The 57,671-nt window shown below is 34.8% G+C and carries 48 protein-coding genes and 3 pseudogenes; 19 read left to right on the top strand and 32 right to left on the bottom strand.

Annotation, left to right across the window (positions count from 1 at the left end; all coding sequences use genetic code 11):
- Positions 1–205: 205 nt before the first annotated feature.
- The 8 genes from hsdR to GM3708_RS17490 form a co-directional block, all read right to left on the bottom strand.
- Positions 206–2,581 carry an EcoAI/FtnUII family type I restriction enzme subunit R gene (gene hsdR / locus GM3708_RS17525; RefSeq protein ID WP_066349668.1) on the bottom strand — a complete coding sequence of 792 codons (2,376 nt, stop codon included), beginning with the start codon at positions 2,579–2,581 and terminating at the stop codon, positions 206–208.
- A 22-nt stretch (positions 2,582–2,603) separates the two neighbouring features.
- Positions 2,604–3,041 (bottom strand): hypothetical protein, encoded by a 438-nt coding sequence (locus GM3708_RS17520; protein ID WP_066349666.1) that lies wholly within the window; start codon positions 3,039–3,041, stop codon positions 2,604–2,606.
- Positions 2,995–3,177 carry a toxin secretion, membrane fusion protein gene (locus GM3708_RS17515; protein ID WP_066349676.1) on the bottom strand — a complete coding sequence of 61 codons (183 nt, stop codon included), beginning with the start codon at positions 3,175–3,177 and terminating at the stop codon, positions 2,995–2,997. Before GM3708_RS17515 ends, GM3708_RS17520 begins: the two co-directional genes overlap by 47 nt.
- 31 nt (positions 3,178–3,208) lie before the next feature.
- A complete protein-coding gene (locus GM3708_RS17510; RefSeq protein ID WP_066349665.1) occupies positions 3,209–3,505 on the bottom strand; it encodes a helix-turn-helix domain-containing protein in 297 nt (98 codons plus the stop codon).
- A gap of 78 nt (positions 3,506–3,583) precedes the next feature.
- The gene (locus GM3708_RS17505; protein WP_066349663.1) at positions 3,584–3,991 is read right to left on the bottom strand and encodes a type II toxin-antitoxin system VapC family toxin; all 408 of its coding nucleotides are present in this window, start codon (positions 3,989–3,991) and stop codon (positions 3,584–3,586) included.
- On the bottom strand, positions 3,973–4,182 hold the full coding sequence (locus GM3708_RS17500) for a hypothetical protein (RefSeq protein ID WP_066349662.1): 210 nt from the start codon (positions 4,180–4,182) through the stop codon (positions 3,973–3,975). The genes GM3708_RS17505 and GM3708_RS17500 overlap by 19 nt, the downstream gene beginning before the upstream one ends.
- An 87-nt stretch (positions 4,183–4,269) precedes the next feature.
- Positions 4,270–5,496, bottom strand: coding sequence for a restriction endonuclease subunit S (locus tag GM3708_RS17495; RefSeq protein WP_066349661.1), 1,227 nt, complete (start codon positions 5,494–5,496; stop codon positions 4,270–4,272).
- Positions 5,493–6,926, bottom strand: coding sequence for a type I restriction-modification system subunit M (locus tag GM3708_RS17490; RefSeq protein ID WP_066349660.1), 1,434 nt, complete (start codon positions 6,924–6,926; stop codon positions 5,493–5,495). Before GM3708_RS17490 ends, GM3708_RS17495 begins: the two co-directional genes overlap by 4 nt.
- A gap of 177 nt (positions 6,927–7,103) precedes the next feature.
- Between GM3708_RS17490 and GM3708_RS18190 the strand changes: the two genes are divergently transcribed.
- Together GM3708_RS18190 and GM3708_RS17485 are read left to right on the top strand one after the other, a co-directional pair.
- Positions 7,104–7,346 carry a DUF6737 family protein gene (locus GM3708_RS18190; RefSeq protein WP_071827687.1) on the top strand — a complete coding sequence of 81 codons (243 nt, stop codon included), beginning with the start codon at positions 7,104–7,106 and terminating at the stop codon, positions 7,344–7,346.
- 150 nt (positions 7,347–7,496) lie between these two features.
- Positions 7,497–8,588: a linear amide C-N hydrolase gene (locus tag GM3708_RS17485; protein WP_066349654.1), complete on the top strand. Its 1,092-nt coding sequence runs from the start codon at positions 7,497–7,499 to the stop codon at positions 8,586–8,588.
- A gap of 72 nt (positions 8,589–8,660) precedes the next feature.
- On the opposite strand, the gene GM3708_RS18780 is transcribed toward GM3708_RS17485, so the two are convergent.
- The 8 genes from GM3708_RS18780 to GM3708_RS18420 form a co-directional block, all read right to left on the bottom strand.
- The gene (locus tag GM3708_RS18780; RefSeq protein WP_158505895.1) at positions 8,661–8,834 is read right to left on the bottom strand and encodes a hypothetical protein; all 174 of its coding nucleotides are present in this window, start codon (positions 8,832–8,834) and stop codon (positions 8,661–8,663) included.
- Between the two features lie 156 nt (positions 8,835–8,990).
- Positions 8,991–9,128, bottom strand: coding sequence for a hypothetical protein (locus GM3708_RS18775; protein ID WP_158505894.1), 138 nt, complete (start codon positions 9,126–9,128; stop codon positions 8,991–8,993).
- A gap of 147 nt (positions 9,129–9,275) precedes the next feature.
- Positions 9,276–9,551 (bottom strand): DUF86 domain-containing protein, encoded by a 276-nt coding sequence (locus GM3708_RS17480; RefSeq protein ID WP_071827686.1) that lies wholly within the window; start codon positions 9,549–9,551, stop codon positions 9,276–9,278.
- Positions 9,535–9,837 carry a nucleotidyltransferase family protein gene (locus GM3708_RS17475; protein ID WP_066349652.1) on the bottom strand — a complete coding sequence of 101 codons (303 nt, stop codon included), beginning with the start codon at positions 9,835–9,837 and terminating at the stop codon, positions 9,535–9,537. Before GM3708_RS17475 ends, GM3708_RS17480 begins: the two co-directional genes overlap by 17 nt.
- Positions 9,838–9,848: 11 nt before the next feature.
- Positions 9,849–10,148 carry a hypothetical protein gene (locus GM3708_RS17470; protein ID WP_066349651.1) on the bottom strand — a complete coding sequence of 100 codons (300 nt, stop codon included), beginning with the start codon at positions 10,146–10,148 and terminating at the stop codon, positions 9,849–9,851.
- Between the two features lie 24 nt (positions 10,149–10,172).
- The gene (locus GM3708_RS17465) at positions 10,173–10,454 is read right to left on the bottom strand and encodes a hypothetical protein (RefSeq protein ID WP_066349650.1); all 282 of its coding nucleotides are present in this window, start codon (positions 10,452–10,454) and stop codon (positions 10,173–10,175) included.
- Between the two features lie 123 nt (positions 10,455–10,577).
- A complete protein-coding gene (locus GM3708_RS17460; RefSeq protein WP_066349649.1) occupies positions 10,578–10,889 on the bottom strand; it encodes an N-6 DNA methylase in 312 nt (103 codons plus the stop codon).
- Positions 10,890–11,075: 186 nt separating this feature from the next.
- Positions 11,076–11,699 (bottom strand): hypothetical protein, encoded by a 624-nt coding sequence (locus GM3708_RS18420; RefSeq protein WP_066349647.1) that lies wholly within the window; start codon positions 11,697–11,699, stop codon positions 11,076–11,078.
- A gap of 600 nt (positions 11,700–12,299) precedes the next feature.
- Between GM3708_RS18420 and GM3708_RS17450 the strand changes: the two genes are divergently transcribed.
- The 3 genes and pseudogenes from GM3708_RS17450 to GM3708_RS17440 all read left to right on the top strand — a co-directional run.
- Entirely contained in the window at positions 12,300–12,917 is a 618-nt protein-coding gene (locus tag GM3708_RS17450) for a tyrosine-type recombinase/integrase (protein ID WP_144439377.1), read from the top strand.
- Positions 12,918–13,046: 129 nt separating this feature from the next.
- Complete coding sequence (locus GM3708_RS17445) at positions 13,047–16,028, top strand: Tn3 family transposase (protein ID WP_071827685.1); 2,982 nt, start codon at positions 13,047–13,049, stop codon at positions 16,026–16,028.
- Positions 16,029–16,120: 92 nt separating this feature from the next.
- Positions 16,121–16,411, top strand: a pseudogene (locus GM3708_RS17440) (tyrosine-type recombinase/integrase); the annotation flags it as partial.
- A gap of 241 nt (positions 16,412–16,652) precedes the next feature.
- Here the strand turns inward: GM3708_RS17440 and GM3708_RS17435 are convergent.
- The 4 genes from GM3708_RS17435 to GM3708_RS17420 form a co-directional block, all read right to left on the bottom strand.
- Positions 16,653–19,670, bottom strand: coding sequence for an ATP-binding protein (locus GM3708_RS17435; protein WP_315862631.1), 3,018 nt, complete (start codon positions 19,668–19,670; stop codon positions 16,653–16,655).
- A 111-nt stretch (positions 19,671–19,781) separates the two neighbouring features.
- Positions 19,782–20,216 carry a type II toxin-antitoxin system VapC family toxin gene (locus tag GM3708_RS17430; RefSeq protein WP_066349644.1) on the bottom strand — a complete coding sequence of 145 codons (435 nt, stop codon included), beginning with the start codon at positions 20,214–20,216 and terminating at the stop codon, positions 19,782–19,784.
- Positions 20,213–20,458, bottom strand: a complete 246-nt coding sequence (locus tag GM3708_RS17425; RefSeq protein WP_066349642.1) for a hypothetical protein — start codon at positions 20,456–20,458, stop codon at positions 20,213–20,215. Before GM3708_RS17425 ends, GM3708_RS17430 begins: the two co-directional genes overlap by 4 nt.
- A 44-nt stretch (positions 20,459–20,502) precedes the next feature.
- Entirely contained in the window at positions 20,503–23,724 is a 3,222-nt protein-coding gene (locus GM3708_RS17420; RefSeq protein WP_066349640.1) for a DUF1156 domain-containing protein, read from the bottom strand.
- A 151-nt stretch (positions 23,725–23,875) separates the two neighbouring features.
- Between GM3708_RS17420 and GM3708_RS17415 the strand changes: the two genes are divergently transcribed.
- Positions 23,876–24,187 (top strand): hypothetical protein, encoded by a 312-nt coding sequence (locus GM3708_RS17415; protein ID WP_066349639.1) that lies wholly within the window; start codon positions 23,876–23,878, stop codon positions 24,185–24,187.
- 56 nt (positions 24,188–24,243) lie between these two features.
- Here the strand turns inward: GM3708_RS17415 and GM3708_RS17410 are convergent, their stop codons facing one another.
- The 3 genes from GM3708_RS17410 to GM3708_RS17400 all read right to left on the bottom strand — a co-directional run bounded on the left by GM3708_RS17410 (position 24,244) and on the right by GM3708_RS17400 (position 29,817).
- Positions 24,244–27,699, bottom strand: a complete 3,456-nt coding sequence (locus GM3708_RS17410; protein ID WP_066349638.1) for a protein NO VEIN domain-containing protein — start codon at positions 27,697–27,699, stop codon at positions 24,244–24,246.
- A 223-nt stretch (positions 27,700–27,922) separates the two neighbouring features.
- Positions 27,923–28,336 (bottom strand): hypothetical protein, encoded by a 414-nt coding sequence (locus GM3708_RS17405; RefSeq protein WP_066349636.1) that lies wholly within the window; start codon positions 28,334–28,336, stop codon positions 27,923–27,925.
- Positions 28,337–28,386: 50 nt separating this feature from the next.
- Positions 28,387–29,817 (bottom strand): hypothetical protein, encoded by a 1,431-nt coding sequence (locus tag GM3708_RS17400; RefSeq protein WP_066349634.1) that lies wholly within the window; start codon positions 29,815–29,817, stop codon positions 28,387–28,389.
- Between the two features lie 419 nt (positions 29,818–30,236).
- On the opposite strand from GM3708_RS17400, the gene GM3708_RS17395 reads away from it, so the two are divergent.
- The 7 genes from GM3708_RS17395 to GM3708_RS18770 all read left to right on the top strand — a co-directional run bounded on the left by GM3708_RS17395 (position 30,237) and on the right by GM3708_RS18770 (position 36,035).
- Entirely contained in the window at positions 30,237–31,895 is a 1,659-nt protein-coding gene (locus GM3708_RS17395) for a type I restriction-modification system subunit M/S (protein ID WP_066349633.1), read from the top strand.
- Between the two features lie 2 nt (positions 31,896–31,897).
- Positions 31,898–32,095: a hypothetical protein gene (locus GM3708_RS18615; protein ID WP_144439376.1), complete on the top strand. Its 198-nt coding sequence runs from the start codon at positions 31,898–31,900 to the stop codon at positions 32,093–32,095.
- Positions 32,096–32,356: 261 nt separating this feature from the next.
- Positions 32,357–33,661 carry a tyrosine-type recombinase/integrase gene (locus GM3708_RS17390; protein WP_066349632.1) on the top strand — a complete coding sequence of 435 codons (1,305 nt, stop codon included), beginning with the start codon at positions 32,357–32,359 and terminating at the stop codon, positions 33,659–33,661.
- 213 nt (positions 33,662–33,874) lie between these two features.
- A complete protein-coding gene (locus tag GM3708_RS17385) occupies positions 33,875–35,023 on the top strand; it encodes an MmcB family DNA repair protein (protein ID WP_082714231.1) in 1,149 nt (382 codons plus the stop codon).
- A gap of 41 nt (positions 35,024–35,064) precedes the next feature.
- On the top strand, positions 35,065–35,328 hold the full coding sequence (locus GM3708_RS17380) for an HNH endonuclease (protein ID WP_066349669.1): 264 nt from the start codon (positions 35,065–35,067) through the stop codon (positions 35,326–35,328).
- 140 nt (positions 35,329–35,468) lie between these two features.
- Positions 35,469–35,879: a hypothetical protein gene (locus GM3708_RS17375; protein WP_066349631.1), complete on the top strand. Its 411-nt coding sequence runs from the start codon at positions 35,469–35,471 to the stop codon at positions 35,877–35,879.
- Between the two features lie 18 nt (positions 35,880–35,897).
- Positions 35,898–36,035, top strand: a complete 138-nt coding sequence (locus GM3708_RS18770; RefSeq protein WP_158505893.1) for a hypothetical protein — start codon at positions 35,898–35,900, stop codon at positions 36,033–36,035.
- Here the strand turns inward: GM3708_RS18770 and GM3708_RS18415 are convergent.
- The 8 genes and pseudogenes from GM3708_RS18415 to GM3708_RS17335 all read right to left on the bottom strand — a co-directional run bounded on the left by GM3708_RS18415 (position 36,005) and on the right by GM3708_RS17335 (position 47,663).
- Entirely contained in the window at positions 36,005–36,619 is a 615-nt protein-coding gene (locus GM3708_RS18415) for a hypothetical protein (RefSeq protein ID WP_066349630.1), read from the bottom strand. The genes GM3708_RS18770 and GM3708_RS18415 overlap by 31 nt on opposite strands.
- Positions 36,620–36,710: 91 nt before the next feature.
- Positions 36,711–37,742 (bottom strand): WD40 repeat domain-containing protein, encoded by a 1,032-nt coding sequence (locus GM3708_RS17365; RefSeq protein WP_066349628.1) that lies wholly within the window; start codon positions 37,740–37,742, stop codon positions 36,711–36,713.
- A 117-nt stretch (positions 37,743–37,859) separates the two neighbouring features.
- Positions 37,860–41,675, bottom strand: coding sequence for a plasmid replication protein, CyRepA1 family (locus tag GM3708_RS17360; protein WP_066349627.1), 3,816 nt, complete (start codon positions 41,673–41,675; stop codon positions 37,860–37,862).
- 414 nt (positions 41,676–42,089) lie between these two features.
- On the bottom strand, positions 42,090–42,359 hold the full coding sequence (locus GM3708_RS17355; protein WP_144439375.1) for a helix-turn-helix domain-containing protein: 270 nt from the start codon (positions 42,357–42,359) through the stop codon (positions 42,090–42,092).
- Positions 42,360–42,421: 62 nt separating this feature from the next.
- Positions 42,422–45,404 (bottom strand): annotated as a pseudogene (locus tag GM3708_RS17350) (Tn3 family transposase).
- 56 nt (positions 45,405–45,460) lie between these two features.
- Positions 45,461–46,078, bottom strand: a complete 618-nt coding sequence (locus tag GM3708_RS17345) for a tyrosine-type recombinase/integrase (protein ID WP_066345002.1) — start codon at positions 46,076–46,078, stop codon at positions 45,461–45,463.
- A gap of 197 nt (positions 46,079–46,275) precedes the next feature.
- A complete protein-coding gene (locus tag GM3708_RS17340; protein ID WP_144439374.1) occupies positions 46,276–47,136 on the bottom strand; it encodes a hypothetical protein in 861 nt (286 codons plus the stop codon).
- Positions 47,137–47,354: 218 nt separating this feature from the next.
- Complete coding sequence (locus GM3708_RS17335; protein WP_066349623.1) at positions 47,355–47,663, bottom strand: hypothetical protein; 309 nt, start codon at positions 47,661–47,663, stop codon at positions 47,355–47,357.
- 257 nt (positions 47,664–47,920) lie between these two features.
- Between GM3708_RS17335 and GM3708_RS17325 the strand changes: the two genes are divergently transcribed.
- The 6 genes and pseudogenes from GM3708_RS17325 to GM3708_RS17305 all read left to right on the top strand — a co-directional run bounded on the left by GM3708_RS17325 (position 47,921) and on the right by GM3708_RS17305 (position 56,717).
- Positions 47,921–48,478 carry a hypothetical protein gene (locus tag GM3708_RS17325; RefSeq protein ID WP_231933253.1) on the top strand — a complete coding sequence of 186 codons (558 nt, stop codon included), beginning with the start codon at positions 47,921–47,923 and terminating at the stop codon, positions 48,476–48,478.
- Positions 48,479–48,634: 156 nt separating this feature from the next.
- Complete coding sequence (locus GM3708_RS17320) at positions 48,635–49,264, top strand: hypothetical protein (RefSeq protein ID WP_066349618.1); 630 nt, start codon at positions 48,635–48,637, stop codon at positions 49,262–49,264.
- 294 nt (positions 49,265–49,558) lie between these two features.
- Positions 49,559–50,176: a tyrosine-type recombinase/integrase gene (locus GM3708_RS17315; protein WP_066345002.1), complete on the top strand. Its 618-nt coding sequence runs from the start codon at positions 49,559–49,561 to the stop codon at positions 50,174–50,176.
- A gap of 56 nt (positions 50,177–50,232) precedes the next feature.
- Positions 50,233–53,215: pseudogene (locus GM3708_RS17310) on the top strand (Tn3 family transposase).
- A gap of 543 nt (positions 53,216–53,758) precedes the next feature.
- A complete protein-coding gene (locus tag GM3708_RS19840) occupies positions 53,759–54,133 on the top strand; it encodes a DUF4158 domain-containing protein (RefSeq protein ID WP_396229677.1) in 375 nt (124 codons plus the stop codon).
- Positions 54,099–56,717: a Tn3 family transposase gene (locus GM3708_RS17305; protein ID WP_396229676.1), complete on the top strand. Its 2,619-nt coding sequence runs from the start codon at positions 54,099–54,101 to the stop codon at positions 56,715–56,717. The genes GM3708_RS19840 and GM3708_RS17305 overlap by 35 nt, the downstream gene beginning before the upstream one ends.
- A gap of 156 nt (positions 56,718–56,873) precedes the next feature.
- Here the strand turns inward: GM3708_RS17305 and GM3708_RS17300 are convergent, their stop codons facing one another.
- Positions 56,874–57,458 (bottom strand): tyrosine-type recombinase/integrase, encoded by a 585-nt coding sequence (locus tag GM3708_RS17300; protein ID WP_066349611.1) that lies wholly within the window; start codon positions 57,456–57,458, stop codon positions 56,874–56,876.
- Between the last annotated feature and the right edge of the window lie 213 nt (positions 57,459–57,671).

Raw genomic sequence — 57,671 nt, 5'->3', positions numbered from 1 at the left:
CTCTCATCTTACTTTATTTCAATTTCATTTTTTTACTTACTTATCCCCTCTTAAACTTGTAATTTGACAAAGTGGGTAAACATATCTATTAATACCTTTTCAGCCATTTATATTTTCTTCTTTAATAATCTATATTTTTTTAGTTTAATTTCTTTTAAATTACTCTTATTTACTTACTTCTTTTATACTTTTTAAAATACTTTTCTTAAGCTACTTCTTCATTATTATAAAGGTACTTTTGAAAGCTTATAAATACTTCTTTTATATCTTTAACATCCCCAAGATTGGCGATCGCATCATTTAAACTATGATACTTTAGTTCTAACAGTTTAGGAAGTTTGCCTTGCTCCAATTCTCCCACTCCCTCAGCAATATAATGGTTTAGCACAAAGTCTAAGAACTCCTGTTGTTTACCTTTATAACGGGAGAAGATAAGGTGTTGATGTCGAATAACTCTCTCTTGACGGGTAATGGGTTTATGGGCATAGGCAATATAACCGAGAACATCATAAATGTCGCTTTTATCGGCATCAATAATACGGCTAACTTCCTTTAATTGTTCGTCTCCATAACCTCTTTGGGCTAAACCATCGAGTAATGATTTACGGGTATCTGGACGACTCCATAGCTTTCTTAATTCGGCTTCGTTAGTGAATAGTTCAGGAATATCACCATATAAGCGTTCAATAAATTCAGTGGCAGTGATAGGGAAACCATCAGGACTCCAAAAGGTAGTCTTTTGAATATACTCTATTTCTCTTTCTCTGCCGTCTCCTAAGTGAATAATTATTTTACTGGGGATTGCTAAAGATGAGTCATTATTAGATGTTTGACTATCCTGATTGTTGGGCAGTGAGTCATTATTCTTTCTGGGGGTAATAGGGGTAGGGGCTTCAGGTTCACCATCCCATTGAGGGTCAGAGAAAAGTTGATAAGCTCTTACAAAGTCATATATAGTAAAATAATCCCTATTGTCAAATAACCTAGTACCTCGACCAATTATTTGCTTAAACTCAATCATGGAGTTAATGGGACGCAGTAAGACAATATTGCGTATATTACGAGCGTCAACCCCTGTGGAGAGTTTACGGGAGGTAGTTAGGATGGTGGGGATAGTTTTCTCGTTATCTTGAAAGGCTCTGAGCATTTGTTCTCCTAACTCTCCATCATTGGCGGTAACTCTGACGCAGTAATTGGGGTCATTACTAGAGGACATCTGGTTAACTAAATCCCTAATCATCAAAGCATGACTTTGAGTAGCACAGAAAATAAGGGTTTTTTCATCAGGGGCAATATTTTCTAGTAGTAGCTTGATTCTAAAGGCTTCACGGGGACGCATTTCAATAATACGGTTAAAGTCAGTCTCAGTATAGGTTTTATCTTGGTCGATCGTACCCGCTAAAATTATGTCTTCTTCGTTATAGGCGTATTGATCAAGGGTAGTTTCGATTTGTTTTACTTTGAAAGGAGTAAGGTAGCCATCGTTAATACCTTCACGAAGGGCATAGGTGTAAACAGGCTCACCAAAATAGGCGTAAGTATCGGCGTTATTCTCTCGTTTGGGGGTAGCGGTTAATCCTAGTTGTACAGCAGGGGAGAAATATTCTAAAATACCTCGCCATCGACTCTCATCTTTAGCACCTCCTCGATGACATTCATCAACTATAATAAGGTCAAAGAAGTCAGGAGCGTAGTCATAAAATCTGAATGGGGATTCATCAGGACTGGAGTTTATTTCATTAGAGGTTTCAGAATTATCCTCCTCATCTTCATTGACTGGTTTAGTCATGAAGGTTTGAAAGATGGTAAAGAATATACTACCGTTTTTCGGTACTCGTCCTAGTTTCTTAATTTGGGTGGGTTCGATTCTGACTAGGGCATCATTAGGAAAGGCACTAAAGGCGTTAAAGGCTTGAGTTGCTAAGATATTACGATCTGCTAAAAATAAGATACGAGGACGGCGTGTCTGTTTGCCTGTTGAATTCCAACGGCTATGAAACAGCTTCCATGTTATTTGGAAAGCGATCGCTGTCTTACCAGTTCCCGTAGCTAATGTTAATAGGATACGTTGTTCTCCTTGAACTATCTTCTCCAATACGGCATTGATGGCATTATGCTGATAATAACGGGGTTGCCAAGTACCACTTTTATCCTCAAAGGGTATGTCTGCAAATCTATCTAGCCATTGATTATCTATTGCATGGATGCAATGCCACAACTCTTCGGGGGAAGGGAAACGATCGACATAACCTTCTTGGGCGGTTCTCATGTCCACTTGATAAATACCGACACCATTGGTAGAATAAGTGAAAGGAGTTTGTAACCGTTGGGCATATTCTTTGGCTTGTTGGAGTCCTTCGGTATCAGGTAAATCTCTTCTTTTAGCTTCGATGACGGCTAATTTCTGGTTACGGTAAACCAAGACATAATCAGCAATTAAAGGTTTAGCTCTCTTTCCCCCTCCTAACAGTCGCCCAGGGGCAATAACTTCCCTTTTAATGACACTATGGGCAACAACTCCCCAACCTGCTTCTTTTAATTTGGGGTCAATTAATTCGGCTCTGGTTTCGGCTTCATTCATTGGCTGTGAACATCTTTATCTTTTATTGTAGGTTTTCTAAGTCTGCTAAATCTTGTAATCTGCCAGAGGCTTTCTTATTTTTCTTAAGATTATCTAGGTCAATAAAATTTACTACTATATTATCTATGATAATTTCTATTTTTGAAGGATAACAGGAGGCAAAATCAACGCCATCAATGGTGGTTAGAATATCGATACGATGAGGAGGATAACCCAGTTGAATTATCTGATCTGGTGTCACAAAATCTTCCCTTTTTAAGCCTAGAGAACCAAAACCAAAATCATTTAAGGCTTTGATGATATTAGTAGCATTGTCGTTACTCATTTCAATCCAAATATCAATATCTTTGGTATAACGAGGATGCCCATGAATTGCTACTGCATAACCACCAACAATTAAATAACGCACTTGATTAGCGTTGAGAAACTGTATAAATTCTTTGAAGTCTTGATTCAACATTTTGATATTTCCATAAATGGTATTCTTGACGGATTTCTTCTAAGGCTTGTAATCTTTGTTGATAGGTTTGAGTTTGCCAATAGTTAAAGTCGCTTGATTGTTGTTTTAGAGATATTTTTTGATAGGTTTTTTCCATTGTTTATCCTGATTATTCTTTGGTTTTAATTTTACCTGTAAAGCTCAACTTTAATCTTCATACCCGTTTTGGCTAACATATTAATGAGTTTATCGATACTAAAACGAGTAATGTCACCATTGAGAAGGTTACTAATTCGGGGCTGAGTTTCCTCAAAAAAGGCGGCGGCTTGTTGTTGTGTCCATCCCTGTGCTTCGATGTAAGAGCGTAACTGTAACATTAAGTCCGCTCTAATCTTGAGATTCATGGCTTCTTCGGCTTCAAAGCCCAAGTCTTTAAAGACATTATCACTACCTTTAGTAATTTGTACTGATTGAGAATTAGCCATTTGTTATTAATTAACTTATTTTGCTTTTATACCTAATTTAGTATAATTTGTCTTGTCTGTTTTGATTTGTCGCTTTCTTTAATTGGGATTTGGAAAGGGAATAATCGTTATTAGTCCTGTTTGAAAGGCTTTATCATGGGTAATAATTGGTATTTGTTCTAATTCTGCTTGTGCCATTAACATTCTATCAAAAGGGTCTCGGTGGTCAATGGGTAATAATCCTGCTCTGAGGGCATGGGCGTTACTAATAGGTAATTCTAAAAATTGGGCTTGTTGTAAAACTGATTCATAGTTATTAACCAATTCTTCGGCTTCGGGAAGTTTACCGATATGATATTTAGTCGCTATCTCCCACCCAGTGGCACTACTAACTAATATTTGATGATTAGGATTTTTAATAATTTCTCGACTGAGATTATCTAGTTTTGGATCATTAAATAGCCACCATAATAATATATGAGTATCTATTAAATATCGGTTTCCCATTGTTGTAATTCTTCTTCTGGTAAGGGTTCAAAAAATGCCTCTCCTAGTTTACCTTTTAGTAGCCCTGGTGTTCTAGGTGTTTGCTTTTCGGCATTTATTCCTAATCGAAAATAATGGACTATTTCATAAATTTGATTGAGTTTATTTTCTGGTATTCCTTCTAATTCTTTAATGATTTTGTCTATTAACATGGATAATATACTCCTTTACGTTTTTTTTAGTTTAGCAATAATAATCTTGAGTCTGTTTTTGTTTATATTTAATAATCATTTTTCCTCCTACTTATTAGCTGTTAATTCTCCTCTAAATGCTCTCTCTAATATGGACTGTTTTAACTCCTCTAATAGTTCTATTTTTTTCTGATATATCTCCTCTAATCTTGCTACTTCTGCTGATAGTTTATTTAGTTTATTTATAATGTTTAATTGAATGCTATTTTTAAGAGGTATTGGAATATTTAAAGTCTTTAATTTAGAAGCGTTAAAGCCACCTTGCGCACTTCCTGAGATTCCTAAATTAATTAAATTCCAATATTCATTAGTTTGAAAAAATAGTATTAAAAATTCTGGTATTATATCTATTTTTTTTATAGATAAACGAATTAAATAAGATGCTGATACAGCTTCTGGAGGATTTTTCACAAGAAAACTTTTACCAGTTGTTGCACCTGTTCGGGCAAATACTATATCACCTGTTCTTAATTTATGTTTGACATAATCTTCGTCTGATATATCACAATAAGGTACTGTAGTCCAATCTACTTTATTATTTTGTATATCTGTTATTCTTAGAAACTTTTTACCTTTTGGTTCTTGTGATGCTTTTGCTGTATAACCATAATAAATGTTGGCTATATCCCCTAACTTCTTCTCTACCCAATCATCACCCTTGTTAGTAAAGATGTTATTAAGGTAGGAGTTAAATAGTTCACGGGCATTGAGGAGGTTTTGTTTGGTGAGTGCGATCGCCCTGTCTATGCCCTCAAACGCCTCGTCTAATATCTCTACTATCCTTTTCTGTACCTCAATAGGAGGAATGGGTATTTGAAAACTTTTAATCTGAGTTAATGATAAGTTTTGTTGAGCAACACCACCCCTATTTTTTTCTATTTGTTCTAATAAGAAACCAGATGATAAAGCTATTAAAATAAAATTTTTATCTATTTTATCAGATGATTTAAGTCTAATAATTGCTAAGGCTTGATTAGTATTAGCAGGTAAAATTTTAGATGTTACTATAGCTGTTCTACCTAATGCTCCTGCAATTGAAAATAATATATCGCCTTTATGTAATTGAGAACGTTTTAGTGCTTCATGACAATCTGAATTAATATAAGCAAGTTTTGAGTTTATAAATTGACCATTTGAACTTATTGTTTCAACCTTTATAAAATTTATCCCTTCATTAGTAAATTGAAAGCCAATAGATGTTGGTGTTGTTCCTTTTGTTATCTTTTCTGATAATTCTTCTAGGGTTTTTATCTGCCATCCTTCTGGTAAAGTCATATCAACCCTCCTATAGACTCAAGAATCTCAGCCGACTCAGCATCAAGAGAAGCAATCTGATTAAGTATCTCAGCAGGACTTCTAAGGGTGTCTTCTTCGGGGGCGTGAGGATTCTTAACCGATAAATCATAGGACTCCTTATCAACCTTGTCTATATCCACTAACCAAGATTTCTCCGACACCTTAAACGACTGCTGAAACTCCACAAACTCAGCCAAATCATCATCGTTAAGAGGATTAGTCTTACCCAAGTTCCTACCCGGATCTAATTGATAATACCAAATCTTCTCGGTTGCTTTACCCTTTTCAAAGAATAACACTACCGTTTTAACTCCAGCCCCCTGAAAAGTACCGCTAGGACAATCCAAGATAGTATGAAGGTAGCAACTGGTTAATAACTCCTTTCTTAACTCCCTAGAAGCGTTGTCAGCATTAGAGAGAAAAGTATTCTTGATGACGATCGCCCCTCTACCGCCTTTCTTTAACATCTTAATAAAATGCTGAAGGAATAAGAAAGCAGTCTCCCCAGTCCTAATAGTAAAATTGTTCTTAATCTCATCCCTTTCCCTGGCACCAAAAGGGGGATTAGCTAAAATGACATCAACTCTATCCTTTTCCTGTATATCATTGATATTCTCAGCGAGGGTGTTGGTATGAACGATATTAGGGGCAGAGATACCATGAAGAATCATATTCATAATGGCAATGACATAAGCCAAGCTCTTCTTCTCCTTACCATAAAAGGTAGAAGTCTGTAACTGCTCAAGCTGACTGGTGGTTAACTTACCTTTGCGTAAATGCTCATAAGCCTCACATAAGAAACCTGCTGAACCACAAGCCCCATCATAAATCTTCTCACCAACTTGGGGTTTAATAACCGCAATCATGGCTCTAATCAAAGGACGAGGGGTATAATACTCACCGCCATTACGTCCAGCGTTACCCATATTCTTAATGCGTGTCTCATACAAGTCTGACAATTCGTGTTTCTGTTCTTGAGACTTAAAGCTCAACTCATCAATGAGGTCGATCGCCTCCCTGAGATTATAACCACTTTGAAACTTATTCTTAATCTCACTAAATATCTCACCTATCTTATATTCAATGGTATCAGCAGAAGTAGCCCTTTGCTTAAACCCTTTAAGGTAGGTAAATAAATGGTCATTAATATAATCAATTAAATCATCACCCGTTAATAACTTATCCTTATCTTGAGGAACAGCCCAACTTGACCAACGATGCTCTTCATCTAAGATAAACTGATATTTCTCTTCGTCAAACTCAGCCTTTAACGCCCTTTCTTGTTCAAGATCATCTAAATATTTCAAAAATAATAGCCATGAGGTTTGTTCTGTGTAGTCAAGCTCACTGGCACATCCCGCCTCTTTGCGGAGGACATCATCAATATTCTTAAAGGTCTGTTCAAACATTCACACTACTAGCTATTGTTTAATGATTTTACCATTACCTCTTAACCATGTCTAGTCATAGTCTGCGATCGCACTTATCCACAGCTACACTATACCCCTCATGTGGGATAAACTAATTACTGTTATTGAAACTTTAACCGTTGTAATTTCACTAACTCACTCTTATTAAGGTAACTTATGTCATCGTCATCAATCTGGAAGTACAAGCCTTGGTGGTGTCAACCTTGGACAATTATACTCACTGGAATCGTTATTATCGCTGGTAGTTGGTTGTTATTTCACCTAATTTGGCTAACTGCTTTGTTTTTTATAATTATCTGTCTTTGGTGGTTTCTTTTCCTTATTCTTATCCCCTATTTATTCACTAAACAACAAACTCTTAACATCCCCAAAACTGAATTATCAATATCCTTAGCTTAATCCCATTGAATACTTAACTGTGCAACAAAAATGACCTTAGATCATCACCTATTCATAAAATGTTTTAATTTAACTTAACACCTTTTCCAGGAAACAATTTATTTGACTAAACAATAATACAATTACAATTCTTTATTCCTAATTAAATCCATGACTTTAGATATTCTTAAACATTTTGCTTTTGCTATACCGACAATTTTAACTTTTTCTGGACTTTTTAACCTCAGTGTTTTAGCCTGTACCCGTGTTTTATACTCAGGAAGTGAAAATATAGTTGTAACGGGTCGATCAATGGATTGGAAAGAGGATATTCGTTCTAATTTGTGGGTTTTGCCGAGGGGAATTGATCGAAATGGACTGGCAGGAAAAAACTCTATTGAATGGAAATCTAAATACGGTAGTGTGGTAATAACAGGTTATGATATTGGCACTGCCGATGGGATGAATGAAGAAGGTTTAGTAGCCAATCTTCTCTATTTAGCAGAATCCGACTACGGTACAACCGAAGGAAAAGCGACTCTTTCCATGAGTCTTTGGGCACAATATTTTTTAGATAACTATGCCACCGTTGCCGAAGGAGTGGAAGATATGAAAAAAGAGCCTTTCCGAGTGGTTACATCGACTTTACCTAATGGTGCACCCGCTCAATTACATCTTTCTATATCTGATAGTAGCGGTGATTCCGCTATCTTTGAATATATTGACGGCAAGTTAGTCATTCATCACAGCAAAGAATATAAAGTTGTAACCAACTCCCCTACTTTTGAGCAACAACTGGCTTTAAATGAATACTGGCAAAATATAGGCGGTTTAAACTTTCTACCTGGTACAAATCGAGCTGCCGATCGATTTGCTCGTGCCCATTTTCTGCTCAATTCTATTCCCACAAAAACAGTTTCTAACTATATCAGTGCAGTTCCTGAACAAAAGTACGACAATCAAGCTCTTGCAAGTGTTTTAAGCGTGGTTCGTAGTGTATCTGTTCCTTTGGGAATAACCACTCCAGATCAACCGAATATAGCTTCTACTATATGGCGAGTGGTGGCAAATCAGAAAAACAAGATATACTATTTTGATTCAGCTACTAGCCCGAATGTTTTTTGGATTGACATGAAACAGCTAGATTTTAACCCCACTGCTTCTGTGAAAAAACTGTCCTTAACCGATGGAACTTTTTATGCAGGGGATGCCACTAAAAATCTTTTTTCAGCACCATCTTTTCAATTTTTATCCGTTGAATAATAGACTTTTCCAGAAAAGATTTTTAATTGTTTCATACTAAGGTACTTTCTAAAAAACAATATACCAATTCTTTCAATAATTTCTCCTTTTTTTAGGGGTACTATTTTCTCTACACCATTGAGCAAAATCTTGTCTAGTGCGTTTTTTTGTCTTAGCTTTATCCAGTAAATTAAGACTTTTATCACCTATTAAAGATTGAGCTTTTAGCAAATCCCTTTCATTTTCAATTTCAATAATTAAGCACATATTCACCTTAGTAAAAGTTAATTAAAATACTTGTTTTTATATTTATTACATAAAGTTTAATTGTTCATCTCTTTCATTGCGTAACTGAAAAAGAAGCTCATCAGGACTAATATTTAAAGGCTTACCTTGACGGCGATTACAAATATTTGCCTTTAGTTATAATAACTCTTGATAAGATTTTTCAGGAGAAGAATTAATATTGTTATCAGTTAATTTTTCTTTTAATAAAGATTTTTCTTCCCTAGTAAGATGATTAATTACCCCTACTAAATAATTGACTAATTGAGTATTCATATATTTTTAACTCCATTAATGTTTTAAATAAATTTATTCTTCCGTAGTAGGAGAAGTTAAATCCTCATAATATTTAACCTTACCTCCTCCTTGTAGCAGTAACTCTAAGACAACGATTAACTCAGGTAAATCTTTTTGGAGGGTTTGTCATAGTATTTTTTTATTAATATCAAAATAGGCATGAACTAAACGATTACGCATACTAATCATCGCAGACCAATGTATTTCTGGATGATTAGCTTGATATTCCTTCGACACTTTTCCCGCCGCCTCTCCCACAATTTCAACAGCTTTAACCAAAGCAAAAACCAATAAATCATCATCATCTAAATCAGACTCATTTTTTCCCTCAATGAAAGCCATAGCTTTAAGACTGGCATCTAACATATGCCGTAGTCTAATTACATCACTTTTTTGTATCATATTGCACCTCTGCCAAATCTAATACCTGTTGCCGAAAATAGCGACTCAAATCTTCGGGAGTGCGTAAATCCACCGTACGCTTAAATATTGACGATAATTCTAACTCCATTTTGGCAAGGGTAATTAACCCCGGTATATGCTCAGGAGAGAACTCAACTAATACATCTATATCACTTTGTTCATTAAAATCTGACCTTAACACCGAACCAAATAAGGAAAATCTTTGAATATAGTGTTTTTGGCAGAAACTAACGATCGACTCTTTAGGGACAGTTATATTGATCATTACCTCCTACCTTATTTATAAGTTGAATCGTGGTCTAAATGTAAACTAAGCACTCTCAAATAATTACCATCCCTTAAAGCAGTCGCCCTATACTTTTTATTAATACGAAAACTATAAATATTTTCGCCGTTATTTCCCTTCTTAGAATAAATTAACTCCCATTTTAACCCTTGACTTTTATAGAGACTATCCCAGTCTATTTTAGTGATTTTCTTTAAAGTATTTAAGACACTATAGGCATCTTCCTTACTCAAAGAAAATAAATTTTTTTGGAAAATAGGAGAGTTTAAATCAAGCAAAATATTAGGCATTTTAATTAATATTTAAAAGACTCCCTAAGCATTATCATTATTACTATTGAAATGAGAAGATAAAGAATTTTCTAACTCCGTTAAATCAGTGGAAGCAGGTTGATTCTTACTAGCCCAATCCAAAGCCTCATCCAGTTTAGTGGCGTTATCTTTTTCTAATAACCATTGTTCATTATGGGGGATAAATGTACCGATTTTAATAGTCCAAACACCATATTCAGAGTTATCAATTAAAACATTTTGACCTGCAAACTCTTTACCTAAGGAAATTTGTCCATTATTGCCGATCGTTTTTATTTGTGCCATAGGAAAATAATTAAATTGTGCCTTATGATTTTCATAATTTCATAATAACAGTTTTTACTCCTTACGGTTATCGATCGTGATTCGACTACGCTCATCAACAAGTCTAAATGCCTTACTCATTACTCAAATCAAGCCTAATTCTTGCAAATAAGCGTCCATTTTGCCCCTAACTTCCACTAACTCCCCTTCAATAGCTTTAATTTCCTCCTGCACCGCTTTTATATCAATATCTTCCTCCTCCTCAAAGGTATCGACATAGAGAAGGATATTGAGATTAAAGTCATTTTCCTTTAACTTATTAAAAGTCGCAAGATAGACGTACTTATGGACATTTTCCCGCTTGCGCCAAGTGCTGACTATTTTCTCTATATCCTCTTGACGGAGACGATTTTGATTTTTACCGTCCTCATAATCATTACTAGCATCAATAATCATTTTGCTAATATCGATATAACTAAAATGATGAAATGAGCATAGTCAAAATGATGAAATCGAGATTTGCGTTGTTTCAGCCACTTTAAATACAATCGTTACCTTTTTCGCGCGTATCTCGGCTCTACCCCTGTCCGTTACGATCGATCTCACCAAAATAATATTTTTCCCATAGAGATAACTAACGGCTTAAATACGAGTAACCTGCCACCCAGCCTGATTGCCGATTTTACCAAAACGGATAAATTTAAAAGCACCTCTAGTCCATTCTTTACCGTTAGGTTTAGTTCCTAACAACTCTGTCACCTCTTTGGTACTAAGAATGTAACCACGTTCCACTGCTTGATCTAATTTTTCCCAATGATTAATAGGATTTGAGGGTTGAATTTGTTTTATAATTTTCAGGACTATTTTTTCCAGTGTAAACTCAGATAAGTCTAATTGGAGATATTTAACGTCACTGTCTAGTGGAGAACTGATACTGTCTATTTCTGAATTAACAGTTAAATTGTCTGAATTAGAATTGACACTGTCTATTTCTGAATTAACAGTTAAATTGTCTGAATTAGAATTGACACTGTCTATTTGTGTATAGACAGCTGCTTTAATAGTGGGAGTAAAGGTTTTAATACTTCCTCCTAACTTTAAGTGTTCCTGTAATTGATCAAGTATAGTAATTACATCTTCAGTGACGTAGCTTCTATTACCTTCTTTCAAAACTTCAGCTTTGACAGCGTTTAGGCGGTCGTACACGGACTGTCGAGTTTTAAGTTCGTATCTATCCTGTAATTCTTTAATTGAATACTTTTGCATTTGTCTGTTTTAAAATAGACATTATATTCATATCAGTTTATCTTAATTCAGAAGCAGGGAAAAAGAAGAAGCTCCCCCTCAATTACACCATCCGTGAACTATAAAAATAGGTGACGACTGACAGGGAGACAGGCAGACAGGGAGATTGTATTTTTTTGTTAGTGAATAAAATTACTTTAAAGTGCATCGACTCTACCAATTTTTCTACCTGTCCACTTGTCTAGTTTTCATCATTTTCTTTATGCTTCACTGAGGTTGAATATTAGAGAAACGATCATTTAAAGATTGACAGCCGTTAGTAAGAAAGAATTGATACTCTTGCTTTTACTAGCCTGACTCTGATGATTGTAAATAGTATTAAACATATTGACACTATGGCGCATACGGTGAGCTGCCGATGCTTTCACATTTTCTCCCGCTTCTTCACATTCATTGATGTAGGTAGCGAAGATGGGGTAGAGCCGAGATACGCGCGAAATCGGACATTCATGTTAAAAAAAATTAACAATATTAATGTAGAAGTGTGAATACATTGCCTAAAAAGTTTTATTTTAGGCAATGTATAATGGAATTAGATATGATTTTTCGAGGGTTATAGCTATGTTAAATTTAACCACTCAACTTCTATTTTCGGCAATGTCTAAATTAAATCAACCTCCAGTCAAACAAAAATCGAATAGAGAAAGAGAATATTTACGGCTTGATGAAATCAAGACAATGATTCAGATAGCACGGAAAATAGGAAGGCATGGACTCAGGGATTCCACTATCATTTTATTAATGTTTCGTCACGGACTACGAACAGCCGAATTAATCGCTTTAAAATGGAGCTATGTTGATTTAAAAGAAGGTTATATCGAAATACATCGAGTAAAACATGGACATAATACGACACATCCTTTACGAGAAATAGAATTAAGAGCATTACATCAACTAAAACGCAACTATCCTGAAAGCAGTTATATTTTTGTTTCTGAGCGTAAAACACCTATTGCCACTCGTACAATTCGCCATATTATAGCAAGAGCGGGAAAATTAGCCGAAATACCATTTCCAGTACACCCACATCAACTGCGTCATGGTTGCGGTTATTATCTAGCATCCCGTGGGCATGATACCAGAGCCATTCAAGACTATCTAGGACACAAAAATATTCATCACACAGTACGTTATACGCAAATTTCCCCCACAAGATTTGAATCTTTTTGGCAGGATTAGCCCATTAAAAGAGATAATATAGGCGTTGTCTCAAGATAAAAAATAATAAGCTAATTTGTGAAATATAAAAAGGGAGATAACTTAATCTTTTTTTTGGTCTAACATTACCACAATTATATTATCAAACCATTGACATCTATAGAAAGAACCGCTTATCCTCGATTCAAACGTTATTATACCACCGATGAGTTAAACAAGATTTATACTCCCATTTCAGAAGAAAAATTATTTGCCAATAACCATAGTAATAACCAAACTAATTATCTTAATTTATTAGTCAATTTAAAAACTTTCCAAAGATTAGGATACTTTCCCAAAATTGACTTAATACCTCTGATAATAATAAAACATTTAAAAGAAGTATTATCATTACCAGAAGAAATAAAAATAGGTTATCAAAATCCTCGTACTTATCATCGACATCGAGATTTAATTAGACAAAAAATAAATGTAAAACAATTTGAAGAAATAGGGAAAGAATATTTAGCTGAAAAAATCAGAGATAAAGCCTATTTAATGGGAAATCCTGCCGATTTAATTAATGTTGGTATTGAAGAATTAGTCAAAGAAAGATACGAATTACCCTCTTTTTCCTTCTTAGAACGAGAAATAAATCGAATTAGAACACAAGTTCACAATTTAATATATCAACAAGTTTATACTCAATTATCTCTGGAATATATTAAAATTTTAAATGATTTATTATTAATTCATCCCCTTGAACAAAGAAGTCCATATAATCAACTTAAACAAGTAACTAAAAAAGCAACTAGAAATCATCTAAATGATTTATTAGTACATCAAAAATGGTTGGAAACATTTGGCAATATAGAACAATTTTTATCAGGAATAAATAACTCATTAATTAATTATTTCGTTAGTCAAGCTAATTGTTTAGATGCCAGTGAATTAAAAGATATTAATGAAAAAAAAAGATTAACACTCTTACTATGCTTAATTTATCAAAAACAAATAAAAACTTGGGATGACTTGGGCGAAATGTTCTTAAAAAGAATGAAAAAAATACATAATTTAGCTGAATTAGAATTACAAAAGCAAAAAGAAAAACAACAAGAAATAATCGAAAAATTAATTGCGGCTTTTGGTGAAATACTGAGTATATTTGGCTATGAAAATGAGCTAAAAACTAATAATTATGAACAAGTATTTAATCAAATATATTCTCTGATAAAAACTTATGGTGGTTATGAACAATTATTAGAAGAATATAAAACTATAAATGCCTATAAAGGAAATAATTATTTACCCTTTATTTGGCGTTTTTATAAAAGTCATCGAAGTGCCTTTTTTCGATTACTGAATAGTTTACAACTGGAATCTACCACTATTAATAATAGATTAATGGATGCTGTTAATTTCTTATTAATAAATCAGTCGAAAAAAGGTGAATACTTATCAGCCGAAGTTGATATTTCTTTTGCTTCTCAACAATGGCAAAAGTTGGTATTTTATGAGCATCAATCTGGCACTAAATTTGTTCGTCGTTATTTTGAAGTTTGTGTTTTTTCTTACTTGGCGTGGGAATTAAAATCAGGGGATATTTGTATTAAAGGGAGCTCTGAATATGCTGATTGGCGAAAACAATTATTAAGTTGGAATGAATGTCAAATTATACTAGATAAATATTGTCAAGATTTAGAGTTACCTAATACTGCTGAAAGTCTAGTAAATACTCTGAAAAATTCTTTATCTAAAACTGGCGAAAAAGTTGATTTTAAATATCCTCAAAATGCGACTCTAATTATTAATGAACAAGGAGAACCTCTTTTAAAGAAAGTTACTAAAAATGAAGTTAGTCGAGAGCTAAAAAATCTCGAAGCTATCATAACAGAAAGAATGCCTAATTATAATTTAATTGATATACTGAAAAATGTCGATTATTGGACTAATTTTACTAGACATTTTACGCCAATTAGTGGCAGTGATCCGAAAATAGAGAATCCAACGCAACGTTATCTATTAACTACTTTTACTTATGGCTGTAATTTAGAACCGAACCAAGCATCTAAGCATATGAAAGATGTAATTTCGGCTAGATTAATCTCTTTTATTCATCATCATCATATCAGTACCAATAGTTTAAATAAAGCAATTAATGATGTTATTAATCGTTATAATATACTCGATTTACCGAAACTTTGGGGTAAAGGAAATGTGGCGGCAGCTGATGGTACTAAATTTGATGTGAGAGAACAAAATTTATTGTCTGAATATCATATTAGATATGGTGGTTATGGTGGCATTGCTTATCATCATGTAGCCGATAAATATATTGCTTTATTTAGTCATTTTATTCCTTGTGGAACATGGGAAGCGGTTTATATTATTGAGGGTTTATTAAAAAATAAATCTGATTTACAACCAGAGTTTATTCATGCTGATACTCAGGGGCAAAGTACACCAGTTTTTGCGTTATCTTATTTGTTAGGAATTAAGTTAATGCCTCGTATCCGAAATTGGCAGGATTTAGTTTTTTATCGTCCTGATAAAAGTGTGATTTATAGCCATATAGATTCTCTTTTTAAAGATACTATTAATTGGCAATTAATAGAAACTCATTTTCAAGATTTAATGCAGGTAGTTTTATCTATTTATACTGGAAAAATATCCAGTGTTACTTTACTAAGAAAGTTAGGTAATTATAGTCTTAAAAATCGATTATATAAGGCATTTCGTGAGTTGGGTAGAGTAATTAGAACTATTTTTTTATTGGAATATATTTCTGATTTAAAATTAAGACAACAAATTACGGCTACGACAAATAAAGTTGAAGCTTATAATGGTTTTTCTAAGTGGTTATTTTTTGGTGGAGAACAAATTATTACTACTAATGATATTGAAGAAATGGAAAAAAGAATTAAGTACAATGATTTAGTAGCAAATGCGGTAATTTTTCATAATGTAGTGGAATTAACTAATATTTTACAGCAGTTACAAAAAGAAGGTTATTTTATGGATCAAAAAGATGTAGTTTTTCTTAGTCCTTATTTAACCAGTCATATCAAAAGATTTGGTGATTACTTTCTCGACTTAAATGAAGTACCGCAATCATTAGATGAGTTTGCCGTTTTATCTTTTAATGAGAAATAAGTGTCAGAGGCGATTTTCCACAATTTAATCAGTCTATGTTGACATTTCTTTACACAAATGTCCGATTTTGCGCGTATCTCGGCTCTACCCCTAAAAGGGCTAATTATTTATTCGAGTCTAATCGACATCAAAAATATAGCGATCGTGGAATTAGAAAGATTTTGACAAAGTATGCAGATATGGCGGAATTAGATCATTCCATTTCACCCCATCAACTACGACATTTTTTGCTGACATGGCTGAAAAAACAAGGGATTGATGATGCTTTAATTCAACCCTATTCTGGTCATTCTTCCCGACAGTCATTAGAAGTTTATTCTCGCTTAAGTTTAAATGAAGCACAGTCTGCTTATGATACAGTTATGCCTAAGTTCCCTCTGTGATAGCTTTTTAGCTACTTTGCCGATTTTGCAGCTTCCCTAGCTTTACGCCTTGTTCATAAATAATGTATATCCTCCCACTTCCTTCGTCCAGTTCCTCTTTACATTTATTTACTTACCCTGAGTTAAAGTATGAAATCCTCTCCTATCCCCTCTGATTCTGTTTTCTCTGGTAGGTTTGGCTTTTAATATATTTACTCCGAAATCAGGTGAATTCAGGTATTTTCGGGGAGGGCGATCGATACTATAAATCTCTCGCTGGTGGCAAACCTAATTCCTGAAGGGCTACGTTTAAATTATTTACTTTCCCTTCTGGTATATCTCCTGTAATTTCAAACTGTACTTCTAGTTTTAGGCTTAATTGTTTGTCTGTGGCAAATCCACTAAGTACCTTTGTGTAAAACTGCATCCATTTCTGGGGTGTTATTTCTCCTTGCCATGTAACGCCTTCGGGCAGATTTTCTTTTTCTATTGATTCCTCATCTTCACCATAGTTGTTAGTTGTTTTCTCTTTAACACTATTTGTATTTTCTGTGGCACTAGAGCTTGGTTTTACTACACTGAAATTAGCTTCTCCTGTAACTTCATTCACACTAGCTGTAATAATAAAAGTACCTATATCGTTTTTAGTTTGTAACACTCCCTGTTCATTTATCTCTCCTCCCGTACTTGTCCAAGTAACATTATTGACGGGGAATGACTCTTCGTATTGGTCAAATCCTTCAACTTTAAAGCTATAGGCGGTTTCTGGTTCTAATTTGATTTGTGCTGGGGAAATTACCAATTTCTTTAGTTTAGGGGGTTCTGTAATTCGGATTAAGTAGTTTTCCGCTTCTTCCGCTTTGATTATATATACATCATCTGCTATCTCTACATCTTTACCCTGAAAGTTGCTATTTTTATATTCAAAGGGTTGATATTTATCATCCTTTGTCTTTGCTACATAAGCAAAATAACCCTCTCTTATGCCACGGGCGATCGACTCTTTTACAGCATGGGGATTAAGTAAACGGGGGAAACGGGGGGAGGCATAAAAGGCATCACGGATATTTTTGGTACTCCATTCTTTGAAGGCTGGGCTCCAATTGCGTACCAGAAAACGAGGGGCGATTTCATTCTCGATTTCACCGTTAGCTTTTAAACGATTAACGAATAATTGAACTAGGGAGGAGGCTTGGGAGGAGTTAACTTGTCCTAAATCGATAAATTGTAATTGGTTATCTCTGCCTAGTAAAGCTAAATAGTTGTAGGTACGCCAGACGGCTTCTTTTAAGTCTCTTTCCGCTAAGAGAAGATTTTCCTTCAAGGATTTGGTTTGTTCGTCATTTAAGTCCGTTTCCTGTTCCCTTATATCCTGCCATGCCAAGACTTTACGGGCTTCTAAAGATAAGGGGCTATTGTCATCGGCTACGGCAAACAACAGACAACTTTTATAGGTGCGAGAACTATTACCCGATTCTTGAATTAAGGTATTAATCAAGTTGGTGGTTTCGGGTAGGGAATAGTAGTAATCTGGGCTGAGAATAACTAGATTTAATAGGGGTTGATTGGGGATGTTATTACTGTTTTTGGGAAAGAAAATGAGATTTAGGTTGTTATTATTAGCATTTTTAAAGATTTTCTCGATTTGGTCTTTAATTAGTTCAGAAATGCGGTTTTCTGCGATATTAGCTTTTCTGTCAGCAAGGATTTTATTTAGGTTAGGAGAGATGTTATAGCGATATTTGTTTTGATTAATCAGTAGGTAATAGCTTTGACTGTTTAAGGCATCTAAGGCGGTTTCTACGTTGGCAATATCAAAGTCTGGTTCACCCACAGCTAACCTAATTTCGGGTATGGTAGCTTCACCTCTGGCTTGTCCACCATTGGATTCAAAAAAGATGGTAGTAGCTACTTTACTATGTAAACGCACTTTTTTTAATTCTTTGGGGGCTTCTTTATCTAAACGCAGGGCATGGGCATCGTTTTTACCACAGATGTCGGTGGTTATCGCCCCTTCTAATCTATTTTCCCCTAACTGTTCTAGTACAGCAGTACGAAACATGGGGTCATCGAGAGGGGCTGTACCTAAGCTAATTAAACTATCTCGATGGTTGCCTTTATACCCTTCTTGATAAGCATTGGCTACCCACAGGGCTAGTAACCTTAAAACTCCCCTCGTACGCTGAAAACGGGGCAATACTTGCCATTTCCGTTCAAATACTGATAACACTGAAGGATGGAAGGGATAGGTGGCTTGGAAGGCTTCTTTGGCGTTATCTACGGGAAACCAACTGGGTAATGATTGTCGATGTTCTAATACCCAATGGGCATATTCATTACAGGAGGCGATCGCTTCTTTGGGTAACATAATCTTACCATCACTGGTAACAGCCCTTTCTTCCCATTCAAATAGACGGCGGCGGATGATTTCCGAGGTTTCGGATTCGGCGGACATGATTACCGCTTTCCCAAGTCTGTCTAACATTTTCTTCAGTCTTTGTTCATCCCCTTCGTCATCGGCGGTATATTCCATTTCTGAAGCAGGGATAGAGATAACTAAGACAACGTTATCTAACCCCCTAGCGGTTTCGGATAAGGCTTGGATGAAGTTGTAGAGTTTGTTATGGTAGCCTTTATGGCGATAGGTGGAGACATAGTTAATAATCTCGTCCATCAGGATTAAACAGGGTTTATCTTGGGGTAAGAATGAACGAATTACATCCCCTTTGGGTTCGGTAAATTCGGCTTCGTGGATGCTTACTTTCTCGAAGGCTTCTTCTCCCCCTAACTGGTAAGCAATTTCCCCCCAAGGAGTTTTTCTTAAGGGTGTGCCATCATCTCCCCCTCTGCCTCTAATAGAATCAAATTCAGTACCCACAAACACGGCAACTGCCGCTTCTGGTACACTATTAATCTCGGCTTGGTTTAATATCTTATTAACCCCTGTCCATTTATCTGCTTTACTACCATTTTGGGCAAGATGATATAACAGGGTTAAAGTATGGGTTTTACCGCCACCAAATTGGGTGGAAAGGTTAAATATTGCCGATGTGCCTGTTTTCTTCCCTGTTAGTCTGCGAATTACTTGGGCGGCTAAATCTGTTAAATATTTGGTAAGATAGGTTCTTTCAAAGAATACTTCTGGGTTTTGATAATCTTCGGGAGCGCGATCGTCTCTCACTTGGTCTAAATGTACGGCAAATTCCGCCGCATCTAAGGGTTTTCCTTCTCTTAAATCCGCACGGGGGGTTAATCCATCTATCTGATACCACGGTTTCATAAGCATTTACAATTTAGAAAAGTCTAAGAATTACAGCAAAATATGTTGATGTTAGGTTTTGTTGATGGTAATGGGAAGTGGGAATATTTATAGGTAAATTATTGTACTTCATTATGGGTTTTCATTTCCCCACGGGTTAAAAATTGGTAAAGAGGAGAAGTTAAAATCATTAATATTACGAGTAACAATTATTAAATTATATTGTTGTGCGGTTGCTCCAATTAAACTATCAATAACAGATAATTTCTTGCCACAGGCTTCAGATTCCCCTGTGATTTCTGCCCATGTATTTAAAACTTCTTCATTTAAAGGTAAGATATGACCATCGAATTTTGTTTTGACAAATTCCAGCCATTGACTTAGTTTTTGATAACGTTTTGGTTGGTTGTTTCTAATCTTAAAAATCCCTTTTTTAAGTTCCGCAATTGTTAAAATACTCAGCCATAAATTATCTTTTGCTTGGTTGTCTAACCATTCTATTACTAAGGGATTGGGCTTCTTTTTTATATATTCAGAAATCACACAAGTATCAAGTAAATAAGTCATAAATTAATCTCTCTCCCTGTGTCTTTATCTCTGATAAATAAATCCTCATTATCTTCAATTTCGGGCATGAGAAGATAATCTGATAATTTCTCTTTTTCGTCAGATTTTTGTTTAGGTAAAGTTTCATCTTCTGTCAAGATTATAACTTTGACATTTCTCCCTCTATTTAGGTTGTTTAAATAATCTATAGGAATACGAATATTGCCATCGGTTATTTCAGTAGTAAATTCATAAGCTCTCATAATTTTTTCCTCTTTTAATTCAGTTTATTGAAAATTCTTAATTCTTAAAACCCTAAGCCTTTTTTCCGTGCTAATACCCCATCAACCCACCTTTTCTCATCGCTACTACTAGGGTATAAGGCAGATAAAGCATTTGCTAGTTTCCAGAAACGATCGACTCCTCCCACACCTTCATCCACTAAAAAGGTTTTCAAGGCTTCACTGCGTCCACTAGCAAAGAGTAACATCGCCAGATGAATTTGGTCTAAAACAGTATTACCCAAATTAGTGAACTCTAAACCATCATTATCGGTGGTATCTTCGGGAATATAGTCTTCCATACCCGTAATAGTGGGATTACCTTGCTTTTTCTTCTGTTTGGGCTTAATCTCGACTTTTTTATTCCCTAATAACACCTCAGAGCGTTCTGTAACAGGTAGTAAACGGGCTTTATCCCCTTTGATTTCCACAAGGGTAGTTAATGCCTCTAAATAAACTCCTAAACCCTGAGCAATTTTACGCGCGGCATCGTATTCCAGACTAAATCCGCTAATTTTCTTACTCTTACTACTGTTTTCTTCTTCTTCCTCCTCCTGACTATCATTATCACCAGCAGAGTCATCACTGCTATCGGTGGTATCGGTGGAAAGAGTCCATAACCACATCGCCGTAAGTCGGGCATCTTCTTCCAAACCAGAGGTATCCACATCGCTAAATATCATAGTTAGGGCTTCTTGGGATACCACCGCCCAAACTTGTTCAAGGTATTCTCGCAAAGTCACCATATCCCCCGATGCTTTTTCCACACTGTCATAACGGGAATATATCTCTAAAGCAGGTCCTAAACAGGCAAAAATGGCATCTGCACCCACTACTCCTTCACTAGCTAATCGTGGTAGCCATTCTCTAATTCTCACGGGTAATTCCTGCAATATGTCTCGCCAATCCCCAATATTAGAGATTATTCCCCCATTATCCACAGGGGTTCTAGGGCGACACACTAGGTGAATAGAGGAAGCAAGGGCGGCGGAATTCATGGCACGAAGTCGAGATCCCATTTCCGTATCTATTGCCCAAGAGGCGGTAATAGTCCATCCTGCATCCACCATCGCCTGTAGTTGTGCTTCCCATCCTGCGGTGGATTTATGGGCAAATACAATTACCCCGATACCGTTAGGGCTTAGAATACGACAACCTTCATTCATAGCTAAACCCATTTGCTTTTCAAAATAGGCTTTATCTTTTCCCTTAACTGGATCTACGATACATTCTTCTTCTTTCGGTGTTAATTCATCGGCAAAAGTAGATTTTAAAGATGGTGGTAAAGTCCTTTTCAACCACACATAGAAGAAATCGGATAAGTCGGAATAAGGTACTGCATCATAATAAGGAGGATCTGAAATAAAGGCTTGAATAAAGTCATCTGGTAAAGGATGGTGTGTTGCTGATGACTGTTGAGTTTGTCCAATATATTTTAATGAATTTGTCCCGTGTAAAAGTAATTTTACAACCCATTCAACTTCGGAATAAATATCACCTGTAACATTACCAAAAAGATTAGACTCGCAAAAGTCAAATACAATGGGTAATGCTTGACGACTAAATGTATTTCCTGCCATATATTCGGCTGATGATTTCCAACGACAAACAGAACTATTTTTATCTGCTAATTTATCAATTATGAAACTTAAACAAGTTTGTACTGCTTCAGCTAAACCTAAATTATCAATATATAAATTATTCCCCAAATTGTCGTTAATATTATTATTTTTAGACTGTTTAATAACTTTATATTTACCACTTTCATTTAACTCTAAATCATAGCCATTAGCCAACATTTCCCCTACCTTATTCACCAAATTTACTAAGGTTGTTAAGGCTAACAATTGACGATTAGTAAATAAATTATCAAAGGTATCCATGCCATAATTACGTTGAGAAAAAGCTCTACCAGCACCACTGCCTCCACCTTTTGGTGTTGGTTCATTCGGTATTAAACTTAATTCAGATTGTTCTTTTTGTCCTTTTTTAATATTAGATGAAGTAAGCCTTTTTTCTAACTCCAAACTTGCCTGATTAACTGCTTCTAAATCTTGGTTATTAGGTAAACGATAAAACCGCCCCTGTTGTGTTTCCTTCGTACTTACCACACAGAATAAACGAGCATCATTAGCACCGCCTTTTCTCGGTTTTAATTGACTTCGCACCGAAGCTACAGGAGTAGTAAACCCTGTTACTGGACAAGTAGCCGAACCCCGTTTAACCGTACCCTCTGCCACTTCCTTAGCACTTTTCGGTTCAAATATCTCTAACAAAGGTTGTCTTACTTTCCTTGTGACACCATCACTGTATGTTTTTTCCACCGTTTCCGTAACTACCATACCCTGAGCATCCCTAACCCACCGCAAAGCCTTATTCTTACCCTTCTTCTTCGCTAACCACATACTCCGCATTAACGGCACTTCCACAGGTATCCCCGTACCATCGTCTGGTGCTTCCGAAATAATTGTCCTTGCCCATAAATAAGCAATGGGTGTACTGCCATCCTCATCGGTAGGATAAAACTGACTTAACTCCTTTTCCGCCTCCTGCTTCACCCACTGCCCCCATTTACGCACCTCATCGGCTAAAGTTTGCCCATACTTGGGGATATATTCCAACACTACCTTATTCAGTAACACCGCCACTGGATTTAAGTCCGAAGCAAAGGCATCCGCCCCCACCCGTAAAGCCTCTAAGGGTATCGCACCACCCCCTGCAAAGGGATCTACTACCAAAGGTTTAGTATCGGGAATACCACCATTAGCCTCGTGGGCGACTTGGGTTAACAGGCGACTGGTTTCTAAATAATCGGGTTGGGTGGAATTATCCCAGTTAGCAAAATCAGCGATAAAATCCAATAACCGATACCGTAATATATTTAGATGACTAGGATTATTAGGAGCTAATTTATTGTCGTCTTTGGCTAAAACTTGCCATTTCTCCCAGTTTTCCGTACTGCAATGCTTACTAGCTAAATTATTCTCATTCCTATCTACTTTCTTAGCAAAATCTGTAATGATTTTAATGGCTTCCTCACGGAAATAGGGAGGACAATTTTCGTCCGCAGGATCTAACCATAAAGAGGCACAAATCACCGCCCGACAAGCCGCTAATGGTCGTCTAGCCCACCAAATATGTAAAGTAGAGATATGCCCGTGACGAATGGATTTTTCCCGTCTCGCATGGGCAGATATTTGTTTAATGGGGAGATCAACTTCAATTAGTCGCTTAGGATAGCTGGTCATGGATTGCTTATTAATACCTTACTAGATATTAGTTTTACCTCATTTTGTAACAAATATTCACTATTGGTTAGTAAATCTTAATCTATATATATGTTAGAAATGTGATATATTCTAACTATTAATATTTTCAATTAGATACGTATAGTAGTATATGAATAGTAAAATAATTATCGACTGTCGTTATTGTAGCCAAAAACTCCGCATTCCTAACACTTTAAGCAATACGGCAACAATTAAATGTCCTAAATGTCAAAATAGCTGGATCAATAATAATCAAACTACACCCAGTTATGGTGCTAATTATGCCTATCAACAACCAGTAACACAGAATAACAATTATAAAGAAGACTCGGAAGATAATTGGGAAGATGACTATTATGATGAAACCTATAATGAACCGGATGATGACTATTATGATGATGAAGGTATCTTAGATGAAGATAGTTATGAGAACTTCTATTAGGTCATATCATACGGCAGGTTTCAGGGTAGTGTTAGAACTGCGATAGATTCTGAATGTTACATTCTAAATTCTAAGATTTCCTTAGCATCCACCTGATAATGTTCAACTTTAATTAATGGTTTCCACCCCAACTTAACAGGATTTTGAATTAAGTGTATTTCGGGATTAGTAGCACAGTTAAAAACTACATATAGCCAATAATCATCCTTTAGTTGACTAGCTTTCTTATATTCGTTATTGGTTAAAGCTACTCCATCAACCCCTGCCCTTCCTTTTACCTCGATAAACCTTACTGCTACTGCGGTTTGTTCGTCTTCTGTGTGGGGTTTACGGGAAATTAAATCAAACCCCCTGTTTTGGGTTTCCACACTTTCAACCTTCCAACCTCTCTGTTGTTCAAATTCGATCGCCTTCTCGATGGCAATACGTTCAATTTCAGCATTACTAACCATTTTCGCTATTTCGGGAGAATGACGTTCTGGGTGGGGTATTACCCATGCTCTACCATGATGATGAATATTGCCGATGGTACAATTTTTTTCTTGCTGTAATGCCTCTCGACGAGACTCTAAACGCCCATTTAATTCAAATAGTCTATTTTCAAACTGTTGGATTCTGCCGTCTAATCCTGTTTCTGTTGAACCTGATTCCTTCTGCATAATTAATTCCGCAAACTGACATTGTACTCGATCGATCACGGTATTTAGACTGATTTCTAAATGATTTTCAATGGTAGTTATTTCTTTTTCTCTTTGGGCTTTGATTTCGGTTAAAAAAGACTCTAAGGCTTTCTCTAACAAGGCTTGTTCTACTTGTTGACGGTTCGGTAAAAGGTTTTTATCGGGTATGTTAACTTCTCCATCGGGTAAGGTTAAATCAAGGAAGATGGTTGGTTGACGAATATACATTTCCCCTGTGTCTGTGGTTTCTACCACAAATAAGCGTTGATGGAGCGATCTCGCCTTTCCATCGGTAATAGAAGCACTGAAAACATCCAAACAACTAGGGGAAGTCCGTTTTAAGTCATAAAATACCGCTCCCCTTGCCAAAGCCTCTTGGGTTTGACGAATAACGGATTCTCTGACGGTTTCAAAGAGGGGATGCCCCGGTGTTACCCATTCTAAAGTAGGATCGTCTTGTAATAATTTTTGGTCAAAACAAATAGTCTTATATTCCCTGCCCAGTTTACCAAATCGTGTTTCTAATTCATCACCGATACTCCAAAGGGTACGGGGTAATTTACCAATACGGTAAGTATGATGTTGTTTTTTGACTTCCTTCGGCTGAATACCTGCTAGGGGGGCAGCTTGAAGGAAAAAGTCAGCGATAGCTTCTGGCACTAATCGTTTTTCCTTTGCCTCGGCGGTTTGTCCAATGATTTTCGATAAGTTTAACTCTCGTTTGACTAATCCTTCCAGGGCTGAGTCAGTGATTTGCTGAAAATGCTTTTTATCCACTTGTTCAACAATACGAGCTTTGATGGAGTCTTCCGTTTGATTATTTACATACATATCCCTAATCAAACGCTCTAACTGGTTAGCAGGAAAAATATCTCCCAATACGTTAAAGATAAAACCAGTACCATTAGGATCTAAATCACTTTCTATGGCATGGATGCGTTCAAATAATTTCCATAACACCCTACCTTCACGGGTATTCATGGAGACAAAGTTGAAAATCAGACAGTCTTTTTCTTGCCCATAACGGTGAATACGCCCCATACGTTGCTCTAAACGAATGGGATTCCAAGGAATATCGTAGTTAATCATAAACCAGCAAAATTGTAAATTAATGCCCTCTCCTGCAGCTTCTGTGGCGACTAATACCTGTGCACTTTCTCGAAATTCCCTTTCGGCATAAATACGGGTATTAGGAATATCCCTATCTCCAATTTTCATCCCCCCATGGATTTGGGTAACAGACAAGCCCCACCCCCTTAACTTTTCTACCAGATAGTCTAGGGTATCCTTATGTTCGGTGAAAATTAACAACTTCATCGGTACATAGGTGCGATCTTTCTTTCCTTCATTAGTAAACATTCCCTGTTGATTAATCACATCCCTTAATTTAACCAATTTGGACTCTACTTCTCGTTTTTCTAGGTCTAACGCTAAGGTAATGAGACGAGATAACTGGGCAATCTCATCCCGTAAGTCTTCTGGTTCAACAGATGCTACGACTGATTCCAAATCTTCGATAATACGTTGTTGTTCTGCTTCGGTTAAGTCGTTAAAATCCTCTGGTAGTTTCCGACTGATTTGCTCTCGGCGATAGGCTTCGGGATTCTCTAAAATGCCTTCCCTTTTATCTTTCATCCGTTCCAAACTACGACGTACAGCGTAAATACTCGAAGCAAAACGTCTTTGCAACATTGCCATAGTGAAACCTAAAGCCCTACCTCTGGCAGAGTCATCATGAGAGGCTTTAATGGATTTATCTTCCACATAACGGCTTAAAGCATCGTAGAAATGTTTTTCATCATTATCGATGAAAAACTCGATCGTCTCTACTCTGCGATTGGTAAATAACTTTGTCACTTCTCCTGTATGGGGATCTGGGAAGGTAACGAGGGCTTCTTTGGTACGTCTGAGGTAAAAGAGAGCAGTATTACGTTGCATCGCTTCTTCCAGACTTTTAACATCGCCATAGACATCTTTATCCAGTAACTCTAAGAAGAGACAGAAGTTAGCTGGATCTCCTTTATGGGGAGTTGCCGTCATTAACAGATAATGATCTGTCATTTGGGATAGTCTTTCCCCTAGTTGGTAAGCTAGTGTTTTCTTATCACTACTATAAGCACTCATTTTATGGGCTTCATCCACGATAACCAAATCCCAATGACTACGCAATAAACTTTCTTTAGCATCTTCGATACGGGATACCCAAGAGATGGAAGTCACCACCTGATTGTTTTCCTGCCAGGGGTTTTTGCCGTAGTTAGCCCGTAAAATATCCCCTTTAATCACATCAAAGTCTTCTCTAAATTTATCCTTTAACTCCCTCTGCCACTGAAAAGTAAGATTAGCAGGGGCTACAATTAAAATACGTTGGGCTAAACCCCTAATTTTCAGCTCTTTGATTAACAATCCTGCCATAATGGTTTTACCCGCCCCAGGATCATCGGCGAGGAGAAAACGTACTCTAGCTAACTTTAAAAAGTAATCGTAAACGGCTTCTAATTGGTGGGGTAATGGATCCACACGGGCGATCGCCAAGGAAAAATAGGGATCGTATTCATAGGCTAATCCCCATCTAAAAGCCTCTATACCGAGACGAAAATGCTCTGCTTTACCGTCAAATGGCTCTGTTTCAGGACTTATCTCCAACTGTAATAACTGCTCTAAATTCAGTATGGGTTGGTAAGTCTTTTGACTTTTTACCCCACTACCAATTACTTTCAGGGATTCTCCGAGCGCGATCGTTGTTATAATCTTGATTGGTTCGGGGAATAATGAACCCTTGACAATTACCTCTGGTTGTAATTTATCTGCTATTCCCCGAACTTGAGACATCGTTATCACCCTAAATATTACATTAGCCACGGTAATCCGATTTTCTGAGATTAATGTTTCCTAAGTAATTAATCTCATCATCTCAAATTATACACTTTGACGTGCGGAATGTAGAGTAACCAAGATTAAATATTTTACTCTAAGACTGCGTCTATTTTGTTTTGACCTCGGCAGTTACCAAAATTCCCAAAATTCATCACGGATAATTTGCATAATCTGATTATTAGAAAGGAATAATAACATTATGTAATTCTAGTAATTTCTCTTTGAGTTCAATTACTTTTCTGAGATCATCAAAAATGAATTGTACGGGATATTTTTTCTGTATTTCTTCTATCAGCAGGTCAAACTCAGGTGTTAAGACAGAAGATGTCTCAAGAATATTTCTATTTTCTTCTGTGTAGTCATAATGTTTACCATTTCTTACTAAAGTTAAACTCCATTGGCAATTATTACCAGTAACAATGATTTTATATGCTAAATGATTGAAATGAAAATAATGTAAGTAGCTACTTTTAATGAAAATAAACCCATATTTAGTTAAGTCGGAATCAGTGCCGACATAAGGAGAAGGAGAATTATTTAAGTAAAAATCAACATATTCTTTTAACTTGCCCAGTTCAAGCGAACTAAACATGAATCGTTCTAAAAACTCTATCTTCAATTCCCAACAAATCAGATAGTTTATTACTTCCTCTTAGTCCATTTATAAGAATTGACTTCCTTACCATTCTTATCAGTTTTGGTAGTTTTTTCTACCTTCATATAATCCCAAAACTCTGGAAAAAGTAGAGTTTTATTTTTCCCACTACCCAAGTCAGTTACCCTTGCTGAAGAACTGAAACCGAGAGCCTCAGCCAATATCTTAGTTTCCACGCTCCCTTGTGATAACGCCAAAAACTTCGCAGGAATATGACTCACATCAGCTTGGTTATTAACTTGACTCTTATCTAAAGTAATAACTAATTGAGAAGCAGGATTTTCCTCTGTAACCGTTGAAGTGGAAGAATCCTTAACTTCTTGTTTGGCTTCATCATTATCAATTATCTTGTTACTAACTTTATTGCTAACTTTGTTACTAACTTTATTATGACCTTTTTGTTGTGATTCTGATTCTGATTCTGATTCTGATTCTGAAGAAATGTCCTCAAAACCTAAGTTATGAACTTGGTTAATATTTTTATTACTATCCTCTTCCCTTACCTCATCAACTGGGGTTATGCCGTTATTAATATCATCTTCCGTTAAGTTATCACCTTGGTTATTATCTTTAGTAATATCTTCTTCTTTTAACTGATCAACGTTACTAATATCTTCGTCACTTACGTTATCAACTTGGTTAATATCCTTGTTAATATCTTCTTGTTCTAATTCATCAACTGGGGTTATATCCTTATTAATATGACCTTCGGTTAAGTTATCAACTGAGTTAATATCTTTATTAGTATCCTTCTTGTTTAAATTATCAATTAACTCAACATCCTTATTACTATCATCTTCAGGCAAGTTATTATCTTGGTTAATATCTTTATTACTAACCACCTCAGATTGCTTTTTCTCTTTATCCCCCAGTTGCTTACCCTGCACTGGTAGAGACAAAACTTCCCCCTCATTCTCATTCTCATCCCTATCGTTGTCCTCATCCTTGTCCTTGTCCTCATTCTTGTCATTGTCTTTGTCAGTCACTACTTTTGACTCTGGCTTATCAGCAATATTACCCTCCGCCAAACTTTCATCATCTTCCGAATCATTAGTTACTAACTCATTATTAACTAAGTTATTATCTATTACTATTTCCTTATTGTCTATAGTTGATATGGGTCTTAACTTATTCTCTACTAAGTTATTAACCAAATAATCTAAATGAATATCTAAATATTCCCGTACCTTTTCTACCACCAAAGCATCTAAATCTAACTGCTCAAACTGCAAGAGACGATCGTGCAAAGTCGTATCCCTGTCTCCCAAAATGGGCTTACCAGCATCCTGCCAAGCCTCCAATAAGCGTCCTAACACCCTCGCCTTAGAAATTCCCTCATGGAGACTAATAAACTCATCGAGGATTGAAAGCTGATGCTCAGTAATCAAACCAGAATATTTCGGCAACGAACTAGGCATAGTAGGTCTTAACTTTATTACTAACTAGATAATAACAAAAGTTGGTAATCGATACCTTGCCCACATTAGAAAAAATATGACCTCTTACCACTTATGTTGTTGCTGCTAGTCATTAGGTATTCTCAAGACACCATGACACACAATGCCCATTTCATCTCTGGAATGAAAAAAAAAAATAACTAACCCCCTTGACACCTCTATTATTAGTACGCCATACTTGAGGGGTGAACAGAAGTCTTGCAATGAGAAAAAAAGGAGGTATCAAAAATGCAGGAAAATTTAACTGATGGCAATGAGCAAAAACTACTAAATGCCTTAGTTTCTTGTTTTCAAACAGAGCCTAACAAAAGACAAGAGACATTTTTTTTTGTTTACAACTAATAGCATTATCTAAGAAACTATTAGTAAATGATCCTATTTTGAGGGAAGTATTCCCCCAAACTACTTCAGTAAAATCTAATATTGTTTGGGACATACCTCTAAATTATCAAAAACTGGAAAAGTGTTTTGGAACTCTTGTTGAACTCAAACACAAGAATCCTAATTACACAGCATTTGCACCACTGAAGTTGAATATTAGCGATAACTCTTTGGCTCAAGCCTTAGAGAATTTAAGTAAATTTAAGAACGAAGAAATTAGCCAATTCCGAATAACAGAAGATATTTTAGATATTTTTCGGGAAGAAGGAGAATTTCTCATCCCTGGGGAATTGATCAAGCTAATGATTCAATTAGCTGAGATAGACAAAGGAGATGAAATTTATTGTCCTTATGACTCTGTAGCTAAATTCGCCCTCGAAATCATCAAAAAAGGTGGACATCCCTACCTAGAGATATTAGGCAATATTCCCCTTATTTATCTGCTTAACATCCTCAACGAAGTTGATATTCAAGTTAGTTATAGTCATCCTCTCAATGCTCCTACTCAGAATGAAAGCCTTGAACCAAAACAACATAAGTTAACCATTTGTATTTCTCCCCCTGGAGTAAAATACAACGAAACCTTTATTAGTCAACAAAGTTCACGACCTTTCAAAAGTTGGATCGATCGAGATGTCTATGCCCTTGAACATCTTTTAGCTCGTACGAAAAACCGTGCCATTATTCTCCTTAATAGTACATTATTATTAAGTGAGAAAGCTCAAGAATTTCGTGAAAGTTTGGTTGAGAGAAAGATTGTTGAGACAGTTATCAGTTTGCCCTCTGGAATCATTCCTTATGTTATATCTCAATTCTCCATAGTAGTATTCAACAAAAGTAAAAAGAATGACAATATTCGTTTTGTCGATGGTGCAAATGATTTGTTTTCGGTTCGAGAAAACCATCAACCTAAATTAGTTGAATGGCAGTCCTTATATAAGGTTAGTCGCTCTGACGCTGATGAGTTTATTGTTATTGATGTTAGTAAAGAAAAGGTACTAGAAAACAAAAGTAGTTTAGAAGTTGCTCAATACATATATTCCTCTAAAGAGAAAAAAGTTCAGCAACTACTCTCAACTAAAATAACCACCCCATTGGAAAAAGTAGCGAATATTGTTTCCCCCCTTTCTAATACCCATATCCGTAATAACTCATCGAACAAAATAAAAGCCAAGGAAATTACTATTGATCAATTTCCTGATTATGGTTATTTATCTCCCCCTACTAAAGAGGTAGAGACGATTAATTACAAGCAAAATCAACACTTTTTACGTCCCTATGACATTGTTATTGTGACAAAAGGAAGTGTAGGCAAAGTGGGCATCGTTTCTCCAAATGTCCCCCCAATAGGTGAAGGAGGTTGGGTAGTCAATCAATCTTATTTTATTCTTAGAGCGGGACAAGAAATAAGTGCCATTAGTTTGTATATGTATCTTATTTCTGAAGTAGGGCAAACAGCCATTTCGAGGCTAGTTTCAAAGGCGACAAGACCTCTAATTCGACTGGGGGAACTCAAGGAATTACCTATCTTACTACCAACGACTCAAGAATCCCAAGACATTGAAAAAACCTTTAACCGTATGGTGAAAATCAATTGTCTTACAAGGAAGTTGGCAGAAAAACAACAAGAATTACACAAAAAACACTGGTCAATCTAACTATGAACAATAATTCCCACCGAAACAATATGGAAATACTCAAAATCAAAATTTCTGAACCATTAAAAGAGGATATTAAAATTCTTGCTTATATCAAAGGTGTTACTATGACCAAACTGGTAACACAAACTTTAGAAAATGTGGTTCAAAAAGCTCATGAAGAGATCGAAGAAATTCGTTGTCGAAGAGCAAAAAAATAGAGAGTACCTATTGCACCTATGTACCTATTTTCAGGGGTTGAAACTACCTCAAACCATCCTAATATAGAAAAAGTACTAGAAAAATTCCTAAATTGATAAATACTTTTTCGTTAAAAGCCTTTATCTATAATAATTATAGGCACTTAACTCTGCTTCCCCCAACGAACAGCAGGTTGATATAATAGAATAAATGCAGTAAGGTCTTGGTCACAAAAAAGTACCTTACTGCACCACAAACAACTTAAGAATAATAGAAAAATTATGGCAAGTCATCAAGTTAAAGTACAACAAGATGCAAGGGAATATATTAGACTTAGTTTCCCTAGCTTTTTTGCTCAGAAATATTTTGGTAAAAAACAATACTATATAAGTTTTGGAGTTAAAGCAGATCCCTCCAATATGGCGGAAGCCTATCAAGCTAGAAATCAACTACAAGAAGATTTAGAAAAGGGTACATTTAATCCCCATAATTTGGATAAGTATAAGCATTCTTCAAAAAAAACAGAGGTAAATATCTTTAACTACGAGGATCTTAATCCTGTGGAATTATTAGATAAATTCACCGAATATCACGCTCCTAACTTAGCTATTACGACTTTAGAAAATCAGTACAAGAAATTATATCGAAATAGTCTCAAAGGCTGTGAAGAAATAAATATTATTAGAGATATAGGGCAACTCAAGATTGCTCAACATTTAAGACAAACAAGAGGAAGATACACCCAAATTAAAGTTTTAAGTGTACTGAAAAATAGTATGGACTGGGCAATAGAGAATGGTATATTGCCACCGAATACTCCTAATAATTTTTCCTCCCATCTTACTAAAGCTCGTAAGTTACCTCTAACAAAAAGACCACAAGTCAAAGTTCTTAGTGACATCGAAAAAGATTGTAATAAAAAAGCCTGGACAAAAGAACAGAAAGACTTGATTATCAAAAGTTACCATGAAAGACTAATCAAAAATAGTTTCTATAAAAAAATAGATATTCCAAGTTTAATCATAGAATTTCTATTTTGTACTGGTATGAGACATGGAGAGGCTTTTGGTTTGCGTTGGGGTAAAGTAAGATGGCAAGTTATTACTCCTGAAGGAGTTTTTACGGAACTGTTAATTAATGAGTCTTATAGTTCCAAAAGTAAACTGATTAAGGATACAAAAAATCATAAAACTAGAACTATCAAATTGAGTCAACGTGCAGTGGAGATTCTCCAAGAAATTAAAGCCGCCTATAAGGATTTAGGTATTGGTACTGGCAATAATGATTTTATTTTTCTCAATAGCGAAAAACGCCCTTATAATAGTGGTTTGCTAATCACATCGTGGTTAACTAAAATGACCCCTGATGGCAAAATTAAACGTAAAGGAATAGTAAGTGAATTAGCTAAGAAAGATAAATTACCTAACTATATCGATGCTTATTCTACTCGTAGAACTTTTGCTTCCCTGCAAATTCAGGCTGGTGTAGATCCTCGTACTGTGGCTGACTATATCGGCGATAATGTAGAAACTGTCTTATCTTATTATTACCAAGGCAAAGAAAACTTTGTCCCCATCGCTGTCTAACTTGAATTGGTACTGATGTATTAACTTTATGTCAGTACCAAAATTTAGAGAGGATTATTGGAAGGCATATTACGCCTAAAAGACACTAATGCAGGGGGATGGGAGGATTTCCTGATATTTATTTAGGAACGATCGCTAAGGGTTAATCACAAAGAAATGTTATTCTTTCACTCTTTAGACTATAATCTAGTTAACTAGACTTAATATGTGCTAATGATTGATATTGACAAACTAGAAAAAGCGGAAAAACAGATAGAACAACTGTTAATTACCCCGGAATCTAGTTGGCGAGAAGTTGCTAAGATAGCTATTGCCGTTAGAGAGAAGGAGTTATTTAAACAGTCTGGACAAACATCATTTACGGCATGGGTTCACCATATCGCCAAGAAATGTGACCGTCAACCCTCCTTAATTTGGAGATATATTAAAGCGGGGAAATATTATCTCTATACTGTAGGAAGTAAGGAAATTGACGAGATTGATAATGCGGTAGCATCCCCCGAAGCCCTTGAAAACTTAGAGAAAGTAGAACGAAATGCACCAGCGCCTGTCTATGAAAAGCTGAAAGAACAGGTTTTACAAGGTAATATAACCGTAAAAGAAACAAGACAAATCGAGCAACAGTACAGACCTATTAATGGTAAAACTAATCGGGGAAGACCGACAAAAGGTAACGAGGGGAAATATGAGCATTTAGGACTGGTAGCAGAAGAGATAAACAGCGATTCCAATGAGACGGAGACGGAGACGGAGAGGCAGAGGGAAATATCAAAAGAACAAATAGCCCCAAGTATAGCCCACTCTTTAAAAATAAATCTAGTTAACTGGACTAAAACTTGTGCTGAAATGCGTTACCCTCCGAAACATTATCAAGACCATACAGAGGTAAGGATAAACTTTGAAAAGAAAAGATTAAGGATCGATTTTATGGCGGTAATTCGATGGAGCTATAAACGTCCGAAAGATGTTTTTGTGGTGGAAATAAAATCAAGTCAACAGGATTTTGCTTCAGATCATAAATGGCAAAAGTATTTACATTTCTGTCATTATTTCTGTTTTGCTATTCCCTCTGATGATCTTGATTTAATCAAAACGATCTCCCAAACAACGAATGACAAAGTGGGTATATTACTAATTGATTTTAAGGGAGGGGTAAGAGAAAATCTTAGTTATCCAGTAGAAGTATATCGTTATCCGATAAAGCTAAAACCATCATCTGTCAGTTTAATCTATGAGACTTTGTATGAGAGAGTCTTAAATTGGTCTGCTTCTGGTTCTGGTTCTGCTTCTGCTTCTGATTCTGATTCTGTAGCTGGAGGTGAAGGTGAAGGTGAAGGTGAAAAAATTTATATAAATGAATAAAGTTACACGCTCGATAAAAACAGAGTTAGGGGGGATAGATGATGAGCAGATATAGCAAAGATTGGAGAGAAATATCGATGGAAGTCAAAGAAAAAGCCGATTGGAAGTGTGCTAAATGTGGTGCGGACTTCAAAGATAAGAAAAGTTCAAGAAAAGGTAATTGTCTCCAAGTCCACCATTGGAATAGAATACCTGAAGATAATAGACCAGAAAATTTAGTAGCTTTATGCAATGTCTGTCATTTAGAATATCATCGGGGAAGAAAGGGTAATATTTCGATCGATCAATTATCTCTTAATCTCTAATCCATGAAACACTTAAATATCATAGTCTCTGTTATTTTTATTTTTGTTTTTACCCTGATGGGGTAAAGCTGTTTGTTTAGTTATTTTTATGTTACGGTTACTGTATCAATTTTTAACTACCTAGTAATTGTTAAGTATAGATGAAATTAATAAAGCAAATTTGTCTCAGTCTTTCTATAGGTTTAACTTTTTCGGTGATCGAGATAAGCCCTTTGTTAAGCCAAGTTCCCCCTTATGGACCATTAATCAATGGATATAATGAAAAGGCTTGGTCTGCCACACGGAAGGGAGATTACGATACTGCTATTATTAATTACCAAAGAGCGGCTGAAGCTGCAAAAAATTTAACTGATACAACTTTAAGAGATTGTGGACTAGCAGGTGCTATGGCAAACATTCAAGGCGCACAGGCTGCAAAGAGTTATCTTAAAGAGCAAGGTTTAAACTCTACTACACTGAAAAAAGCTCAAGAGATAGAAAACATTGCATTCCGAGCTTATTGGGATGAATTGGAAATCAAACGTCCTGATTTAGCCAATAGTTGTCCTTAATTTTACTTTTACCTAAATATGAAAATTAAATTTAATAGTATTGTTGCGTTGGTAATTACAACATTGTGTTTTGTGTCGGGGAAAGATTCGGTGGTATTGGCACAGTCTTCTCGACAACCTTACCCTCAAAGCCGACTAATCGTCCATCCTGCTTGATTACCTATCTTTCCAGTTCGGGTAAAAACGAATGCTCCCCTTGTCCATTTTGTACCATTAGGTTTAGTACCCACTAGGTTTTTTACTTCTTGGCTACTGAGTATATATCCTCTTTCTACTGCTATATCTAATTTCTCCCAATGACTAATGGGGTTAATCGGTATCATTTTTTCCACTACTTCTTCCACTCTCTCCATCAGAGTTTCAAATAAGTCTAGCTGTACATATTGGATATTACTGTCTAGGAAGGAATTAGCTTTGTCTAGTGCAGAATTTACACTGTCTGGGGAAGAATTTGCCTTGTCTAGTACAGAATTTATACTGTCTATTGGTGACTCAAAATTTTCATTGTCTATTTTGGAATGGACAGTAGTTTTAACAGTCGGAGTAAAGGTTTTGATGCTTCCCCCTAAGTTTAAATGTTCTTGCAGTTGGTCTAATTTCTCTAACACAGTCTCGGTTACATAGCTTTTATTCCCTTCCTTCTCTACTTGTATTTCTATGGCTTTAAGTCTATCGTACACAGATTGTCTAGTCTTGAGATTATATCTTTCTTGCAAGTCATTAATATAATACTTTTTCATCTGTCTAGTTTAAAATATACAGTGTCTAATCTCTTTATCTTACTACTTGAATCCCCTGCTTAGAAGTTGATTGTAAGATTAAGCAAAACCTTTAAATTGGGGGAATTTTCCACAGTTTAATTGTGTTGTCAGAGCTACTAGCAATATATTTTAAATCTGGGCTGATAGCGATCGTATTAATCGAATTTGAATCATTATTAAAGGTTTGCAATAATTGACCATTTTCCCAATCCCAAAAATTGATATTGCCCCGAAAGTTACCTGTTATAAGAGTTTTACCATTTGAACTTAAAGTCATTGACTCTACAGATTCTGTATTTTCTGTAAAGTTACGGATTAATTTACCTTCTTTTAAATCCCAGAGCATAATTGTATTAATTGCAGAATTTGCCGATTCTATTTGCCCAAAACTGCCACTAAATAAAGTTTTTCCATCTGGACTGATAATGATGTTAGCCACTGGACTTGCTTGTTTTAGACTATAAACTAACTTTCCCGTTTCTAAGTCCCAAACCTTAATATTACCGTAAAGTTTAGCCATATAATCAGCATCACCACTACTACTAACAAGAGTTTTGCCATCAGAACTAATCGTTAAATCGCTGATATAATCGGGGTGTCCTGTCAATGTATGTAAAAGTTTGCCCGAACTAATATCCCAAATATTAATCGTACGATCGTCGCTACCACTGACAACTAATTTACTATTGGGACTAATTGCAACGGCTTCCACTGGTTGGGAATGTCCATTGAGGGTTATTAATAATTTTCCTGTTGGTAAATCCCAAATTTTCACGCTATGATCAATATCGCCACTGACTAAAATCTGATTATCTCTACTCAAAGCGATCGAAGTAACTCCTTCCGATTGTGTGGATAATGTCCGTAAAACTTTGTTACTATCAATATCCCAAACTTGAATATTTTTATCTCTACTAGCACTAATTAATGTTTTATTATCTGCACTGAAAACAATCTGTTCGACCTTATCACTATGACCAGTTAAAATTTTAAAAGGCTTAGACTGCTCTTGTGATTGTACTGGAATCCATGAAATACAAATTAGAGAGAAGATTGCTAATGCTGTTAATCTTTGGGAAAAATTGAAAGTTAGTTTCTTCATCACCAATTAATTTAATAATAACCTTCATCTGATTGATTTCTAATCGATCGATTTTTCAACTCCGACTAATTTTTTAGTGTGTAAATTCCACTAAATGATTAAATGATTAGCAGGGTTTCAGTATTTGTCATCGTCTTGAGTTTGAGCTTGAGTAACTACAGAATCCGTTTGATTATTATAGGATATAGAAGGGTTTTCATAGCTGTTGTTATTGGCTTCAAATTCATTTTTGATAACAGTTTTAGCATTTTTATTACCTTCGATAATTCCTCTTTCTGTTTGGAAAATTTCCCCTTGTTTTAACCCCTCAGTTGAAATCTTTGTTGTTACCTTTAAACCCGCTACAGAATTAGCTTGATTATTATAGGATATAGAGTCGTTTTTATAGCCGTTGCTATCACCCACTAACCCTTTATTGATAGTAGTTTCAGAGTTTTTGTTTTCCTCAAAACCTTCACTAATTTTTTTCATTTTTCCTTTGACAGTTTTTAACCCAGCATTACGCATTTGATAAGATGTTAATACCGATTGTCTTATATCATCATCAAGATATGATTGATCGATCAGATAGACTCTAGTATTAACCTTATTGACTTTTCTAACGCTTGACTTCAACTTAATACCAATCGACTTGAGTAAATTTTTCAAGATGATAATAGGATTACTGTCGGCGGTAACGATAATGTTGAAATAATCTCGTAACTCTTGCTTGTGTTTTAAGGCACGTTTAAAGAAGCTCTTGACACATTTATCCTTTCGGGTAAAATAACCCTCTAAATCGATGAATTTTTGCACCTCTAGCACCTTTAACAGATGAATCTCTAGGAGTAAATCATCATAATCCTTCTCCAAATAGACAAAGCGACGGGAATTAGATAACCAATTAAGAGCTTTAATGGTTTCCTTCTTCTTCAATAAGCTAAAATTATTAAACCAAAAATATCGCTCGATCGTTCTCAGTTTTGTCTTATCTTTGAGTAAGTATTCCTTAATAAAATCAAGGGTTAACTCCACCGTAGGGAATAAATCTTGATAGATAAATTTTTGAGCGCCCGCAATCTTCTCCTCCGAGTGTAAAGGCAGGTGAGTTTCAGGGTTGATACCATGGCGATTTTTTAAGACATATTGAGCCGAATCCAAATCGAAGCCCGTAGTATCCCCAGAAGAGATAGATACTGCCTGATGATTCATTCGCTCATCATTATGAGTTTTAATAATAGTCTTGAAATCCTTTTGACTATGCTCGTGTAAAGATTCTTCCGTAAATCCTACCTCCACAAATTCTGCCATAAATTCCTCATAATTATAACCATAAATGATGGTGCTACCACTATCCCTCAACTCATTAAAAATATTTTCCCGATAGTTAGCCTTACCCGCATTAGTAAAACCAATATATTTCGATTGGGTGATAAGCTCAATATTTTCCCATTTGCCCGTGTCAGGATTCATCATACTTAACGCTACTTTTATGTATTCAGAAGGGAGAGTGCTTTTAGCAATGAGAGAAGACAACTTGAGTAAATCTAACTTATTCTTTTTCTTCAAGATAGCCTTATCAGCGATTTCCTGAAAATCAAACTCATTGCTATAATTCAACCCATGACTACTAGCATAGACATAACGAGGAATATCACTACGGATGCGTCGTAACATTTGACGACATTGGTTAACAGGTAAAACCCCGCAGAAATTACCGATAACCGCATCAAAGAAATTACCCTCAATAGAGAAGCCACAGACAATAGTCGGGCTAACAATTAAACCATCACATTTATTCTGTTGTAACCAGAGGGTAGGATTCTTGAGTAATTCCTGATTTTCTGGCAAATTAGCATTACCTTGATGAATATGTTTAAATACTTTATCAGAGAAAGTCTTCGATAATTCTTGATAAAGAGAGATAACTTCTTTTTGGCTATCGCAACAATAAAAAGGTTTTAAACCCAATATCGGCATGGTAAAGAGGATTTTTTTCGGCTCATCGGGATTAAGTAATTGATAAGTTTCATAGTTGTTATTACGGTAATGATTAACAATAATAAAAGGCTCAATACCACCTGCAAAATCCTTCATTAAATCGATGCAAAAATCCACCAACATTTCATCCAGACAAATAACTAAACCACCTTTATCAATGCAGTTTTTCACCACATTTCTAACGGCATAGAGTACTTCTTCTCGATTATGTTTTAACTCCGTATCACCTAATAATAAATGGTTTTCACTAGACAAAATTTCATCAAAAATAATACAATCAGGAGCTTCATCCTTGTATTTAGCAAAGCTGTCATAGGTAGTTTTAATGCCCTGACTTCTTAAATTTTGAATGGGGGTAGTATCATCATGGGTTTTGTAATAAATACCATAGCGATTAGCCGACTGTTGGCAGAGGCTTCGGGTACTATCAGGAGACAATACATATTTACCTTGAGCTTTAAACTCGGCGACAATTTTCTCTGCTAAGTAAGTTTTACCAGTGCCCATGTCTCCCTGAATAAAAACTAATCCTTGACGGGGAATTTGGGCGATTATCTCCTCTGGGAAATAACCTTTTTTAGAGGAGTTAATATTCTTAATTTCATCCTTCAAATAATCGAGATTATCGGCGGGAATTTCTTGACTTATTTCACCTTTATCATAATTTTTATGACACTCCAGAGATATGGGATAAGAGAAGGTTTTATAGTCTTCAAAATAATCTCGTGCCTCCAGTCTTCTTCTAATCTTTCTTGGTGGTTTATACCCTTGATCGATCGCCAACTTAAACACCGTAGCAATGGTTATAGGCTTGTCGGTGCGTGATTTGTTAAATGAGAGCCATTTGTACTCAATAGCTTTTCTACCGTCGTAATTATTAGCTTGAGACGACCAATTATCGTAGATTTCTAGCCCTTCATCACTACCATTAAAAGTATGATGTAAAGCAAAACCTACTTTAGTCCAAGTATCATAATCATCACATGGTATATAAGATAGAGCTTCAACAATATCCTTAGCAGTAGCACTTTTAGCTAATTTTTTCTGATTTTTAGCTATTTTTCGGGCTAATTTACGCTTTTGTTTTTCCTGTTTTTTCTTAATCTTGTCAACTTCGGGTTGTAATTGAGATAACCAGTCATAGTCTAAGGCTTGAAACTCATCAGCTTTGTAGAGGATACCGTTACTATTGCCATAAAAGCCGATACTAGGGTTAGTGGCATTTATATCAACAGCACCCTTTAAAATGGCGTTTAAATGCCTTACAGCTACCTCATAGGTAGTTTTATCAATATCCATGGGTAAGGGCATAAAAACTCGAAATCTGTGCCATGTTTCTGTATGACTTGCTGTGGTAATGGCAAAAGTATATTTACGGCAGAAATCGATCGACTGGTACTCTTCTAAAGTTAATTGGTGTTTATATACCTTCTGTTTAACAATTTTTCCCTCGTTATTGTCATTGCCATTCTGGTTGTTATCGCCATGCCCATTATTATTTTGAGGCTTATTGCCATCAATGATTTCTGGTTCAACCCATTCTTGGTTATCAATATCGACGATTAATAAACCCGCAACGGTCGCATTATCACTACTTCTGTGGTTATTGGTATAGTGAAAAGGACTAACGGCGAAACCTTTACAGAATATGTCAATAATATTATCAACATTTCCTGACATGGAGTGAAAATTAGTTTTAGCCTTGTCGGAATTTGTGACAGGTTTATTAATCAACTCGGAACAGTAGGAGAATGATATATCTGTTCGCAGGGGTCTTTTTTTTGTCAAGATTTCCTGACACATTGTTAAGTTTTGTGAAGACCAAAAATTTTGACCATTGGACTGATTTAAACCACCATAAGGCTTTGACCCTTGCTCAGAGGGGGCAAATTCGGGCGAGGCGATAATTTTTTTGAGAGGGGGGGCGACAAATTTACCGTTTTCTATTATCATTTCCTTTACAGGTCTTTACTGACCTTACTGTGAATTTTTGATTGGTAGTCTTTGATTCACGTTTCATCTCATCTCGTTCTGAGTTACTCAGTTCTGATGATTTGATGTTTTTTGTAACACTTTTAACCTTAGATCGCTTTGGGCGATTTTTCAAGTACTTTTAAAAAAATTTTAGAAAACAGGGCAGGAGTTCTTAAAACCTATACGTTTATGTAGCAAAAGTAACTGAACGCTTGTTTCCTTGAAAATGCTTAAGGTATCTAAGTTTTGGGGGCTATAGAGCCTCTTTTTTTTTGTCTGTGGAATAAAAAAGTGGTGCTTATATCGGGTAAGGCAAACCTTACCCGATATGATATGGAAGTTTTAGCAAATATCAGACTCTAATACCTAAAACCTCAAACCTAATTAAATTATTTACGCTATCTTTTGATTTCGACGTTGTAGATGGTAGCGGATAGTAGATTCAGTAACATCGTATGCTTCTGCTATCTCTTTGACTGAAAAACCACCTTCAATTAATTCGATGATGTTATTAACATCTTTCTTAGAAAGTTTGAGGGTTGGGTAATCTTGGTAAATAAGGCTTTCGTCAATTTTTCTGACTGGGGGTAGCTTAAACTTTTTACGAGCAACCTCCATCGCCAAAATATGGGGGGAAGCCGAGATACGCGCGAAATCGGACACCAATGTCAATAAACCATGACATTTACAGTTGAAACGCTGATTCTGCTTACGGTTCAGTAAATCTATTTTTGTAACAAAGAGCCAATTTGAAATTGCTCTAAGGAAGGAAGTACTTCAGCAAGATTAAGAAGATAATCACCAAATCTTTTCACATGACTGGTTAAATAAGGACTTAGACAAGCTACATCTTTTTTATCGATTAAATAACCTTCTTTTTGTAATTGCTGTAAAATATTAGTTAACTCGACAACATTATGAAAAATAACAGCATTAGAAACTAAATCATTGTATTTAATTCTTTTTTCCATTTCTTCTCTATCATTGGTGGCAATAATCTTATCTCCACCAAAAAATAACCATTTAGAAAAGCCATTATAAGCCTCAACTTTATTTGTCGCCGCCGTAATTTGTTGCTTTAATTCTAAATCAGAAATATATTCGAGTAAAAAGATAGTTCTAATCACTCTTCCTAACTCCCTAAAGGCTTTATATAATCGATTTTTTCTACTATAATTACTTAACTTTCTTAATAAACTAACACTGGATATTTTGCCCGTATAAATAGATAAAACTACTTGCATTAAATCTTGCCAATGAGTCTCAATTAACTGCCAATTAATTGTATCTGTAAATAATGAATCTATATGTTGATAAACGGTATTTTTATCATAACGATAAAAGACTAAATCTTTCCAATTTCTAATGCGAGGCATTAACTTAATACCCAATAAGTACGATAGAGCAAAAACAGGAGTACTTTGTCCTTGAGTATCACTATGAATTGTATCAGGTTTAATGTTAGATTTATTTTCAAATAAACCCTCAATAATATATACTGCTTCCCATGTTCCACAAGGAATAAAATGACTAAATAAGGCAATATATTTATCCGCTACATGATGATAAGCAATGCCACCATAACCACCATATCTGATATGATATTCTGAGAGTAAATTTTGTTCTCTTACATCATATTTAGTACCATCAGCCGCCGCCACATTTCCGTTACCCCAAACTTTGGGTAAATCTAATACATTATAACGATTAATAATGTCATTTATTGCCTTATTTAAACTATCAGTATTTATATGACGGCGATTAATAAAAGAGATTAATTTTGAGGAAATAATCTCTCTCATGTGTTTTTCTGCTTGAGACGGACCTAAATTACAACCATAAGTAAAAGTAGTTAATAAATAACGTTCAGTAGGATTATCAATTTTAGGATCACTACCACTCAGAGGTGCAAAATGTCTGGTAAAATTAGTCCAATAATTTACATTTTTAAGAATATCTATTAAGTTATAATTAGGCATTCTTTCTTCTATGATAACTTCAAGATTTTTGAGAGTAGAACTAACTTCATTTTTCGTAACTTTCTTTAAAATGGGTTCTCCTTCATCATTAATAATTAAACTCGAATTATTAGGATAGTTTAAATCAACTTTTTCAGCTGTTTGAATTAAGAAACTTTTTAAATTATTAACAAAAATTTGAGCCGTTTTTGGTAAACCTAAATTTTCACAATAATTATCTACAATAACTTCACATTCATCCCAACTTAATAATTGTGTTCGCCAATCGGCATATTCAGAACTTCCTTTGAGACAAATATCTCCTGATTTTAATTCAAAAGCTAGATAAGAAAAAATACAAGTCTCAAAGTGACGGCGAAAAATTTTTATGCCCATTTCATTCTGATAAATTACTAACTTTTGCCACTGTTGAGAAGCAAAAGAAAGATCTACTTCACTCGATAAATATTCTCCTTTTTTATGTTGATTTTAAAGATAAAAAATTTACGGCATCTATCAATCTCTTATCAGTACTGGTAGATTCTAATTGTAAAATATTAAGTAACCTAAAAAATGCACTGCGATGACTTTTATAAAAACGCCAAATAAAAGGCAAATAATTATTCCCTTTATAAGCACTTATAGCTTGGTATTCTTCTAATAATTGTTCATATCCACCATAAGTTTTGAGTAAAGAATATATTTGATTAAAGAGTGTATCATTATGATTTTCTTGCTTATCTTTTTCCAACCCAAATAACATCAATATTTCCCCAAAAGCTGAAATCAACTTTTCCATTATTTCTTGTTGTCTTTCTTTTTGTTTTTGTAGTTCTAACTCAGCTAAGTTCTGAATTTTTTTCATTCTTTTTAAGAACATTTCTCCCAAATCATCCCAAGTTTTTTCTTGTTTTCGATGAATTAAACATATTAAAAGTGTCAATCTTTTTAGTTCATTAATATCTTTTAATTCTGAAGCATCTAAAGAATTTGCTACACTGGCAAAATAACTAATTAATGATTTGTTTATTTCTGATAAAAACTGTTCTACATTACCAAAAGTATTTAACCATTTTTGATGTAATAATAAATCATTTAGATGATTTCTTGTGGCTTTTTTGGTGACTTTTTTTAGCTGATTATAAGGACTTCTTTGTTCGACTGGGTGAATTAGTAGTAAACTGTTTAAGGTTTCTCTATATTCAGGAGATAATTGATTATTCACTTGTTCATAAATTAGAGCATGAACTAATGTTCGGATTCGGGCTATTTGTCGCTCTAAGAAGGAAAAAGAGGGTAATTCATATCTTTCTTTGACTAATTCTTCAATGGCTACATTAATTAAGTCCGCAGGATTTCCCATTAAATAAGCCTTTTCTTTTACCTTTATTTCTAAATATTCTTGGGCTTTGTTGTCAAATTTTTTGACTTTTATTTTCTCTCTAATTAAATGTTGATGGCGATGATAAGTTCTCGGATTTATATAACCAATTGTTAGTTCTTCAGATAAACACAATATTTTTTTTATATGATTTATTATTGATAAGGGAATCTGTTCAAGTTTGGGGAAATATCCTAATCTTTGAAAACTTTTTAGTGCAACTAATAAATTCAAATAATTATTATCATTTCTTGTATATTCAGTAGCGAAAAGTTTATCTTCTGTGGTTGGCGTATAAATATTTTTTAGCTCATTTGGAGTATAATAACGTTTGAAGCGAGGATAAGCAGTTCTTTCAATTGAGGTCACTTTTTTTTGTTTAATTATTAATTGCAAAACTCCAATATTATAAACATGACTTGTCACTAATCTTGCCAAAAAGATTCAAATCTCTGGGGAGATATATCTGTATAACGAACGGTGTAATGAATATTTTTATGCCCTAGATAAGCCTGAATTGCTCTGGTATCATGTCCTTGAGATGCCAAATAATAACCACAAGCATGACGTAATTGGTGTGGATGTACTGGAAAGGGGATAGATGCTAATTTCCCAGCCCTCGCAATAATATGACGAATAGTACGGGTAGTTAAGGGTGCGTGACGCTCAGAAACAAAGACATAACTGCTTTCTGGATACTTGCGTTTAAGTTCATGTAAAGCTCTTAGTTCTGGAGAACGTAATGGATGTATCGTATCATGTCCATGTTTTACTCGATGTATGTCAATATGCCCTCCTTTTGAATCTATATAATCCCATCTTAATGCTACCAATTCGGCTGTCCTTAGTCCATGACGAAACATCTCAAGAATAATCGTTGAATCTCTGACTCCATGCCTTCCTACTTTTCGTGCTACTTTGATCATGGCGTTAATTTCATCAAGACGTAAATATTCCCTTTCACCGTCTGATTTTTTCTTCACTGGAGGTGGTGAAAAATGATACTTTGCTGAAAACAGAAGTGGAGTGGTTAAATTTAACATCTCTCTAACCCTTTAAAAATTATACTACTTTCTATTGTACTTTGCCGAAAATATGATTAACTCGGCAATGTTTTTTCCGTCTATAGTTTATTTAGTTATCTAAACGTTCTTATTGAAGTATTCTGTTGATTAAATCAGTTATGTAGTATTTAGTTTTGTTAAAATAGATTTTTGGAAACCTAACGGGAATAAGCGTTTCAACTATAAATGTCATGGTTTCTTGATATTGGTGTCCGATTTCGCACGTATCTCGGCTCTACGCCAATATGAGCTTCTCGTAAATCACCTGTATATAAGTCAACTACTGTTCTTTCTACAAAGCCAATAGCTTCGAGAGCGATCGCTTCAGGGATATGATTGCGGGCGATCGCCTCTTCTCCCGCCACAGTCTTCCACTCTTTCCTCATCTGACTGGCTAGTTTACCAAACAAGTTAAGGTAGGTCAAATTACTATAAAAAGCGGGATTTTCTCGAAGCTCGACAATAAGACTAGCGTAAGATTTGCGGTTTTCTTTGTTAGCGAGACGAGATGCTAACCATTGTTGTAACTGTTCGTTATCCGCTTTATTGAAACTACCTTTAATATAGACGAATACTTGGGCGTAAAAACCAGTAACTGTGAACCATTGTAAGAATTTCTTAATTTCACGTTTTGTACTACGGTTAATTTCTTCCTCACAGATTGCGGTAAAACATAGATCAATGAAATCACTAATTTCAATGACCTTTTCAACCCTGTAGGGTTCATCAGAGTGAGGATCATTGCTATAGATTGGAGTAGAGTAAACAGGATACAAATTCTTGGATTTAGGCAATCTTAGATGCTCAATTTTGGGCATTGTAACATCATCGATAAATAAATCGGGTTCTCGTTTTTTCGCACCCTTAGACCATTGTGTTAAAGTAGTTGAAGACAACCCCGTATATTTCTCCTGCATACTGAAATTAACTCCTATCGATGGTTTGTTATAACCAAATTGATGAGGAGAGATAACTTCCACAGACAAGACTTTATCTTGATAGGGTACTTTTAATCTTTGTCCTATTTTTAATTTCATAAGCAATATACCAAATGAAAATAACATTTAGATTCTCACTTGGTTTTTAGTTGAAAAATATGACGTGACAACCTTGCTTTTTTTCACCTTTTGAGGTATGGATTCTACTTTCGCTGTAATAATTGAGAGCAAGGGTTGAAGAATATTCAACCCCTACTTGAGTCTTCACTATGTCCAAATGCACAATTTATCGGCAAAGTTAGCCATAGGATATTTCGTTAACTCATAAGTCTTTTCCAAATTACATCGGGGATATTCTCAAAATGTTCAAAGAATATGTCAAGTAAAGCAATTTTGAGTAAATAATACTCACTGATATTAGGCTTTTTAGGGGAACACCAGAGATAGATTTTGCTATCCTCAACCCCCAATAATTCCGCTAATTCACTCACTTTTATTCCTCGCCATTTATTCAAGAATACCGATGGGTGCATTCTTATATTTTCAAAAATTAAGAGGAAAAATTCCATGCGATGGACTTCAATTTTTGTCCAGACATTTTGGTTATGCTCAAAATTTTTTGCCATAATGTAAATTAATAGATTATTTGGTCATGAAAAGAGAAAAGCTGACTAGCAAAGGCTTATTCTCTTTTCATTTACTATTAATAACTCGACTTTTATAGCTTATTAGTTATTAAAAGAACCTAGAATAAATGCTATTTATTTTTACATTAATGAACCAAAATACCATTGATATAATTACATAAAGTCAATAGGCTGGATTAATTTATACTTTTGTAACTTTAGGAGTATTAGCAGTATAAAGTATGTCGTAATATAAAATGATGACCATTATTTGGATAAGAACAATAGTTATGATGACACCACAAAAAACTTTCAAATTGTCTTTACTCCTAACACTTTTAACAGCGTTACTAACATCTATCGGTGTACAGGCACAAAATGCCCGAAAGTCATTACCAATGAATATTTTCACTTACGAAGGTATCTATGAATTGACGGTACCCGATACTCAAACAACACGCTCTGCTTATGGTGGTAAGTTAAGAATCTATGATGCTCACATTGCCAAAATGTTTGAAGTTACTTATCAAGATTGTCTTCAGTTTCCTAATGCGGCTAGAGAATGGTATTATTATGCCGGTAACGGTAATATCAATATGGGAACTTTCTATATTACCTGTGACTTAGCGAGGGATATTGTTAGTGCCTATGGCTTAGGTACACCTCAAAATACAAAAATAACTTTTGATCAAGGAGGCGGAGACTATGGTCCTCCTAGAACTGAAAATCTTCCTATTCCTACTCTTAATCTAAATGGTGGAAAAGAGCAGAAATGGATTAATTTTGCCAAGAATTTTAAACCCGTATCTCGATAGGGGTGTTCTTAATTAAGTTTTATTATCAATTAAGTTTTATTATCAATTAAGTTTTATTATCAATTAAGTTTTATTATCAATATTATCCTTATGGTAATCCTTAATATACGATTATAGCTATTTAATACTATAAGGTTTAATTATTAGATAGAAATTATGAGTATGGAATCCGATTTGCAAGAACTTGTAATAACCAAAGGTGAACTAAGACATCTAACAGGCTTTGATTCATTTCGTTTTTCTTTGATTATATATTTTACCATTTTAGTTGTTTTAATAGAAACTTCTGTTGCCGAAAGACCTAGAGAATTAAATGCTTCTATCCAAGCATTTGGAGATAGAAAAATATCGACTATCTTAGAGTCTATATTTAAAATAATTTTAAGCATAGTTCAATCTCTAAAACTTACAGATTTCATTAGAAAAAAAGCAAAAAATAGCTTGACTAATCTCTTAATTGATGTGAAAAATCATAATAAAATTGTTTACAAAATTAATGTGATGGATCAATTGAAATCTGTAGGAAATCAAGTAGATTTGAACGACAGAAAGAATGTCTTAAAAGCATTAAAGATAACTAGAGAAAATTTGGTCAAAGCACTAAAAACCAATAGGATTCTTAGAGAAAATCCAGGATTTGAAGCTGATAGTTTTTCTGTAGATATTACCTCTATTCAAAGTTTACAAATAAGCGAACAATCTAGCGAGTATGCGGCTCTTTTTAACCAAGCATTACAAATTGGTATCAGCATTCAAGAAGACATCGATAATGGTCTTTTAGAGTGAACTAATTTATCTCCTTGAGAGAGTATATATTGGCGTAGAGCCGAGATACGTGCGAAATCGGACACCAATATCAAGAAACCATGACATTTATAGTTGAAACGCTTATTCCCGTTAGGTTTCCAAAAATCTATTTTAACAAAACTAAATACTACATAACTGATTTAATCAACAGAATACTTCAATAAGAACGTTTAGATAACTAAATAAACTATAGACGGAAAAAACATTGCCGAGTTAATCATATTTTCGGCAAAGTACAATAGAAAGTAGTATAATTTTTAAAGGGTTAGAGAGATGTTAAATTTAACCACTCCACTTCTGTTTTCAGCAAAGTATCATTTTTCACCACCTCCAGTGAAGAAAAAATCAGACGGTGAAAGGGAATATTTACGTCTTGATGAAATTAACGCCATGATCAAAGTAGCACGAAAAGTAGGAAGGCATGGAGTCAGAGATTCAACGATTATTCTTGAGATGTTTCGTCATGGACTAAGGACAGCCGAATTGGTAGCATTAAGATGGGATTATATAGATTCAAAAGGAGGGCATATTGACATACATCGAGTAAAACATGGACATGATACGATACATCCATTACGTTCTCCAGAACTAAGAGCTTTACATGAACTTAAACGCAAGTATCCAGAAAGCAGTTATGTCTTTGTTTCTGAGCGTCACGCACCCTTAACTACCCGTACTATTCGTCATATTATTGCGAGGGCTGGGAAATTAGCATCTATCCCCTTTCCAGTACATCCACACCAATTACGTCATGCTTGTGGTTATTATTTGGCATCTCAAGGACATGATACCAGAGCAATTCAGGCTTATCTAGGGCATAAAAATATTCATTACACCGTTCGTTATACAGATATATCTCCCCAGAGATTTGAATCTTTTTGGCAAGATTAGTGACAAGTCATGTTTATAATATTGGAGTTTTGCAATTAATAATTAAACAAAAAAAAGTGACCTCAATTGAAAGAACTGCTTATCCTCGCTTCAAACGTTATTATACTCCAAATGAGCTAAAAAATATTTATACGCCAACCACAGAAGATAAACTTTTCGCTACTGAATATACAAGAAATGATAATAATTATTTGAATTTATTAGTTGCACTAAAAAGTTTTCAAAGATTAGGATATTTCCCCAAACTTGAACAGATTCCCTTATCAATAATAAATCATATAAAAAAAATATTGTGTTTATCTGAAGAACTAACAATTGGTTATATAAATCCGAGAACTTATCATCGCCATCAACATTTAATTAGAGAGAAAATAAAAGTCAAAAAATTTGACAACAAAGCCCAAGAATATTTAGAAATAAAGGTAAAAGAAAAGGCTTATTTAATGGGAAATCCTGCGGACTTAATTAATGTAGCCATTGAAGAATTAGTCAAAGAAAGATATGAATTACCCTCTTTTTCCTTCTTAGAGCGACAAATAGCCCGAATCCGAACATTAGTTCATGCTCTAATTTATGAACAAGTGAATAATCAATTATCTCCTGAATATAGAGAAACCTTAAACAGTTTACTACTAATTCACCCAGTCGAACAAAGAAGTCCTTATAATCAGCTAAAAAAAGTCACCAAAAAAGCCACAAGAAATCATCTAAATGATTTATTATTACATCAAAAATGGTTAAATACTTTTGGTAATGTAGAACAGTTTTTATCAGAAATAAACAAATCATTAATTAGTTATTTTGCCAGTGTAGCAAATTCTTTAGATGCTTCAGAATTAAAAGATATTAATGAACTAAAAAGATTGACACTTTTAATATGTTTAATTCATCGAAAACAAGAAAAAACTTGGGATGATTTGGGAGAAATGTTCTTAAAAAGAATGAAAAAAATTCAGAACTTAGCTGAGTTAGAACTACAAAAACAAAAAGAAAGACAACAAGAAATAATGGAAAAGTTGATTTCAGCTTTTGGGGAAATATTGATGTTATTTGGGTTGGAAAAAGATAAGCAAGAAAATCATAATGATACACTCTTTAATCAAATATATTCTTTACTCAAAACTTATGGTGGATATGAACAATTATTAGAAGAATACCAAGCTATAAGTGCTTATAAAGGGAATAATTATTTGCCTTTTATTTGGCGTTTTTATAAAAGTCATCGCAGTGCATTTTTTAGGTTACTTAATATTTTACAATTAGAATCTACCAGTACTGATAAGAGATTGATAGATGCCGTAAATTTTTTATCTTTAAAATCAACATAAAAAAGGAGAATATTTATCGAGTGAAGTAGATCTTTCTTTTGCTTCTCAACAGTGGCAAAAGTTAGTAATTTATCAGAATGAAATGGGCATAAAAATTTTTCGCCGTCACTTTGAGACTTGTATTTTTTCTTATCTAGCTTTTGAATTAAAATCAGGAGATATTTGTCTCAAAGGAAGTTCTGAATATGCCGATTGGCGAACACAATTATTAAGTTGGGATGAATGTGAAGTTATTGTAGATAATTATTGTGAAAATTTAGGTTTACCAAAAACGGCTCAAATTTTTGTTAATAATTTAAAAAGTTTCTTAATTCAAACAGCTGAAAAAGTTGATTTAAACTATCCTAATAATTCGAGTTTAATTATTAATGATGAAGGAGAACCCATTTTAAAGAAAGTTACGAAAAATGAAGTTAGTTCTACTCTCAAAAATCTTGAAGTTATCATAGAAGAAAGAATGCCTAATTATAACTTAATAGATATTCTTAAAAATGTAAATTATTGGACTAATTTTACCAGACATTTTGCACCTCTGAGTGGTAGTGATCCTAAAATTGATAATCCTACTGAACGTTATTTATTAACTACTTTTACTTATGGTTGTAATTTAGGTCCGTCTCAAGCAGAAAAACACATGAGAGAGATTATTTCCTCAAAATTAATCTCTTTTATTAATCGCCGTCATATAAATACTGATAGTTTAAATAAGGCAATAAATGACATTATTAATCGTTATAATGTATTAGATTTACCCAAAGTTTGGGGTAACGGAAATGTGGCGGCGGCTGATGGTACTAAATATGATGTAAGAGAACAAAATTTACTCTCAGAATATCATATCAGATATGGTGGTTATGGTGGCATTGCTTATCATCATGTAGCGGATAAATATATTGCCTTATTTAGTCATTTTATTCCTTGTGGAACATGGGAAGCAGTATATATTATTGAGGGTTTATTTGAAAATAAATCTAACATTAAACCTGATACAATTCATAGTGATACTCAAGGACAAAGTACTCCTGTTTTTGCTCTATCGTACTTATTGGGTATTAAGTTAATGCCTCGCATTAGAAATTGGAAAGATTTAGTCTTTTATCGTTATGATAAAAATACCGTTTATCAACATATAGATTCATTATTTACAGATACAATTAATTGGCAGTTAATTGAGACTCATTGGCAAGATTTAATGCAAGTAGTTTTATCTATTTATACGGGCAAAATATCCAGTGTTAGTTTATTAAGAAAGTTAAGTAATTATAGTAGAAAAAATCGATTATATAAAGCCTTTAGGGAGTTAGGAAGAGTGATTAGAACTATCTTTTTACTCGAATATATTTCTGATTTAGAATTAAAGCAACAAATTACGGCGGCGACAAATAAAGTTGAGGCTTATAATGGCTTTTCTAAATGGTTATTTTTTGGTGGAGATAAGATTATTGCCACCAATGATAGAGAAGAAATGGAAAAAAGAATTAAATACAATGATTTAGTTTCTAATGCTGTTATTTTTCATAATGTTGTCGAGTTAACTAATATTTTACAGCAATTACAAAAAGAAGGTTATTTAATCGATAAAAAAGATGTAGCTTGTCTAAGTCCTTATTTAACCAGTCATGTGAAAAGATTTGGTGATTATCTTCTTAATCTTGCTGAAGTACTTCCTTCCTTAGAGCAATTTCAAATTGGCTCTTTGTTACAAAAATAGATTTACTGAACCGTAAGCAGAATCAGCGTTTCAACTGTAAATGTCATGGTTTATTGACATTGGTGTCCGATTTCGCGCGTATCTCGGCTTCCCCCCCTATCCAATCTGCATTCTGAATGTTCTGTCGCCCCCTCAGTTTAAAAACATAATATTTACAAAAAAATCTTTGCCTAAAATAGAAGTTTGTAAAGTGAAAAACCATGCCATCGAAGTATTGTAAATACATATGTAAAATAATAAACATTGCCGAAAATGAAACCAACTCGGCAAAGTATGTGATTTTTATTTCTTGGCGGAAACATAGGGTTCGTGCAACCAAGTGCAACTTACAACTTTAGCTATTGAAATGGAGGTATTTCAGCCATTTTATCTTCATTTTTTATTTCATAGAGTATTATGACTTATTAATAAGTTTTACATATATAAATATAAAAGTACATTTGACAAATAAGACGTACTATGCAATTAACAAAAATTGATAGAAAAAGAAACATGATCCCTTTTTCTACTATTCTTATTGATTGCTTAGTTACAAAAGAATGAATGCTTAAGAAAAACTGGAAAACAGAAGAGTTAATTGAAAATTGGACTTTAATTCCTTCCGAATTAGAACTGGTTAACCAAAAACGAGAAGCAAATAAAATCGGATTTGTTGTTTTTCTCAAATATTTCCAATTAATGGCTCATTTTCCCGATTATCCCTCCGAAATACCAGAGCAGGTCATCGCTTACATTTCTAATCAGTTAAATATTTCCCCCAAAACTTATTTCGATTATAATTGGCAAGGGCGTTCTGCTAAAGCTTATAGAGTTGAAATTCGTATTTTATTCAACTTTAAAATTGCTACCCTTGAAGATTGTTCTACTATAAGTGATTGGCTGATTGCGGAAATTATTCAAGGGCGAGCAAAAATTTGAGTCTATTAAAGAAATTGTTTATAAAAAGTTTCGTGAATTACTACTTGAATCACCTACAGAAAAACAAATTGAACGCTTAATTCGTCATGCTTTATCAGTATCGGAAAGTCAATGCTGTAATCAGGTAACATCAAAATTAACCACGATAATCAAAGAGCAAATTGATATTCTTCTCAAAACCGATGACAATAATGAAGATGAATCAACATCTTCGCCAAAACTAAAAACCTCCGACTTTGCATTTATTAAAACAGATCCAGGTCCAGTGGGCTTAGATACCTTTCTCACAGAAATTGAAAAACTAAAACGAATTCGAGCCGTAGGATTATCCACAGATTTATTTCAAGGAATATCCGCCAAAATCATTCAAAAATACCGTCAAAGAGCCGCCACAGAATCTCCCTATGACTTACGACAACATTCTGAACCAATACGCTACACATTAATGAGTGCTTTTTGTCATCAACGTAGTCAAGAAATTACCGATAATCTTATTGAAATTCTCATCTCAATTATTAAACGCATTGGCACGAGAGCTGAAAAACGCATCCAAAAAGAACTGATTGAAGACTTTAAACTGGTAAATGGAAAAACTAATATCCTTTTTCGTATTGCCGAAGTAGCCCTAGCTAATCCAGAAGGAGTCATTCAAACCGTAGTTTATCCCGTTGTCAGTCAAGAAACTCTCTTAAACCTCGTCAAAGAATATAAATCCACCAATACAGCATATCGCCAAAAAGTTCATACTGTTATGCGTAGTTCCTTTGCTACCCATTATCGTCGGATGATACCCCAATTATTAGAAGTGCTGGAATTTCGCTCTAATAATGACATCCACCGCCCCATAATTTTAGCCTTAGAACTGCTTAAAAAATACACTGATAGTAAAACTAAATATTACGATTTGGAAGAAAAAATACCCATTGAAGGTGTATTAAAAGTAGGTTGGAAAGATATTATTATTGAAAAAACCGATGACGGCAAAGAAAGGATTAACCGCATTAACTATGAAATTATTGTTCTACAAGCCCTTAAAGAAAGACTAACCTGTAAAGAAATTTGGGTAGTAGAAGCAGATCGTTACCGTAACCCCGATGAAGATTTACCCACGGATTTTGAACACAATCGTATCTTATACTATCAAGCATTAAAACTTCCTGAAAATGTTGAATCCTTTATTACTGGACTACAACAGCAAATGAGATTTGGATTAGAAAAACTTAACCAAGATATGCCTAACAATACAGGCGTTAAAATTATCGGTGATAAAAATGGCTTAATTAGAGTTAGTCCCTTTGAACCAGTCGATGAACCTCCTAACCTACAACATATTAAAGGAGAAATCAATAACCAATGGCACAATACCAGTTTACTAGACATTCTCAAAGAAACTGACTTACGAGTTAATTTTACCCAAAACTTTAAGAGTATGGGAACAAGAGAGATTATTGAGAGAGAAAGTTTGCAAAAACGATTATTGCTCTGTATTTATGGCATGGGAACGAATACTGGTTTAAAACGCATTAATACGGGTATAAATGGCGAAAATTATCATGATTTACTTTATGTACGCCGTCGCTACATTCAAAAAGACCAACTTAGAAGTGCTATAGCCTCGGTGGTTAATGCTATTTTTGAGATTCGTAATCCTGAAATCTGGGGAGAAGGAACTACCACTTGTGCGAGTGATAGTAAGCATTTCGGTTCATGGGAGCAAAACTTAATGAGTCAATATCATCTGCGTTATGGTGGACGTGGGGTTATGATTTATTGGCACGTGGAAAAGAAATCTACTTGCATTTATTCTCAGTTAAAAACCGTATCTTCATCGGAAGTGGCAGCCATGATTGAAGGGGTTTTACGTCATTGTACTGATATGGATGTCAAGAAAAACTATGTTGATAGTCATGGACAAAGTGAAGTAGCGTTTGCTTTTAGTCATTTACTAGGATTTCAGTTAATGCCTCGACTCAAGAGGATTAAGGTACAAAGGTTATATCTTCCTGATGTTGGTCAAAGTAATAGCTATTCTCATTTACAACCGATTCTGACTCGCCCAATTAATTGGGATTTAATTCGCCAACAATATGACCAGATGGTAAAATATGCTACAGCCTTAAGATTAGGTACAGCAGAAACTGAAGCTATTTTAAAACGATTTAATCGCTCAGCCTTGAAACATCCTACTTATTTGGCTTTGTTGGAGTTAGGTAGGGCAGTGAAAACCATTTTCCTGAGTGAATATTTGAATTCAGAAGCTATTAGAAGGGAAATTAATGAAGGTTTGAATGTGGTGGAAAGATGGAATGGTGTTAATGATTTTATCTTCTACGGTAAAGGTGGTGAATTTGCCTCTAATCGCTTGGAAAGTCAAGAGTTATCAGTATTGTCTCTACATTTATTACAAATTTGTTTAGTCTATGTTAATACTTTAATGATTCAACAGGTTTTAGCTCAATCTCATTGGCATTCAAGGCTTCATCAAGGTGATTTACGGGCAATTACCCCTTTGATTTTTAGTCATGTTAATCCCTATGGTACGTTTAAGTTAGATCTTAATGAACGTATAGTATTACTTTCTTAGGCGTTTATAATGCCCTCATCAACTCATTTTTTGTATTTATCATTTGAATCAATAGACATCTCCAATAATTGACAATTTAGGAGGGTTGAAACCCTTACTACCAGACAACGCCAAAATCTTTTCTGGAGAAGTCTAAATTATTATCACTAATCTGTTTTAATCCATCCAGAAACTCTGAAAACGTTTTGGTGAGATTTCGGTATAACGAACTGTATGCTGAATGTTTTTATGCCCTAAGTAAGCCTGAATTACTCTGGTATCATAACCTTGACTCGCTAAATAAAAACCACAGCTATGACGTAACATATGAGGATGAACACTAAAAGGTAAGTTGGCTTCCTTTCCCGCACGTTCAATAATTCCTCTAGCAGTAGCTGCTGCTATAACTGTTTTATGTTCGGACACAAATAAATATGATGAATGGGGATATTGACGTTGTAGCTGCCGTAAGGCTCTTAATTCAATACCTCTAAGAGGATGAATTGAGCTAACACCATGTTTGAGCCGATTAATGTGGATGGTTGCATTAGTAAAATCAATTTGCTCCCATTGCAGACTTATTAACTCTGACACTCGTAATCCGTGTCGATAAGCCATTAAAATAAGAGTAGAATCTCGCAGTCCATGTCGTCCAATTCTTTTTGCGGCTTGGATCATGGCAGATACTTCTTGTGGGAAAAGATATTCACGAGTGCGTTTTTGACTATTAGGTATTGGTAGAGGGGGTGCTGAGGGTGACATAATTTAAACTTGCTCATAAATAATGTTTGGTTGGACTCTATTCAGGGACGGAAAATTAACTCCTCATACTACCTATTTTAAATGACTTGCCTATAAATAGGTGAAAATGGGCAAGTTAGATTTAAATAACTTATCAATTAGGGCTAAAAAATGACCGATTTTAACCAAGTTTTTTGAAGTTGCACTTGGTTGCACGAACCCTATGTTTCCGCC

This window comes from Geminocystis sp. NIES-3708 (assembly GCF_001548095.1).
Lineage (GTDB): Bacteria > Cyanobacteriota > Cyanobacteriia > Cyanobacteriales > Cyanobacteriaceae > Geminocystis.
The sequence above is the reverse complement of the archived record's forward strand: the minus strand, read 5'-3'. Positions and strand labels throughout refer to the sequence as shown.

What these genes read in the sequence shown, in the direction of transcription:
- GM3708_RS17450 (WP_144439377.1), top strand. Translation starts at nt 12,300, where the DNA reads ATGTTAAATTTAACCACTCAACTTCTATTTTCGGCAATGTCTAAATTA.
- GM3708_RS18420 (WP_066349647.1), bottom strand. Translation starts at nt 11,699, where the DNA reads ATGCAAAAGTATTCAATTAAAGAATTACAGGATAGATACGAACTTAAA.
- GM3708_RS17415 (WP_066349639.1), top strand. Translation starts at nt 23,876, where the DNA reads ATGAATAGTAAAATAATTATCGACTGTCGTTATTGTAGCCAAAAACTC.
- GM3708_RS17420 (WP_066349640.1), bottom strand. Translation starts at nt 23,724, where the DNA reads ATGACCAGCTATCCTAAGCGACTAATTGAAGTTGATCTCCCCATTAAA.
- GM3708_RS18780 (WP_158505895.1), bottom strand. Translation starts at nt 8,834, where the DNA reads ATGTGCTTAATTATTGAAATTGAAAATGAAAGGGATTTGCTAAAAGCT.
- GM3708_RS17495 (WP_066349661.1), bottom strand. Translation starts at nt 5,496, where the DNA reads ATGACTTTACCAGAAGGATGGCAGATAAAAACCCTAGAAGAATTATCA.
- GM3708_RS17505 (WP_066349663.1), bottom strand. Translation starts at nt 3,991, where the DNA reads ATGGGAAACCGATATTTAATAGATACTCATATATTATTATGGTGGCTA.
- GM3708_RS18615 (WP_144439376.1), top strand. Translation starts at nt 31,898, where the DNA reads ATGAACAATAATTCCCACCGAAACAATATGGAAATACTCAAAATCAAA.
- GM3708_RS17480 (WP_071827686.1), bottom strand. Translation starts at nt 9,551, where the DNA reads ATGATACAAAAAAGTGATGTAATTAGACTACGGCATATGTTAGATGCC.
- GM3708_RS17385 (WP_082714231.1), top strand. Translation starts at nt 33,875, where the DNA reads ATGATTGATATTGACAAACTAGAAAAAGCGGAAAAACAGATAGAACAA.
- GM3708_RS17475 (WP_066349652.1), bottom strand. Translation starts at nt 9,837, where the DNA reads ATGATCAATATAACTGTCCCTAAAGAGTCGATCGTTAGTTTCTGCCAA.
- GM3708_RS18415 (WP_066349630.1), bottom strand. Translation starts at nt 36,619, where the DNA reads ATGAAAAAGTATTATATTAATGACTTGCAAGAAAGATATAATCTCAAG.
- GM3708_RS17325 (WP_231933253.1), top strand. Translation starts at nt 47,921, where the DNA reads ATGATGACCATTATTTGGATAAGAACAATAGTTATGATGACACCACAA.
- GM3708_RS17380 (WP_066349669.1), top strand. Translation starts at nt 35,065, where the DNA reads ATGAGCAGATATAGCAAAGATTGGAGAGAAATATCGATGGAAGTCAAA.
- GM3708_RS18190 (WP_071827687.1), top strand. Translation starts at nt 7,104, where the DNA reads ATGTCATCGTCATCAATCTGGAAGTACAAGCCTTGGTGGTGTCAACCT.
- GM3708_RS17490 (WP_066349660.1), bottom strand. Translation starts at nt 6,926, where the DNA reads ATGTTTGAACAGACCTTTAAGAATATTGATGATGTCCTCCGCAAAGAG.
- GM3708_RS17320 (WP_066349618.1), top strand. Translation starts at nt 48,635, where the DNA reads ATGAGTATGGAATCCGATTTGCAAGAACTTGTAATAACCAAAGGTGAA.
- GM3708_RS17520 (WP_066349666.1), bottom strand. Translation starts at nt 3,041, where the DNA reads ATGTTGAATCAAGACTTCAAAGAATTTATACAGTTTCTCAACGCTAAT.
- GM3708_RS17400 (WP_066349634.1), bottom strand. Translation starts at nt 29,817, where the DNA reads ATGCCTAGTTCGTTGCCGAAATATTCTGGTTTGATTACTGAGCATCAG.
- GM3708_RS17470 (WP_066349651.1), bottom strand. Translation starts at nt 10,148, where the DNA reads ATGCCTAATATTTTGCTTGATTTAAACTCTCCTATTTTCCAAAAAAAT.
- GM3708_RS17375 (WP_066349631.1), top strand. Translation starts at nt 35,469, where the DNA reads ATGAAATTAATAAAGCAAATTTGTCTCAGTCTTTCTATAGGTTTAACT.
- GM3708_RS17465 (WP_066349650.1), bottom strand. Translation starts at nt 10,454, where the DNA reads ATGGCACAAATAAAAACGATCGGCAATAATGGACAAATTTCCTTAGGT.
- GM3708_RS17460 (WP_066349649.1), bottom strand. Translation starts at nt 10,889, where the DNA reads ATGATTATTGATGCTAGTAATGATTATGAGGACGGTAAAAATCAAAAT.
- GM3708_RS17365 (WP_066349628.1), bottom strand. Translation starts at nt 37,742, where the DNA reads ATGAAGAAACTAACTTTCAATTTTTCCCAAAGATTAACAGCATTAGCA.
- GM3708_RS17335 (WP_066349623.1), bottom strand. Translation starts at nt 47,663, where the DNA reads ATGGCAAAAAATTTTGAGCATAACCAAAATGTCTGGACAAAAATTGAA.
- GM3708_RS18770 (WP_158505893.1), top strand. Translation starts at nt 35,898, where the DNA reads ATGAAAATTAAATTTAATAGTATTGTTGCGTTGGTAATTACAACATTG.
- GM3708_RS17500 (WP_066349662.1), bottom strand. Translation starts at nt 4,182, where the DNA reads ATGTTAATAGACAAAATCATTAAAGAATTAGAAGGAATACCAGAAAAT.
- GM3708_RS17360 (WP_066349627.1), bottom strand. Translation starts at nt 41,675, where the DNA reads ATGATAATAGAAAACGGTAAATTTGTCGCCCCCCCTCTCAAAAAAATT.
- GM3708_RS17315 (WP_066345002.1), top strand. Translation starts at nt 49,559, where the DNA reads ATGTTAAATTTAACCACTCCACTTCTGTTTTCAGCAAAGTATCATTTT.
- GM3708_RS17345 (WP_066345002.1), bottom strand. Translation starts at nt 46,078, where the DNA reads ATGTTAAATTTAACCACTCCACTTCTGTTTTCAGCAAAGTATCATTTT.
- hsdR (WP_066349668.1), bottom strand. Translation starts at nt 2,581, where the DNA reads ATGAATGAAGCCGAAACCAGAGCCGAATTAATTGACCCCAAATTAAAA.
- GM3708_RS17410 (WP_066349638.1), bottom strand. Translation starts at nt 27,699, where the DNA reads ATGTCTCAAGTTCGGGGAATAGCAGATAAATTACAACCAGAGGTAATT.
- GM3708_RS19840 (WP_396229677.1), top strand. Translation starts at nt 53,759, where the DNA reads ATGCTTAAGAAAAACTGGAAAACAGAAGAGTTAATTGAAAATTGGACT.
- GM3708_RS17425 (WP_066349642.1), bottom strand. Translation starts at nt 20,458, where the DNA reads ATGAGAGCTTATGAATTTACTACTGAAATAACCGATGGCAATATTCGT.
- GM3708_RS17435 (WP_315862631.1), bottom strand. Translation starts at nt 19,670, where the DNA reads ATGAAACCGTGGTATCAGATAGATGGATTAACCCCCCGTGCGGATTTA.
- GM3708_RS17515 (WP_066349676.1), bottom strand. Translation starts at nt 3,177, where the DNA reads ATGGAAAAAACCTATCAAAAAATATCTCTAAAACAACAATCAAGCGAC.
- GM3708_RS17300 (WP_066349611.1), bottom strand. Translation starts at nt 57,458, where the DNA reads ATGTCACCCTCAGCACCCCCTCTACCAATACCTAATAGTCAAAAACGC.
- GM3708_RS17510 (WP_066349665.1), bottom strand. Translation starts at nt 3,505, where the DNA reads ATGGCTAATTCTCAATCAGTACAAATTACTAAAGGTAGTGATAATGTC.
- GM3708_RS17405 (WP_066349636.1), bottom strand. Translation starts at nt 28,336, where the DNA reads ATGTTTAGTTCGCTTGAACTGGGCAAGTTAAAAGAATATGTTGATTTT.
- GM3708_RS17390 (WP_066349632.1), top strand. Translation starts at nt 32,357, where the DNA reads ATGGCAAGTCATCAAGTTAAAGTACAACAAGATGCAAGGGAATATATT.
- GM3708_RS17430 (WP_066349644.1), bottom strand. Translation starts at nt 20,216, where the DNA reads ATGACTTATTTACTTGATACTTGTGTGATTTCTGAATATATAAAAAAG.
- GM3708_RS17340 (WP_144439374.1), bottom strand. Translation starts at nt 47,136, where the DNA reads ATGAAATTAAAAATAGGACAAAGATTAAAAGTACCCTATCAAGATAAA.
- GM3708_RS18775 (WP_158505894.1), bottom strand. Translation starts at nt 9,128, where the DNA reads ATGAATACTCAATTAGTCAATTATTTAGTAGGGGTAATTAATCATCTT.
- GM3708_RS17485 (WP_066349654.1), top strand. Translation starts at nt 7,497, where the DNA reads ATGACTTTAGATATTCTTAAACATTTTGCTTTTGCTATACCGACAATT.